The following is a 57,671-nucleotide window of genomic DNA, read 5'->3' on the forward strand; positions in this document are numbered from 1 at the left end:
CTTACATTTCATCTGGCAAAGTGATAGGCCTCTCTAAAATTAATAGAATAGTACAGTATTTTGCAAAAAGACCTCAGGTTCAAGAAAGACTGACTGTTCAAATAGCTAATGCCTTAAAAGAAGAATTGCAAACAGAAGATGTTGGTATTGTAGTAGATGCTACTCATTTATGTGTAGCTTCAAGAGGCGTAGGAGATACCAATAGTAAAACAGGAACTGCAGCTTTTAGTGGTAAGTTTAACGACAACCAAACTAAGAATGAGTTTCTAAATTATATTAATGCAAAGTAATTGTTAAGCTACTCTACTAAGGGTAGCTTTTTTTCTCTACAATAGACCAGCTATCGATAAAAAAAATCTATAACACATAGACCATAGCTATATAGAAAAATAAACTGTATGCGATTTTATGCGTTAAAAACCATAAAGGCGCGAAATTGAAGACCCTGTTTTGATCTTCATTATTTATAGTAGTTTTAAATAAGGGCTCCTGTAATAAGTAGTATAATAAAAAGCAATTATATTTTGTAATTTTGCGATTCATTTCAAATTAACAATAAAGACGCTAAGACATATGGCATTTGATATTGACATGATAAAGGCGGTTTACTCTCAGATGGGAGATAAAATAGAAGCCGCCAGAAAAGTGGTAAACAAGCCGCTTACTTTATCTGAAAAAATACTTTACTCCCACCTTCACGCTGATCAGAATTTAGAAAAGTTCGAAAGAGCAAAATCATATGTAAACTTTGCTCCTGACCGCGTTGCTATGCAAGATGCCACAGCACAAATGGCATTGCTTCAGTTTATGCAAGCGGGAAAGAAAAAAGCGGCTGTACCCTCTACGGTACACTGTGATCACCTTATCTTAGCTAAAGAAGGAGCTACGGAAGACTTAAGAAATTCATTAACCGCTAGTGGTGAAGTATTTAACTTCTTAGAATCAGTATCAAACAAATATGGTATCGGCTTCTGGAAACCGGGCGCAGGTATCATTCACCAAGTAGTATTAGAAAACTACGCATTTCCTGGCGGTATGATGATCGGTACCGATTCTCACACTGTAAATGCAGGTGGTCTTGGCATGGTAGCTATCGGTGTTGGTGGAGCTGACGCTGTAGATGTGATGGCCGGAATGCCTTGGGAGCTTAAAATGCCTAAAATGATTGGAGTAAAACTTACCGGAAAACTAAACGGTTGGACTGCTCCTAAAGATGTTATATTAAAAGTTGCTGGTATTCTTACTGTAAAAGGTGGAACCGGTGCTATTGTAGAATATTTTGGCGAAGGTGCACAATCTATGTCTTGTACAGGTAAAGGAACTATCTGTAACATGGGAGCAGAAATTGGTGCTACTACGTCTACCTTCGGCTATGATGATAGCATGGAGAGATACTTAAGAGCTACAGGAAGAGCTGATGTAGCTGATGCAGCTAACACAGTAAGAGAACACCTTACTGGAGATGCAGAAGTATACGCTAATCCTGAGCAATACTTTGACGAAGTAATTGAAATTAATCTTTCTGAATTAGAGCCTCACATCAACGGTCCTTTCACTCCAGATAGAGCTACTCCTGTTTCTAAAATGAGAGAAGAAGCTGAAAAGAATGGATGGCCAACAAAAGTTGAATGGGGATTAATAGGCTCTTGTACCAACTCTTCTTATGAAGATTTAACACGTGCAGTATCTATTGCGCAGCAAGCCATAGACAAAAAGATTGTTGCTAAATCTGACTTCGGTATTAACCCTGGTTCAGAGCAAATCAGGTTCACAGTAGATCGCGATGGAATTCTTCAAGTATTTGAAGACTTAGGCGCAAGAATATTCACTAACGCTTGTGGACCTTGTATCGGACAGTGGGACAGAGCTGGCGCTGACAAAAAAGAAAAAAATACTATCATCCACTCTTTTAACAGAAACTTCTCTAAAAGAGCTGATGGTAACCCTAATACACACGCATTTGTAACTTCTCCTGAATTAGTAGCTGCTTTAGCTATCAGTGGTGATCTAGGTTTCAACCCATTAACTGATACATTAACTAATGCAGACGGAGAGCAGGTAAAACTTGATCCTCCATCAGGATTTGAATTACCAGAAAAAGGATTTGATGTAGAAGACAATGGCTACCAAGCACCTGCAGAAGATGGAAGTGGTGTTGAAGTAAAAGTTGCTCCTGACTCTAAACGTCTTCAATTATTAACTCCTTTCAAACCTTGGGATGGACAAAACATCACAGGTATGAAGTTATTAATCAAAGCAAAAGGTAAATGTACTACTGACCACATCTCTATGGCAGGTCCATGGTTGAGATATAGAGGTCACTTAGACAATATTGCTGACAATACTTTAACAGGTGCTGTTAACTTCTTTAACGAAGCTACAGATTCTGTTAAAAATCAAATCACGGGAGAGTATGGTACAGTACCTGCCACTCAAAGAGCTTATAAAGCTGAAGGAATCCCAACTATTGTAGTGGGAGACCATAACTACGGAGAAGGTTCTTCACGTGAACACGCAGCAATGCAACCAAGACATTTAGGTGTAAAAGTAATCTTAGTAAAATCTTTTGCTAGAATTCACGAAACCAACCTTAAAAAACAAGGTATGCTTGGTTTAACATTCGCTAACGAAGCTGACTATGACAAAATCCAAGAAGATGATACTTTCGACTTCTTAGATCTTGATCAGTTTGCTCCAGACAAGCAATTAACATTATTAGTGAAACATGCTGATGGTTCTGAAGACACTATCAAATTGAACCACACTTATAATGACCAGCAAATTGCATGGTACAGAGCAGGTTCAGCACTTAACCTTATTAAAGAAAAGGAAAAAGCTTAATAGCTAATTCAAATAAATCAGAAAAGGCCGATTTCGTTGAAATCGGCCTTTTCTGTTTACAATAGATTTGTTAAAATTTACTTATGAGTGCTTTTCAACTGTTTCAGGCATATACTTATATACTAAGAAAGCACTAATCAAAGCTGCTATAGCGCAAACAAGAAATGGCAACTCAAAAAATTGAGTTACCAATAGCCCACTTAAAAGTGGCCCCACAGCAACTCCTAAAGCAAACCCCATAGTTATAACACTCATCTGCCTGCCCTCTCCCCCTTTTTGAGCTAAGTCAGCCGCCAGAGCAAAAGCCGGAGCAGCTATACCTGCAGCAGCAATGCCTTGCAATAAACGTACAATTATCAATTGATACATTTCCATAACCTCGCCCATTACAGCAGTACTCACAGCCATCAATACCAACCCTGCTAAAATAAATGGCCTTCGTCCTTTTTTATCAGAAAAATGACCTAATGGAACCTGAAAAATCAATCGTCCTACCATAAGCATGCTAAATGCTACACTAAACCCAAAAGCACTAATATCCAATCTGGCATTAAATTGATTCTCCAACGTAGTGACCATAGAGAAGCATGCTGCCATAGTAAACGTAGAAAGTGCCGCAGTTAAAATTCCTGAATTGTATAACGAAAAATCAAATATCTTAGACTTTCCACCCTCTTCTTGGTTGGAAGCAACATTTGTTTTCACTTCTTTAACCCAGAATAACACCATCAAAGCAGAAAGAGCCACTAAAGAAGCGCCCACAATAAATGTGGTATCAAAACTTGAATGCACCTGCAAATAGCCTCCGATAAGTGGTCCTAAAGCAAACCCTACCATTCTGGAAGTACTGTATACCCCCATGGCTCCGCCACGGGTTTCCTTTTCCGTAACAGCCGTAATAATTGATAAAGAAGCTGGTATAGTAAGTGCCACACCCACCCCTTGCAAAGCTCTAAGAAACAGCAATGACAGCACATTATTAGCAAACACAAACCCCACTGTACCTATAGCTACCAAAGTAAGACCTATTACTATCATACCTTTACGCATATTTAGCTTATCACTTAAACCTCCCATTACAGGCTGTAATAATGAAGTAACAAAGCCAAATGACGAGATAAGAATACCGACTAAAACAGGAACAGGAAAATGTAAATGCTCGTGAGGTAATTTCGCAACATAAAGCGGTATCACAATGAATAGAATACTATTACCCATCGCATCTGCCATACGCGCAAAAGATAAGGCCAAAATAGTTTTATTCAGCCCTAGTACTTTTTCAAAAGTATTTTTAATATTCAATAGAAAACCTTTTTTAATGATTAATACTATCTATATCTAACGTATTAACAAGTAAATGTTTCTAACTATCATTTATAATAGCAGCATTTACGGTTTTCTATTCTGTAAAGGAGAGAAAAACTCCAAAGGCCAAGGACGTATATGGCCTTTGGAAGTATTTGGGTTTAGGTTAAGGTTTATCTTTCTCAGCTTTTAGCTGAATAATTTCTTTTTGTAAATCTAGAACTATTGAAGCAAGTTGCTCAGTAGAAACTTCGTGACTATCATTAGCATCAGGGAACTGCACACTTATGTAAGCCTTACTGGCCCACACTTCGAGCACATCCTCTCCAGCAATCTGATATGGAGCATATTGTCTATTATCAGACACTAAAAATAACTTACCGGTCTCCTCTATATAATTAAAGACACGTTTATACACCACCCCTTCTGATTCAGTGACCAAAATGTAAGTTTTCCCATTTTTAATATCTCTAATATCCTCAACATACTGCCCTATAATAATTGTACCGGGCAAAATTGGCAACATAGAATCACCCGTAATTTCAAAGGCTCTATATGTACCATTAGTAGGAAGAATGGGTAAGTGAAATTTTGGCAACTCCTTCACATACTCAGGGTCAGAATATCCATTCAAATATCCAGCTGCAGCCTTTTGTGGCACAAGCTCTATATTTTCACGTTCCTCACCATCTACTGTAATAGCCAATACTTCCTTGCCACGTTTAAATTTACTGACTATAAGCTCTTCACTTGAAATTTTACTTACATCCTTATTTATCAGTATATCTACTGAAGTGCCAAATATCTCGGCCATCTTAATCAGATTACTAATACGAGGATCAGCCCTTCCTTCTTCATAGGCTCCAAGTAATGATCTTTTTATACCTATACGCTCAGACATTTGCTCTTGCGTTAGGCCAATTTTCTTTCTTAAATATTTTAAATTATCGCTTATTAAGCTCATCCGCTAATTATTAAAAATAATTATAGAGTCGTTCCTCTTTTGTTTAGTGGCTAAATTATATAAATGACTATGATAGTATACATCCTTAGCCTCAATAAATTTAACTTCATCCTCTATAGTTGTTACCACTTCTTTTAAAGTGGACCCCGCCTCTACCAATAAATACCCATACCAACCTAAATGTTGACTTGTTGACGAAACGTTAAATTTAATCTGACACTTCCCAGATTTCAACTTCTTACTATAAAGCTTTAACTTATAACTCTTATCAATCATAACACTAAAATAATTAGCAACAGCACCAAGGTACTACAAATTAGTATTAACAAGCAAATTTAAATACTAAAAATTTTAGCTTTTAATAAAAAAAAACACCTGCACTTCATTCCTACTTCCCTTTATCACACGATTATTTTATCTTCACAACTTATTAATATGGAAGACAGCTACAAACACCGAGGACTAAGAAGATCACTTGTTAAAGTGCTTAAAGAAAAAGGCATAACCGATTCGGGGGTTTTAAGTGCAATAAACAAAATACCCCGTCATTTCTTTTTTGATAATGCATTGCTCGGTCATGCATACCAAGACAAAGCCTTTCCCATTGGCGAAGGACAAACCATATCTCAGCCCTACACAGTAGCTTTTCAAAGCGAAAAATTAGAAATTAAACCTGGCGACAAAGTATTGGAGGTAGGCACTGGCAGTGGGTATCAGGCTTGCGTTTTAGTAGAGATGGGTGCAAAAGTTTATACTATAGAATATAACCAAGTGTTATATGAACGCACCAGACGGTTTTTACCCAAAATGGGTTATAAACCGATCTTTTTTCAAGGCGATGGATCCAAAGGTCTTCCTCGTTACGCTCCTTTTGATAAAATTATCGTTACTGCAGGAGCTCCATCAGTACCCACTAGTTTATTAAAACAATTAAACCCAGGCGGCATCTTAATCATCCCTGTTGGAGATAACGCAAAACAAAAAATGCTTAAAATCATTAAAGTTGATGAGCGCAGACTAAAAAAAGAAGAATTTGATTACTTCAGTTTCGTACCTCTTTTAGGAGACGAAGGTTGGAATAAATAGTATCATATAAATACTAAAATTTTAATCCTGAAAAAATATAAAAACCCGAAACGAATAATTGCAATTAAAACTATTAACAAAACATAGTTATTGCATTATCACTCTCTTCATCAATTAGTTGCACTCTATTATTTTAATAACTGATATTTGCATTTCTATCATTAAACTATAACAAATTCAATGTCTAAAAAGAATAAAAAATTCGTTAGAGACTCATATGTCACCATGACTGAGTTGGTACTCCCCAATGACACCAACACTTTAAATAACTTAATGGGGGGCCGTCTTATGCATTGGATGGACATAGTATCTGCCATAGCAGCTCAAAAACACTCCAATCGAATAGTAGTTACGGCCTCGGTTGACAACGTATCATTTGCTAAACCAATCCCATTGGGTAGCGTAGTAACGTTAAAAGCAAAGGTAACTCGCGCCTTTAGCTCGTCTATGGAAGTACACATAAAAGTTGAAGCTGAAGATATACCAAGTGGTAAAAAATTTGCCAGCAATACAGCCTTTTTTACATTTGTAGCGGTAGACCAAACCGGAAGACCCATAGACATTCCTGAAGCAATTCCAGAAACGGAAGAAGAAAAGGAATTATTTGACGGAGCGTTAAGAAGACGCCAATTAAGATTAGTTTTAGGAGGCAGAATGACTCCAGATGAAGCGACAGAATTAAAATCAATATTTAATTTAAAGAAGTAAAATGGCTGAATACGATTTTCTCAGGACTTTTATTAAAGAACCGGTATATGTTATTAAAGGTGAAGAACTACCTCAGCTAAAGGAAGAGGTTGACGTTACCGAAACTAGAAAAGAAACTGAGGAAATTGCTCCCAAGCCAGAAGAAATAAAGACTACACCAGCACCTAAAACGGAAGTACCCGCTGCCCCTACCCTTAACATTAAAGGAAATGCCAGTGGAAAAGTGTTCGTTTTGGTTAATGAAAGCGGTGTTGAATTTATTTCACCTCAAAATGAAGATTTTTTAAGTAAAATATTGAAAGCTGTTAAGCTAGATATTAAAGAAGTAGCTATCATTAATTTAGCGAACAATGAGTCTATCTCTCAAGATACTTTATTCAAATACAATTCATCGCAGTTTCTGCTTTTTGGAGTGGATGACAATACCATTTTCAATAAAAACCTTGCGATGTATGAATTAGAATCTATCTCTGAGAAGCAATTGCTTAATTGTGCCGCTCTAGATATTATCTCTAATACGCCAACAGAAAAAAAATTACTATGGAATGCCCTTCAAAAGATGTTCCTTTAATTTATAGTACAACTAATTCAATTAAAACTTCATTAAAATACGTTATATTTAACAATAATGTAAGCTCCAGACTTTGGAGCTTTTTTTGTTATGAATACTACAGACAAATAATTTTAATTATTAAAAAGATATTACAACCGTAATTATTCTTTAAACATTGAACTTATGATGAAAAATATTATAGCAACTTTAGCCCTTATTTTATCTGTACAAATGTTATCTGCCCAAAGCATAACAGGTAAATGGAAAACCATAGATGACGAAACAGGAGAAGCTAAATCCATAGTTGAGATCTATAAAAAAGGAGACAAATATTTCGGGAAAATCGTTAAACTTTTCAGAAAAGATGGCGAAGATCCAGATCCTATTTGTAAAGAATGCCCTAAAGAAGATGAACGCTACGGCAAAAAAATCATAGGCATGGAAATTATCAGAAATTTAAAAAAAGATGGTAATGAATATGTAGACGGCAGCGTTTTAAAACCTGATGAAGGTAAAATATACAAATGTAAAATCTGGGTTGAAGATGGCAAACTAAACATTAGAGGCTATTGGGGAGTTTTTTATAGAACACAAGAGTGGATAAAGGCAGAATAATTAGTTACTCCATTGCTTCTTAAACGAAAATAAAGCATTTTGAAGAATATTTTTTTAACAACGAACAGGATGGGGTTACCTGATTTTCTTTTCCTGTATAAAACACCAGAGCTCAATGAAGGACAATGAGGTTTTTGAACGTATATGTCGTGGTGACGAAAAAGCCTTGGAGTATCTTTATAAGAAGTATTATAGAATGATGACCAAGCTTGTGACGTCCAATAGTGGTACAGAGCAAGAAGCCAAAGATATTTACCAAGATGCCTTAGTAGTATTTTGGCAAAAGGCCACAAGCGGAAATCTCGTTCTTACATCTAAAATAAGCACTTACCTTTATAGTATATGCCAGAATCTATGGAGGAAAGAGCTCGACAGAAAAAAACGCCTCTCACATGAAGAAAAAGATGGAGAGGAACATATAGATGTAGATAGTAAAGAAAGAGCTAAAATTATAAGCGACTGTATTGGACAATTGGGTGAAACGTGTAAAAAGGTGCTGATGTTTTACTACTTTGACGGATTGTCTATGCAAGATATAGCTGATAAGCTTGGTTTTGCCAACACAAATACCGCCAAAACGAAAAAGTATAAGTGTAAAAAGAAACTAGATGAACTAGTCAAATCTCTGTATTCAGAGAGTGACTTTCTTGATTAAGAAAATATGAGCAATGTAGAAAAAATTGACGCATTCTTTAGCAATCAAATGACTGCCCTCGAAAAGCAAGAATTTGAATCATCTCTTCATCAAAACTCAGAATTGAAAAAGGAATTTGACTTTCAAAGTGAAGTTATTAAATCCATTCAAGAGACGAGAAGAGCTGAATTAAAAAGCATGCTAAACAGTATCCCCATTACTGAGACTACAACAACTGGTGGTAGCAAAGCTGGCAAAATAGCTGCTATAGTTGTTATACTTGCCTTGGTAACTTCAGTTGGCCTGTATGTTTCTATGGATAAGGACATAAGTACTGAAGAGAATAGCACAGCAACCACTATTACAATTCCTTCTGAAACAGAAAACGTAATAGGTAAAAATGCTTCTACTAATGAACTAAACACTACCAGTGCTTTACCTCAGGATGAAGAGCCAGTAGCTGAAGATGCCACTAGTGAAGCTAAGAAAAATGAAATACCTGAAGTTAACCTAAACGAGCGCTCGCTTAAAGAACCTACAATTGTAATTAGTAGCGCTGAAGAGAAACCTACTGAAGAAGCAAGTACTTCTTCGCCAACTATTAATATAAATAAGCCTCAGGTTAAAAACTTTGATCAACCCACTTCTGATCACGATAGTTTGGAAGCGCCTGGAAATGCATTAGCGAATAAAGACTATAAAAATCAAACAGGGCTTGATGTAATAATTGACAATTCGGAGAAAAAGCACTCATTCCACTACAAGTTTAACAATGGTAAACTTCAATTGTATGGAAACTTCGAAAAGTCTCTTTACGAAGTGATAGAAATTAACGAGAACAATGACAAGAGTTTGTTCTTATACTATAAAGACAAATACTATAGCTTAAATAAGCAACAATCTAAAATTACTAAGCTAGAACAAGTAAAAGATGATAAGCTTGTAAAGTCATTAAATCAAGTAAGAGAAGAATAGGAAATCATATAATTCGTTAAAAGGATTGTTCTGCAAAGGACAATCCTTTTTTTATTTTCAACAAAATGACTCGAAGGCTGTATATTAGTAATCGAGTAATATTTTAACCTTAGGTTTAATAGTTGAATAACAATTACTAAATTTGATTTAATTTTTAATTATTTCAGTGGAAAAAGAATATAAAAGCAGAAAAAAGAAAAAGCTTGGCAGCTACCCCTACACCAGTGTAGTTTTCAGCATTACACTCGCCTTGTTTGTAATAGGGCTATTTGGGTTGTTATTGCTTCATACAAATAGGCTAACTGAATTAATTAAGGAAAACATTGAAATCCAGGTATATCTTGACAAAGAAATAACCGCAAATCAAAGAATTCAGATCCAAAAAACTCTTTCCTCAAAAGACTTTGTAGCAGAGCAGGATGATGAAGTACAGATTAAATATATCTCAAAAGAAGATGCTGCTAAAGACTTCATTGAAGATACGGGCGAAGATTTTTCAGAATTCTTAGGTCAAAACCCACTGAGAGACACTTACGTAATAAGAGTTGCTTCTGAATATCAAACACTAGAGCAAATGAGCTTAGTGAAAAATGATATTGAGAGCATAAGTGGTGTATTTGAAGCAAAATATGAAGCAAATTTTGTTGACAGCATCAACAAGAATATGACAAAAATAAGCCTATTCTTATTGGGTTTTGCTGTTATTCTTTTGCTTGTAGTAGCTATACTTATCAATAACACAATTAAATTAGCATTATTTTCTCAACGTTTCTTAATAAGAAGCATGCAGTTAGTAGGAGCTAAATCATCATTTATACAAAAACCTTTTTTATTGAGAGCGTGCTTTCATGGCATAATTAGCGGCACTATGGCTTCTGCTATGCTTTACTTTTTAATGAACTTTTCTGTTAAGAAAATACCTGAAGTAGCACAACTTCAAGAACCAGAAAAGACAGCGATCTTATTTGCAGCTTTACTATTACTAGGAGCAATCATTGGCTTTATGAGTACCCTAAGAGCTATCAATAAATACCTCAAACTATCTTTAGACGAATTATATTAATTAGAACATGGAAAAAAATGATAAACTTCCTTTCGGAGGGAAGAATTATAAATTAATGCTTGCCGGCATTGCTGTATTGGTTATTGGATTCGTAATAATGACTTTAGATTCTGAGCCTTTTGGGTTTGGTTTTATAGGCTTAACCCTTGGTCCATTAGTAGTTATGATAGGCTTTATCATCGAGTTAGTTGCTATTCTTCACAACCCTAAAGAGAATCAATGAGTTTAATTGAAGCCATCATTTTAGGGATTATACAGGGGTTAACTGAATTTTTACCTGTAAGTAGTAGTGGGCATATTGAAATTGGCGCCTATTTATTAGGTGTAGAAAGCAGTGAAAACCTTCTATTCTCAATAATAGTGCATGCAGCAACGGCTTTAAGTACCATTGTAATTTTCAGAAAAGACATTTGGGAGATTATAAAAGGCCTACTTGAGTTTAAGTGGAATGAACCTACCCAGTTTGCCGCTAAAATTGCAATAAGTATGATTCCTGTAGGAATAGTAGGCGTGCTTTTTGAAAAAAAATTAGAAGCTCTTTTTGGCGGAAATATCGTATTTGTGGCATGTATGCTTTTAATTACGGGATTTTTACTAACAATAACTTATTACACTAAAGGAGGCACTAAAGGGGTTTCTTTTGGCAGAGCTATAATAATCGGAATTGCACAAGCGATTGCTATATTTCCTGGCATTTCACGTTCTGGTTCTACTATTGCCACAGCTTTATACATGGGAGTAGAAAAGACCAAAGCCACGCGCTTTTCATTCTTAATGGTATTACCCCCCATCTTAGGAGCTGCGCTATTAAAAACCTTGGACTTCATCAAAGCACCGGAAGCTGCTGCCAGTAGCATTTCAGGGTTAACTTTAGCCGCTGGTTTTATTGCTTCTTTTTTAGCGGGTTTGGTAGCTTGCCAGTGGATGATAGCCATTGTGCGTAAAGGAAAACTGATATATTTTGCGGCTTATTGTATTATTGTTTCATTAGTGGTACTCACTGCTGTTTATCTGTAATGACGGAAGAAGAAAAAAAAGAAGGAAGCGTACTTTTAATTGACAAACCATATCATTGGACATCCTTTGATGTTGTAAAAAAGCTTAGGTACGCACTCAAAATAAAAAAAATAGGTCATGCTGGCACTTTAGACCCCCTAGCCACTGGGCTCCTGATACTATGTACAGGAAAAATGACCAAACAAATTGAAAAATTTCAAGCTCAGGAAAAAGAGTACACTGGTAAATTTGTTATTGGAAAAACCACTCCATCTTATGACCTTGAAACGGAAGTAGATAGCGAAACACCAATCGATCATATTTCTGAAGAGGATATTAAAAAAACCACAGCAGATTTTTTAGGACTAATTACTCAGACCCCTCCTATATACAGTGCCGTAAAAGTTGATGGAAAAAGAGCATATGAAAGTGCCCGAAAAGGAGAAGAAATAAAACTTAAAGAAAGACAGGTTGAAATTTCAGAATTTGAAATTACCGACATCAACTTGCCTGAAGTATCTTTTAGAGTAGTGTGCTCTAAAGGAACTTATATAAGAAGTTTAGCAAGCGACTTTGGTAAAAAATTAGAAGTTGGAGCTTATCTATCAGAGCTAAGAAGAACACGTATTGGTGAATTTAAGGTTACCGATGCGAAAACTATAGAAGAAGCTGTAGCAGCCATATGAAAATTTATCACGGTATAGAGGACTTTAAAAAGTTAAAATATGCGGTTGTCACTAGTGGCACATTCGATGGTGTACATGTGGGACACCAGCAAATATTGAAGCGGGTAAAAGAGATTGCTCAAAATAATAATGGTGAATCCGTTCTGATTACTTTTTGGCCGCACCCCCGCTTGGTCCTTTATCCTGAACAAACAGAACTTAAATTACTCAATACCTTTGAGGAAAAAGCTGCCTTATTAAAACAGCAAGGCATAGACCATCTTTTGAGAATTCCATTTACCAAAGAATTCGCTAACCTTAGCTCTGATCAGTTTATAAGAAAAATATTGGTAGAGACCATTGGCACTAAAAAACTAGTGATAGGGTACGATCATCGCTTTGGAAAAAACAGAGAAGGAAGCTTTGAGTTTCTAAAAAACAATGCCAACCAATATGGGTTTGAGGTGGAGGAAATATCAAAACAAGAGGTGGATGAAATTGGGGTCAGCTCTACTAATATACGGCAAGCATTACTGAAAGGAGATATAAATGCAGCAACTGACCTACTGGGAAGACCTTACAGCATTACAGGAAGGGTTGTGAAAGGCGAAAAAATAGGTCGCATGCTAGGTTTCCCTACAGCAAATGTAGAGCTAGATTTCAGACATAAACTTATTCCTGCAGATGGAGCTTATGCTGTTAAAGTTTTACAAGAAGGAAAATATTTCTTCGGTATGCTTAATATTGGCTACCGCCCTACTGTTTCAGGAAAAAAGAAAACGATTGAAGTCAATATTTTTGATTTTAATGCTAATATTTATGGAGAGTCAATTGTTATTGACTTTATGGGCAGAATTAGAGAGGAAATCAAATTCTCTGATGTAGACGCTTTAAAAGCACAACTAAAAAAAGATAAAGAAACTGCCTTGAAAATATTAGAGCAATCAAAAATATGAAATTATGGCTGATGACATATCTCCTAACCTCCTGTGGACTCCTTCAAAAAAATTCGCTCAGGAATCTAATATAAGCCTGTTTTTAAACTGGCTAAAAACCAATAAGCAACTATCGTTCAATAATTACGAAGAGCTTCATAATTGGTCTACCTCAGAAATAATCACCTTCTGGCAAGCCATCTGGGAATATTTCCAAGTTTCAGAAGAGACTCCTCCCCCATCCAATATATTAGAGGGTAATCAAATGCCATTTTATAATTGGTTTCCTAACACTACCCTCAACTACGCTGAGCAAATCTTCAGAAAACACACCGATTTATACCCCGCGATAATATTCAAATCAGAACAAAGACCTATCACTGAAATAAGCTGGCAAGAACTATCTGACAAAGTATCGCAAGTACAGCAGCAATTTATAGCGTGGGGAGTAAAAAAGGGAGATAGTATCGTGGCCTACTTACCAAACTGCCCAGAGGCAACTATTACTTTTCTGGCGGCCAATAGTTTGGGAGCCATTTGGTCCAGTTGCTCTCCAGATTTTGGTATCAATGCCGTGATAGACCGGTTTGCTCAGATTGAGCCAAAAGTTTTAATAGCAGTTGATGGTTATTCATATGGAGGTAAAACTTATAACAAATCTGAAACGATACAAACCCTTCAAAAGGAAATAACAACAATAGAAAACACCTTATTCATCCCCTACCTTAGCCACAATGAAGAAGCAGTAACTTTAGATCATCAATTAGAAAATATCACTTACTGGAAAGACCTAGAGACATTTACTCCGCAAGCTCTCACTTTCACCCAAGTAGAATTTAGCCATCCTATTTGGGTATTATATAGCTCAGGCACTACAGGAAAACCTAAGGCCATAACACATAGTCAAGGCGGCATTTTACTTGAACATTATAAGTATATGGCGTTTCATCAAAATGTGCAACCTGGAGACAGATGCTTTTGGTACACTACCACCGGCTGGATGATGTGGAATTACATCCAGAGTGCATTATTATGTCAAGGTACTGTTATATTATATGATGGAAGTCCGGCTTATCCTGCAATAGATTCACTATGGCAATTAGCAGAAGAAATTAAAATCACTCATTTGGGCACCAGTGCTGGTTACATCATTGCCAACATGAAAGAAGGAACTTCTCCTGCCAATAAATATGATTTAAAACATTTGATCTCTATAGGCAGCACTGGCTCACCGTTGCCTCCAGAAGGCTTTGAATGGGTATACAATAATATCCATTCAAATATCTGGCTCACTTCTATGAGTGGCGGAACCGATATTTGCAGCGCCTTTGTTGGAGGCAATCCACTTCTTCCTGTTTATAGCAGCGAAATTCAATGCCGTGCATTAGGGTGTAAACTCGAAGCATATAATGAAAGTGGCCATGCTATAATTAACGAAGTAGGTGAAATGGTTATAAGCGCTCCAATGCCATCCATGCCCATTTATCTATGGGGCGACACACATAAGCAAAAATACCAAAACAGCTATTTTGAAGAGTTTCCTGGTGTATGGCGCCATGGCGACTGGATAAAAATCACACCAAAAGGTGGCATCATAATATATGGCAGATCTGACGCCACATTAAATCGTGGTGGAGTAAGAATAGGAACGAGTGAAGTATACCAAGCCATAGACAAAATTGACGAAATAACTGACAGCATAGTCGTGTGTATTGATCAACCAAATGGAGAACAGTTTATGCCTTTATTTGTGGTCACCAAAAATCAACACCCCTTATCCGAATCGCTAAGTAAAAAAATAAAGTCAACCATTAGAAGTGAGTACACTCCAAGGCATGTTCCTGATGCGATCATTCAAATCAAGGAAGTGCCATACACTATAAGTGGAAAGAAAACTGAGACCCCAGTAAAAAAAGTATTGATGGGTAAGCCAATTGACAGTTCACTGAACAAAGATGCGCTGAAAAATCCGGCAGCGATGGAATTCTTTATTGAATTTGCAAAAACACTAATGTAGAACCACGCTACTCTACGTAACATTAGTACGTAATGATCGTAAGAAAAATGAACTATTGTAAATAAAGCAAAGGCATGGAACAGACTACTAATAGTACTGATTCATTATAAATGCCTTATATTCACGGCTATTTTTAATAGTATCAAATAATAGCATACTTAACAACAGAAATCAATAACACTAGCAGCGCATGAAAAAATCGGAAATCAATTTCACGGTAGAGTTAGATGAGAATAACATTCCTGAAACTATTAAATGGGACGCCACAGACAAACCTGAAGATGGTGCAGGCAATGAGACAAAAAGCATAAGTGTATCATTATGGGACGATGCCCAAAAGAACACCATGCGTATAGACCTATGGACCAAAGATATGCCCGTAGACGAAATGAAACGATTTTATGTAGACTGCCTAGGCGGAATAGCACAGACTTTATTAACAAGCACAGGAGATGAATTTATGTCTACAGAGATAAATAACTTATGCGATAAGCTTGCGGAACACCTTAGAAGAGAAATAGAGGGTCAATAAAATCTCTGCAACCGTTTTCGAAAAAGTAATAATAAGCCTTACTTTTTAAAATAAAATATTGTACATTGGGTTAGGCTCGAAGTATCATTTTGAAGATCTGTGGCCATCTTTATCAAATGTATTGCTTAACCCAATGACACATGAAGAAACAAATAACCGTTCCTATTTTCCTCCTCTCCTTTTTTTTAGGGAATTTAGTCTTTGCACAATCCACAACACTTTCTGGTCAAGTGCTAGATGCCAGCACCAATGAACCTTTAGCCGGAGTAAACATAGTAGTAGTCGGAAAAGTAATAGGCACCATTTCGAATGCTGAAGGACAATTCAGCTTAGAGGTAAGCGAAGCACCTCCGTTCTCGATACTATTTAGTTTTGTAGGTTTTGACTCCAAAGAGATGGAAATCACCTCATCTACTAATACCATTTCAGTAGCGCTACAAGAGGCTGCGCTTCTGGGACAAGAGGTAGTGGTATCCGCCTCCAGAGTGGAAGAGAATATCCTTGAATCACCCGTATCCATTGAGAAAATGGACATCAGAGCGATTCAACAAAATCCCGCTCCTAGCTTTTACGATGCCATCGCCAACTTAAAAGGCATGGATGTAAGCACCCAGAGTATGACATTTAAGAGCATTAACCCAAGAGGTTTTGGCTCAAACGGAAACAATCGATTGGTTCAACTCATAGATGGTATAGACAACCAAGCACCAGGCTTGAACTTCCCCGTAGGTAATATAGTAGGTATTAGCGAACTAGATCTTGAAAGCATGGAAATCCTTCCTGGAGCAGCATCAGCCCTATACGGACCAAATGCCATTCAAGGTATTATACTCATGAATAGCAAAAGCCCCTTCGAATATCAAGGGCTTAGCGCTAGTGCAAAAGTGGGCATTAATCATATAGATGAAGAAGATGATGACCTTTCGGCATATCAAGACTATGCCATCCGTTACGCCAAGGCATTCAACAACAAAATAGCCTTTAAAATCACTGCCTCATACCTGAAAGCTGCAGATTTTAGAGGTGTAGACTACCGTGACCAATCTAATTTAGTGGAAACTAGCCCAAGTTATGATGCAACAAAACAGGGATACAGAGACAACAACAGAACATATGACGGGGTAAATGTATATGGCGAACCATTAGTGAACCTAGGAAGTGTGGCTGATGGAGTAATTGCTGGAGGCGGAGAGCAAGGAGCTACAATTGCCGCCATTAGACCTTTAATCCCTAACGGAGAGGAAGGCAACTTCACCCCATTAGGATACTCAGAAAGAGAATTTGTAGACAACACTACCTCTAGTTTAAAACTTGGAAGCGCCCTACACTACAGACTCAACGATGAACTTGAACTTATAGGTCAGTACAATATTGGCTTTGGTAGTACTGTATACACTGCCAATGACAGGTTCGTGCTCGATGACTTTTCTATTTGGACAGGTAAGCTAGAACTCCGAGGAAGCAACTTCTTTGCTAGAGCTTACACTACACAAGAAGATGCTGGCGACAGCTACGCAGCCAACACTTTAGCCTCGCTTATGAATGCCGCCACATATGTACCTTCATACTTTAGCAATTTTGCAGGCGCCCGTTCCCAAGGAGCTTCCGTAGAGCAGGCACATCAATATGCGTGGACTAACACACAAAGATTAGAGGTAGGAAGTGCAGAATACAATCAGGTTTTTGACAGTTTAAGAACTAAACCCATTTCTGAAGGAGGTGCTAAATTCTTAGATGAAACAAGTTTATACCATGCAGAAGCCATGTATAATTTTTCAGACAAAATTTCTTTCGCAGAGGTAATTGTCGGTGGTAATTTCAGAAGATATAATCTTAAGTCTGGAGGCACGTTATTCGCCTTGGAGAATATTGACACCGGAGATGAATTTACCATAGATGAATTTGGTAGCTATGTGGAATTAAAAAAATCAATACTTGATGAAAAACTGGACTTAACAGGCTCTATCAGGTATGATAAAAATGAAAATTTCAAAGGTCAGTTCTCACCACGATTATCAGCAGTTTATTCATTAGGTTCGAAAAAAGAACATCACATAAGAGCATCATTCCAAAGAGGCTTCAGAATACCTACTACACAAGATCAATTCATTAACCTTGATGTAGTCACCAGGCGATTAATAGGTAGCAACGAGGCCATTGTAGACCAGTTTAATTTAAAAACAAATGCCGTTTATAACTTGGAAGACATTCAAAAGGTAAGAAATGGGCAAATGAGCATTGATGAATTAACCGCATGGAATGATTTTGACTTTAAAACAGAAAAAGTAAGTACTTATGAAATTGGTTATAAGAGCTTAATTGGTAATAAATTATTAATTGATGCCTATTACTACTACAGTAGATATACCGACTTTATAACTGAAGTTGACTTAATTCAAACTGCCACTGGAAATACAAATACAGATGGCAGAACTCCTCTATATGCAGGCCCTGCTGCAAGTCCGCAAGAAATAGTAGATGGCACTGTAGAAACGGTAAGATACGGATTCGATATCAACTCAAGTGAAATTGTAAATGCTCAAGGCTTTGCTGTTGGCGTTGATTATTCTTTACCTAAAGGCTATCAAATAGGTGGTAACGTATCTTACAATGAGCTAATCAATGACAACGATCTAAAGAGCAATGGCTTTAATGCCTTCTTCAATACACCAGAATGGAGATACAATTTAAAGTTTGCTAACAGAAAAGTGACTAAAAATATGGGCTTCTCTATCAACTATAGATGGCAAGAAGCTTACTTCTGGGAGTCTTCATTTGGAGAAGGTGTAATACCCGCTTATGGCACAGTTGACGCACAAGTAAGCTATAAGTTAACAAATCTGAAATCTATGCTTAAGGTAGGAGGTTCTAACATTCTTAATGAACGATACACCACTTCTTTTGGTAACCCTCGCATTGGTGCTATTTTCTACGTAGGCCTCACATTCGATGAATTTTTCAATTAATCTTAGAATGAACTATACCATGAAAAAATATACTATATACATAAAATACTTCTCCTTAAGCACACTTTTACTCTGGAGCTGCGACAAAGAAGATAAATTAATAGAAGAAAGAATAGAAGAAAACAGCATATCAATTACCTATACGAGTGGCGAAGCTGATTTCTCCAATTTCGTTTCTATGGGAAACTCATTGGTGGCTGGCTTCATGGATGGAGCACTGTATACTGAAGGCCAAAGCAGTTCTTTTGCTAACATTATAGGCCAACAAATAGTTAAAGCAGAACTATCAACCTCTTTTAATCAGCCAGACATAGATGCTGTTAATGGTTTTAATACCACATTAAACAGTGACAATACTGCTACTTTTGGAAAGTTTATACTGAACACTGCAATACCAGGCCCTGAACCAACTACACCAGGAGATGAGATTACCGCTTATAGCGGAGACAAGTCTCAACTTAATAATTTTGGTGTACCCGGTTTAAATATGGCTACTGCTGATAATGCGGGCTTATATCAAAATCCATTTTATGCACGTTTTGCTACTGATCCAGGAACAAGTACCCTACTAAATGACGTCATTTCAGTAAAGCCTACGTTTTTCATTTTGTGGGTAGGCAGCAATGATGTTTTGAATTATGCTTTAGATGGAGGAACATCAGACGCTCCTTTAGATAAATTAGACGCACAAACATTCCAATCTCTTTACACTAACATTATAACCAAGCTAAGAAGCACTGGCGCACAGGGCATAATTATTAACTTACCCCCTATTTTGACATTGCCGTATCTTAATGCCGTAAGCTATAATCCCATTCCCATGACAGCAGAGTTGGCAACAAATGTCAACTCTAGCTATGCACAGTATAATGGAGGATTACTTCAAGCATACAACGCCCAACTTATTAGTGAAGAAGAGTACAATAAAAGAATTATCAACTTCAAAGAAGGCAATAACGGCTTTGTGGTAGAAGACCCAGAACTTACCACCGTGCCTAATTTACCTAAGCTTAGACAAACCAATGCTTCAGATAAAATCCTCCTTAGTGCAGGATCTTTGCTTGGCACATTGGCAGACCCTGAAAACCCGAATACAGTCTATGGGGTAGGTACAGCTATGAATGAAAGGTATGTATTGACATCAGCAGAGCAAGCAAATATAGTGACAGGAAGAGCCACCTACAGCGCTATTATCAATGGCATTGCTGCTGCAACACCAGGAGTAGAGATGTTCGACATACAACCATTATTGGCTAATGCAGCAGGCCTATCACAAACGCTGGCTACACAACTGGCACTTACTCCAGAAGCCATTAGTGCCAGTGATGGCATTAAAGGTTTTGATTATGAAGGAGTAGTATTACAACCCGATTTTTCACCAACTGGAATATTTTCTACTGACGGCATTCACCCTAACCCGAGAGGCCACGCCATCGTGGCCAATGAAGTGATTTCATTCATCAACGGAAAGTGGGGTTCCAACATTCCTAAAGTCAATACAACTATCTATAGAACAGTACTGTTCAAATAAATAAAAAGAGGTGCCTTGGCACCTCTTTTTATTTAAAACAATATTATATACTGCACTTTAACAAGATTTAAAAATAATATTCTACAAAATTATTATTTTTTACCCCCTACATCATTGCTTAAAATAAAGCATTTACATAAATTGGCTTTGCTTCTATCATGAATTAATGCTTATAACTGTTTTTTAGATCCATAAAGGTTCAAAAATTTACCTATAAGACTCGATTTTAGTAAAATTTTAGAATTTAAGGTTATTCAACTAACTATCAGTAATATATAGTTTTTACGAAATATCCTTTGGATCAAATTAACTTAAACCTAAACCTACATCGTTGTAGTGGCTCTAATGAAAACCGATAGTGAACCAAAACTAATTAAAAAGCTGACTAAAGGCAGTAAATCAGCTTTTAATCAAATATTTAACCTTTATCATAAAAGAGTATTTGGCCTTGCCAAATATATGGGGCTAAATATTGACGATGCTCAATGCATATTACAAGAAGTATTTATTGCCATCTGGGAAAATAAAGACCGAATAAGCCCCGATAAGCCATTTGAAGCTTACATACTTACCATATCAAAACGCACTATTTTAAAAAAACTTAGACGCCTAGCTTTAGAAGATAATTACAAAAAACAAGCACACCATTCATCCGCTTTTGTTTGTCAAAACACCGAAGACTACATCATCTTTAAAGACTTGATGCATCATGCTAACTCTCACATTGAAGACTTGCCTAGCAGCCAAAAGCAAGTTTTTATGCTAAGCAAAAATGAAGGGCTAAGCAACCGAGAAATTGCCAAAAAACTCAATATTTCTATCCGTACGGTTGAAAACCAACTCTACAGAGCTACCAAAGAAGTAAAGGAAGCTATAGTAGAAACAAAATAATTTTCACTCCCCAATGAGTAAATTAAATAAGCTATGGTAATAGCTTATATGTAAGCCTAATAATACCCAATAAGTGCACCACCAACTCATAAAAAAATACCTATCAGGCAACTGTAGCCCTGAGGAAGCTCAGATTGCCATTGAAATATTAAAAAGTGCTCAAGGGGAAGCCATGCTAAATAAAATCATGGATGACCAGTGGCCTTATGCTGAACAAGAAGTTAAAAACCATACAGATATATTAAATGACATAAATAAGACCTTAAGAAACAATCAACCTAATACCTTTTTTAATAAAACCTTTTGGAGGCTCACAGCCGTCATTCTACTATTAGCCTGCACCTCCATTTGGTTTTATTTACCCAAACCTAAACCCCAAAGCATTAAAAAAATTGAGCAATCAATGATTACAAAAAGTAATCATAAAGGAGAGAAGTCAGTAATTAAACTGAGCGATGGCTCTAAGGTATACTTAAACTCAGAAAGTAATATCACCTACCAGAAACCATTCTCGGATTCTGCTCGGCTGATTACTTTGACTGGAGAAGCATACTTTGAAGTAGCTAAAGACAGTAAGCCTTTTATAGTATTAGCACAAGGCTATAAAACTACTGCACTAGGTACTGAATTCAATATTGTAAGCAGAGGTAGCAATTACAAAATATCATTAGCAAAGGGTAGCATTAAAATAGCACCAGAGACAGAGGCAAGCAATGAGAATTATTATTTAGGAACGGGAGAAGCTCTTAAAATAAATACAGAAGACCAAACCATAAAAAAAGAAACCAATTCGAATAACAACGACTACCTATGGAAAGATGGCATATTATACTTCGAGAACCAATCGATGCAAGAAATAATACCCATACTGGAAAGATGGTACAATGTGAAAATTACATATGACTTAGCTATTGAGCACAAAAAGTTCACAGGAAGGTTCGACAATTTAAGCCTGGAACAGGTGCTCAAAAGCATGTCGTTTGCTCTAAACTTCAAATATTCAATCAAAGAAAAACAAGTAAAATTAATTTATACCAAGTAAACTAAATCATTAAAGTATGAAGAGACCTACAACCAAGACCTTGCGACTAACCCTCTGGTGCCTCGTGCTGTACTTCATGGCAGCACCTCCCACTTTTGGCGCAAGCGCTGCAGTTCAAAGTGTAAAAGAGGTTTATGTAAACCTTAACCTTGTTAACGCTACTGTTAAAGAAGCTTTTAGTCAATTAGAAGCTAAAACGGAATTCACTTTTCATTATAGTGAAGCCAATATGAGCACTGCCAGCAGGTTATCTAAAAAATATGACAATGCTTCTGTTGCAGTTATATTAACTGATATAGCAAGTAATGCTAATTTAAAATTCAAACAAGTAAATAACGTAATCAGTGTAAATAAATCTGCTTTAAAAGCAGCTGAAGAGGTTATAGAAGTTGAAATAGCTCAAAAAAGCGTAACCATTAGTGTTACTGATGATAATGGAGCTGCTTTACCGGGAGTTAACGTTATGATAAAAGGTACTAGCACTGGTGGTACTACTGACTTATCAGGTAAGCTAGTTTTAGATGTAGCTGAAGGTGCTACTTTAGTCTTCAGTTATGTTGGATACAAAACTCAAGAAGTAGCTGTTGCCGGACAATCAACCATTTCAGTAGCTATGGCCCCTGATGTGGCTCAGCTAGAAAACATTGTAGTAGTCGGATCTAGAAATGCAGGAAGATCATCTACTGACACTCCACTTCCTATAGACATGCTTGCTGCTGATGATTTAGTTGCAACAGGTCAGCCTACATTTGACAAGGCATTGCAGTACAGAGTTCCTTCTTTTAACACAGTACAGACTCCTGTAAATGATGCTACCTCTTTACTAGATCCTTACGAAATCAGAAATATGGGACCTAGCCGTACATTAATCCTTATCAACGGAAAGAGAAAAAACTTAAGTTCATTACTTTATACTCAAACATCTCCTGGTAGAGGTGAAACAGGTGCAGATATCTCTGCTATACCTACAGCCGCTATTAAGAGAGTTGAAATTTTGAGAGATGGTGCCTCTGCACAATATGGTTCTGATGCCATTGCAGGTGTAATGAACATCATTCTTAAAGATGATGCTGAAGTAGGGTCTGTTACTTTAAGAACAGGAATTACTTCTGAAGGTGATGGTGAAAACATCGGCCTCGCCCTTAACAATGGAAGTAAATTAGGTGAAGATGGCTTCATCAATTACACTATTGACCTTTCTAAGAAAAACTTAGCCAACAGACCGGGTACTGTAGATGCTGAAGGAGATTTCAATGACTTCGCACGCGTTGATCTAGAAACAGCTCAAAAGAACGACCCAAGTGTTACAGCTGCACAAGTTGACGCTTATAATGCCAGCGAGAGACAAAAAGTTGAAGATTTCTTAAACGCATACCCTGACGCAGGCAACATCAATGGTTCACCTGAAACTACTGCTGCCAAATTCTTAGTAAACGGAGGAAAAGACTTAACAGAGCAAACAAGCATTTATTTTAATGGTGCCTATGTTTACAAAAAGGTAAACAGCTTTGCAAACTACAGAACTCCCTATTGGAAGCCTTTAGACGCTCCTGCTTGGTCAGGAAAAAGCACATTCCCATATCTACAAAACTTTTACCCTAACGGTGCCAATGGCGAATATGTTGGATACAGACCTACTTTTGATGGAGACTTAAATGACTACAACGGTACTTTAGGCTTCAAAACGAAGAAAAATGGTTGGATTGCAGACGCAAGCTTAACTGTAGGTGGCAACAAGCAAACATACATGGTAAGTAATTCTCATAATGGAAACAATGTATATTCAGCTCCAATTTTCACAGGAAATGACATTAATGGAGACAATGTTGTAGACATGAATGACATTATTCCAGGAGTTGAGTTATACAGAGAAAACAGCCAAATATCATTCGATCCAGGAGGCACAAAATTCTCACACGTAGTAGGTAACATCGATATTTCTAGACCTTTAACAGATAAAATCGGACTTGCTTTCGGTTCTGAGTTCAGATCTGAAACTTTCGAAGTAATAGAAGGTGAATTAGCTTCTTACGATGGTGGTGGTTCTGATTCTTTTGCAGGAAACACTCCTCAAAACTCTGGTAAATTTAACCGTTACAACTTCGGTGGTTATGTTGATTTAGCTTACGACATCACTCCTGACTTCTTAGTTAATGGTACTGCTCGTGTAGAAAACTACAGCGACTTTGGAAATGCTTTCGTTTGGAAAGTTAGCTCTAGATATAAAATCTTGGGTGACAATCTTACGGTAAGAGGTTCTGCCTCTACTGGTTTCAGAGCCCCTACATTGCACCAAATCTATACTCAAAAAGCTCAATATAGCTTTGTAGCTGGTGAAGGAATACAAGTTGGTGGTTTAGTAAACAACGTTTCTAAAGAAGCTAGAGCACTAGGCGTAAACCAATTAGATGCTGAAACATCTAACAACTACACTATTGGTCTTACTGCAGAGCCTATCAAAAACCTTAACTTAACTGTTGACTATTACAACATCCAAGTTAAAGATAGAATTGTATTAAGTAACGAAATTGTTCCTACAGGTGATCCAAACAACCCATTAGATCAAGTATTAGCTCAGAATGGTTTAACTAATGTTAGCTTCTTCACTAATGCTATTGACACCAAAACTTCTGGTCTTGATGTGGTAGTAAGCTACAGAAACATCCCATTAGGTTCAGGATACTTAGGCATCAACCTTTCTGGTAACTATACCATAGAAAATGATTTAGATGGAGATATTAAAAACCCTGCTTTGGTTGAAAATGCTGGACAAAAAGTAATTGACAGAACTCAAGAAGCTCTTTTCTTTACTTCAAGACCTAAGACAAAATGGATATTAGGAGCTGATTACGAAATAGGTAAATTTGATTTCTCAATCAACAATACTTACTTCGGAAAAACCACTTTCTACCAATCTGGTCTTAGCGAGCACTTAAAAACTGAATTTGAAGGTAAAATTGTTAGTGACTTCAGCGTAAACTACAAAGCTACTGACAGATTGAACATCACTGCTAACGTAAACAACTTCTTAAATGTACTTCCTGAATGGAAGTTTGTATCTCTAGATGCAGAAGGAGATGCTATCTTGGCAGATCCTGCGCAAAGAAAAACTCAGTTTAATTTGATCACATTCAACGGTCGTTATTCTCAAATGACTTATGATGGATCTCACTTTAGCCAGTTAGGTACTACTTTTAACCTAACTCTCAACTATAGATTTTAATTAAAGTTTTCCCATACTTGATTGTTTAAAGGGAGGTGAATACACCTCCCTTTTTTTATTCCATAGGGTATCTTAGCTTAATCTTAGCCCTCACCCGATCCATCACATGCATTATTTCCACACTTTGCTCCTTACTCATAATAGCACTCTCCATCCACTGCCCCGCTATGCACCTATTCACTTCATTGATTTCATATACAAACCCCTCTGCTTCTCTTCCATCTTTAATACAAACATCTTCCTCTCCTTCTCTCTTCAATATAACTTCGCGCGCTTCCCAGAACATTGGAATCTCAATACTCCCTTCTGATCCATACACATAAGCTGTATGGTTAAATTCATTCAAAACCGAGCACGACAAATCAGCAAATACTCCATTTTCAAATTCCAAATTAATGAAGGTACTTGCATCCGCCCCTGAAGGTGCAAATTGCGCAGAAGCCATTATATTTTTGACTGGCGACTCTACCATAAAAAGAGATAAAGCTATCGGATAAATCCCTACATCCAACAAAGCTCCTCCTCCCATATTTAAATCGAATAACCTATGCCCAGCATCATACTCACTTTTAAAACCGAAATCTGCTTTTACTAATTGAACCTCACCTATCTCACCATCATCAATCCATTTTTTTGCTTGATGAATAGGAGGAAGAAAATAGGTCCACATAGCCTCCATCAAAAATTTATTATTGAATTTACCTGCATCAAACATATCGCGCACCATGGCAGTATTAATAGAAAGAGGCTTTTCACACATAACGTGCTTTCCACCCTCCATACATGCCCGCACATTTTGCAAATGCAAATGATGCGGAGTCCCCACATACACCACATCTACTTCCGGATCAGCAATTAAATCTTCATAACTACCATAAGCTGCAGGGATAGAAAAAACTGAAGCTACTTCCTTGGCTTTCATCATAGACCGAGATGCCACCGCAACAACTTTCCCTCCCTCTGAAAATTTAAAGTCACGAAGGAATCTCTTTACAATATTTCCTGTTCCTAGTATACCCCATTTTACCATGCTGTAAATTTTATTTATTATCTATCAAGTATATAAGTATGAACAAAGTTGAGCAAAGTATTCCCTGATTTTTATTTGTTTTGATTTACTTTTGTAATCCTAACTTCATTTTTAAACCACAATAACTCTACTGCCCTATCTATGTATATAATTTTTGATACAGAAACCACTGGATTACCGCATAGTTATTCCGCTCCGATTACGGATTCAGAAAACTGGCCAAGACTAGTTCAGCTAGCCTGGCAACTCCATGATGCAAAAGGTAAACTAGTATCTAATCATAATTATATAGTTAAGCCTGAAGGATTTACTATACCATATAACTCAGAAAAGATACACGGTATATCTACCAAAAGAGCTCTGGAAGAAGGAATGGACCTAAAGGAGGTCTTAGCGATTTTCACAAAAGATCTGGACCAAGCAGATATTGTAGTTGGTCATAATATTGAGTTTGATAACAATATTGTAGGAGCTGAATACGCTCGTACCGAGCAGCTGCCAAAAGGTGAAGAGTTACAAGGAAAAGACAAGATAGACACCTCTGATGTATCAAAAGAGTTTTGTCAGCTACAAGGAGGTATAGGAGGCCGATATAAGTCTCCTAAACTAATAGAACTACACGAAAAGTTATTTGGTGTTGGTTTTGATGCGGCACACGATGCTGCATATGACGTAGATGCTACTGCTAAATGTTTCTTTGGTCTAATCAAAGAAAATGTAGTTCCTACATTGAATGACATCCCGTTAGAAGAAGTTATATACGAGCCCCCAAAACTAGATGAGGCCAACTTCGCAAAAACGGATAAGAAAAAAGTCATCACCTATGGAGGTGACAAAGCTGCCGCCCAAAAGATAGACAAGCCTTTTGTGCACATGCATGTTCATACACAATTTTCAGTTTTACAGGCAGTACCTGACATAAAAGGGCTAATAAGCAAAGCAAAAGAGCATAATATGCCTGCTGTTGCCCTTACCGATTTAGGTAATATGTTCGGTGCATTTAAATTCGTTCGCGAAGCATTGGCCAATGATATCAAACCTATAATTGGGTGTGAATTTTACGTAGCTGAAGAGCGTTTAAAGCTCAAGTTCACTAAAGATAGTCCTGATAAAAGATTCAATCAGGTCTTAATTGCAAAAAACAAAAAAGGATACCACAACCTGGCCAAATTAAGTTCCTTAGCTTATATGGAAGGGCTTTATGGTATTTATCCTCGTATAGATAAAGCATTAATCAAAGAATACTCTGGAGATGTAATTGCCATAACAGGAGGCCTGAACTGTGAAATACCCTCATTAATACTTAACGTAGGTGAACACCAAGCCGAAGAAGCATTTCAATGGTACTTAGAAATATTTAAGGATGATTTTTATGTAGAACTCCTCAGACACGGAGAGCGCGCTGGACAAGGCTTAGAAGAAGAAAACCGCGTAAATGAAGTACTAATAGATTTTGCCCGCAAATACAAGGTAAAAGTAATAGCAGCTAATGATGTTTACTACATCAATCAGAAAGACTCTGAAGCACATGACGTATTACTTTGTGTAAAAGAGGGTGAGATGAAATCTACTCCTATTGGAAGAGGTAGAGGATATAGATTTGGCTTCCCTAATGACCAATATTACTTCAAGTCGCAAGAAGAGATGAAAATCATCTTCAGTGATATACCTGAAGCCATTGAAAACCTCACCGAACTTATAGATAAGGTAGAGGCCTTTAAATTAGACCGAGATGTATTGCTTCCCGCCTTCGACATTCCAGAGCAATTTAAACACCCTGACGATGAAAAAGATGGAGGAAAAAGAGGAGAAAATGCATTTTTAAGACACCTTACTTATGAAGGTGCAAATAAAAGATATGAAGAAATAACGGATGAAATTCGAGAAAGACTAGACTTCGAACTTCAGACCATTGAGAATACAGGGTATCCTGGTTATTTCCTAATTGTACAAGATTTTACGAGTAAGGCCAGAGAAATAGGTGTATCCGTTGGCCCGGGCCGTGGTTCGGCAGCCGGATCAGCTGTAGCATATTGCATTGGTATTACCAATGTAGATCCTATTGCTTACGATTTACTTTTTGAGAGATTTCTTAATCCTGACAGGGTATCACTTCCCGATATTGATATTGACTTTGATGATGAAGGCCGTGAAAGGGTAATTCAGTATGTAATAGATAAATATGGCCGAAACCAGGTAGCACAAATTATCACCTATGGTACCATGGCTGCAAAATCTTCTATTAGAGATGCTGCTCGAGTTATGGAGTTATCACTAGCAGAAGCCAATGATCTGGCAAAGCTGATACCTGAGAAGCCTGGTACATCTCTCGACAAAGCGTTTAAAGAAGTAAAAGAGCTTGAGGAAATTAGAAACGGTAAAGATTTAAAAGCTAAAGTATTAAATCAGGCTAAAATCCTGGAAGGCTCGGTAAGAAGTACCGGTACACACGCTTGTGGTGTTATTATCACGCCCGATGATCTTACCAAATTCATTCCTGTTTCTACAGCAAAGGACTCTCCTATGCTTATCACACAGTTTGACAACAGTGTAGTAGAAAATGCAGGCATGCTGAAAATGGACTTCTTGGGACTAAAAACCCTAACCATTATTAAGTCAGCTATTGCTAATGTAAAAAAACGGCACGGTGTAGAAATAGACATAGATACCATTTCCCTTGAAGATGAAAAAACATACCAACTTTACCAAAGAGGAGAAACCAACGGTACATTCCAGTTTGAGTCTCCAGGTATGCAGAAACACCTTAGAGCGTTAAAGCCCGATAAGTTTGAAGATTTAATTGCCATGAACGCCTTGTATAGACCAGGGCCGATGGAATACATACCTAACTTTATTGCGAGAAAGCACGGAGATGAGGAAATTACTTATGATATAGAAGACATGTCTGAGTACCTTGCAGAGACCTACGGAATTACAGTTTACCAGGAGCAGGTAATGCTTCTAAGCCAAACGCTTGCTGGTTTTTCTAAGGGTGACGCGGACGTTTTGCGTAAGGCAATGGGTAAGAAAATCTTTGCCTTACTAGAAAAGTTAAAGCCAAAATTTGTAGAAGGAGGTAAAGAACGTGGTCATGACCCTAAGGTATTAGAAAAGGTTTGGAAAGACTGGGAAGCATTTGCAGCCTACGCCTTCAACAAATCACACTCTACGTGTTACTCATTAGTTGCTTATCAGACAGCTTACCTTAAAGCGCACTACCCAGCTGAATATATGGCTGCGGTACTTACCCACAACCAAAGTAACATTGAAAAAGTAACCTTCTTTATGGAGGAGTGTCGCAGTTTAGGCATTAAGGTACTTGGCCCTCATGTTAACGAATCAGCAGTAAACTTCGCAGTAAATGATGAAGGTGAAATTCGTTTCGGACTTGGAGCGATAAAAGGAAGTGGTGAAGCTGCAGTAGAATCCATCATACAAGAAAGGGAAGCCAACGGACCATTTAAAGATGTCTTTGAATTTGCAGAGAGAGTTAACTTAAGAACTGTAAATAAGAAGACGTTTGAATGCTTGGCCATGTCAGGCGCCTTCGACTGCTTCAGTGAATTTCACAGAAGACAATACTTACAAGCCCCTGAAAATGAACAAACCTTAATAGAAAAGGTAATTAAATATGCCAACAAAATGCAGCAAGAGGCCGAGAGCTCTCAAGCTAGCTTATTTGGCGGAGATTCTGGCGTGGCCACACCAAAACCAAAGATCCCTAACATGGAACCCTTTGGTGAAATTGAGAAGTTAAACATCGAACGTGAGGTTGTTGGTCTCTATATTTCCGGCCACCCTCTGGATGATTTTTCGTTTGAAATTGAGAATTTCTGTAATGCAGAACTTAATCAACTGAATGATCTACAGCCACTACAAAACAAAGAAGTAAGAGTAGCTGGTATAGTTTCATCATTTGCTCACAGAACCACTAAAGGAGGAAAACCTTTTGGCACCCTCACCATGGAAGATTACAACGGCAACTTTACCTTCTTCCTATTTGGCGATGACTACATCAGGTTTAAGGAGTACTTAATGGCTGGGTGGTTTCTTTACATCCAAGGCAATGTGATGGAACGCAAGTGGGGAAACAAAGAACTTGAACTTAAAATAAGAAGTATGGAACTTCTTAATGATTTAAGGGACAAGAAAACAAAAGGTGTATTAATCAACCTGAACATGCGACTGGTCAATGCAGCTATGATTGATGAAATAGAAACTATTTGCTCAGAGAATCAAGGAGAATGCGCCTTCCACATCAACTTGGTTGATGACGAAGAAAACATAGCAGTAGAGTTGATGTCTAGAAAATACAAAATCAACCCAAGTAATGCCATGATTAAGCAAATTAATCAATTACCTGACGTGAAGTGCAAAGTGTTACTTTAAAAGCATATATTAAAGTATTGGAAAATAATTAGAGGGTTTCCCTATATCTTTCCAATACTTTAACACTCTCTGATGCCGAACGCTACTTCAAGCTCACAGAGAACCAAATATGCTTTTATAACATGAAGAAGAAATATGAACCTTTAGTATCTTCGCTAGACGCTATTATTAACGCTTTGTATGACACCATCTCAGGTGATGCCAATACCCCTATAGACTGGGAGTTATTTCAATTTCTTTTTCACCCAGAAGCGAAACTTATTCCTGCTGGCCGAAACCACGAAGGCAATATCAGCTGCAAATACTTAACTCCTTCAGAATACATTACATCATCAGGCAAATGGCTAGAAGAGCACAGTTTTCACGAAAAAGAAGTGCATAGGATATCTGAAAAATTTGGCAGTGTCACGCATGTTTTCAGCACTTATGAGTCAAGAGAAAACCCTGCCGATGAACAGCCAAGCATGCGAGGAATCAATAGTATTCAGCTACTGAATGATGAAAGGCGCTGGTGGATCATCAACATCTACTGGACTAACGAAACGGACTTCACTCCGCTACCATACAAGTATTTGAAGTAATCTAATTATGCTTTAGCCATTTTTTAAGACTCAACCTGCCCACTAATGTTTTCCCTTTGTTTTTACCCATAATAAAGGCCAAGGGCTTTAAAGGCTCATAATGCAAGCAAATAACCTTAATCACTCCTAAAAATGGCACACTCATAAACATTCCGGGGATCCCCCACACCATGCCTCCAGCTATAATAATTAAAATGGTGAATAGTGGATTAATAGCTACTCTACCCCCAGTAATACTTGGAGTAAGTATATTATTTTCTAAAAATTGAATAATCACAAATAAGATTATCACTCCTAGCGCATTTTCAGGATGCACAGAAACCAATGTATAAGCAAGAGGAATAGCGGCACCTATTAATGTGCCAAAATAAGGGATAAAGTTCATTAGCGCTGATAGAATCCCAAACATAATAGCATACTCAACACCGATTATCATTAAACCGATACTGTTTAAAAAACACAAGATAAAGACCACTATAAACACTCCGCTGATGTATTTTTTAGTAACCTCCGAAACTTCTATAAGTATTAACTCCACACGTTGCCTGTGTCTTTTATCTGCCACCAAGTCGATGAATTTACCAAAGCGCTCACGATAATATAACATAAAGAATATAAATACCGGCTGAAGTCCCATTTTAACCACCGTGCCAGTGGTAGCATTAAATACGATATTCACTACACTACCGCTATTATCTATAAGCTTTACGATTTTCTTCTTCAACCACCATTTTTGAGTTTCAGATGAGCCGCCCGTAATAGCATCTATTTGCAGCTGCAAATGATTAAGGTTTTTAATTGCATGATCCTTAAGATCAGGAAAATCATCAACAAAAACGGCCAGCTGCTTATACAATAAAAAAATACCCACTCCAAAAACACCTATACTAACCACCAGAGCAATAAATATACTGACCACCCTATTGAGCCTAAGCCTGTACTCTAAAAGGTAAACAAAAGGGTACAGCAGATACGAAAACAATATGGCCAAACAAACCGGATAGAGAAAATCTCGCCCCATCACCAATACAACTACACTGAGACAAAACGCCAGTAGAAAAATAGTATATTTAATATAAAATGGGATTCGATTCACAGAAGTAGGGTTTTTAGGCTTTAACAGAAAAGCAAAACAATTGTTATAATCTAAGCCTATGATATCATTGATAATAATTATCATAGCTGTTTCTGAGGCAGAAACAAATTCTCTTATATTTGCGTTAGATCATAAAAGCAGAATTTTAAAAGTTTAAAATATACAATAATGAGCAAAGCAATAGAAATCACTGACGCCAACTTCGAAGAAATAATTGGTGGCGATAAGCCAGTTTTAGTTGACTTTTGGGCAGAATGGTGTGGACCTTGTAAAATGATCGGGCCTGTAGTAGAAGAATTAGCAGGAGATTATGAAGGTAAAGTGGTGATAGGAAAAGTTAATGTGGACGAAAACCCTAACGTTTCTGCTAAATTTGGAATCAGAAGCATTCCTACTTTATTAGTATTCAAAGGAGGAGAAATTGTAGACAAGCAAATTGGAGCTGTGCCTAAAGGTGTACTTGCTCAAAAGTTAGATGCTCAAGTGGCATAATTTAACATTGAAAAAATATAAAAAAGGCTCCAAATGGAGCCTTTTTCATTTCATCACAATGCATCTTTTAATATCTCTGAATGATCAAAAGCTAACTGCGGCAAATCTGACAACAGCAACCACTTAGCCTCTGCTGCATCATCTGCGCCTTGCACCTCTAATTCGTCCTCTATCGTAATCTTAAATGCTACTGATAAGGTTCTACTCCGAGGGTCTCTTCCAGGCTTACCATATGCTCCTACTTGAATCATATCACTAGCAGACAACACAAGTCCGGTTTCTTCCTCCAGCTCTCGCACAGCAGCATCGGCCAAATCTTCATCATCCTCAACAAAACCTCCCGGAAACGCCCATTGCCCTCTAAAAGGATCATTTTTTCTTTTTATTAAAAGTATTTTCCCTCCTTTGGTAAATACTAGGGCATCTACCGTAACTAATATATTTTGCTCTATAGCCATATTTTAATATCTCTTACTTCAATTTAATTGTGCATTTATATGCATCAAACAAATATACAATAGCACATCTTTATTCATGCAGAAATCCTCACTTGAACTGAAGCTATATAAACAAAAAAACCGCCTCATCACTGAGGCGGTTTAAATAGGTAAGAATAGGTTGATTTAGTCAATATCCCACCAAAGGGCTGTACCTCCATTATCATTGGCTGCACCGCCTATTTCAGGACAACTTTCCGCTGCACTTACCCCCTGCTCATTAAGGGAGAATTCGGCAGTAGAAAAATTAATTCTTTTAACAAACTCATCTGTTTTAATAGTACCTCCGCTATTATTTACCATCACAGGAAATAGCTTAGGATATCCCGTTCTTCTAAATTCGGCCCAAGCCTCTTCTCCTTCCGGAAACATAGCTATCCACTTTTGAGTAATTATTTTTTCTAACTTAGTGTCAAAGCTGGCAGCATCATCCCATTTAATGGTTATATCTGATGGAGCATCTACATTATTAGCTTCATTTACCGGATCAATATAGTCCTTTGGCGTTGAAGAATCATCAGCAATATAATCAGCGTAAGCATCACCTACATTATGCTGCTCTAGTGACAGCGAGATCCCCTCCTCATACAACTCTTGCGCTGTTCCTTGCATATTCCACCCCCTCAACGCCCCCTCAGCTCTTAGTAAATAAACCTCAGCTGCAGTCATTAACTGAATTCTGTCTAATATGGCTAACTTAGAAAAACCTTCATAATCAGCTTTGGCCGCAATAGCAATACCTTGCCTAATACCATTGTAAGCACTTCCTCCACTCTTAACAGACTTTTGAAAATACTGAGGAAGCCTAGGGTCTTCATACCCCACTAGATAAGACTCCATAGGGGCACTCATCCTTATATCATTCCAATCATTATTAATGACATTTAATGGATGAGTAAAGTTAGATTCACTAGCCACCATGAAATTACCCATATTAGTAGATATAACCCCATATTCATGGCTCATTGCAGCTTCTGCTTGAGTTTTTGCTAAATCAGGATCCACATCAGAAACCCGTATAGCCAACCTCAACCTTAGCGAATTAGCAAAGCGAATCCAAGAAGCCACATCGCCTCCATATACCATATCAAAGTTTGACCAATTAGCCGTTTCACCCTGTGCTTCAAGATCAGTGAGCGTATTAATGGCTTCTTCTAAATCTTCAAAAAACAAGCTATATACATCTTGCTGGCAATCATATACCCCAACATCTCCAGAGCCAAACTGCGAATAAATAACTGGTCCATAAATATCACTCACCCTGTGCATCGCCTCCACACGTATAATTTTGGCCCACGCTTTAAAATCAGGATAGCCATCTTCGGCATTTAACTCCATTTGATACAAAGGAGCCATCACCTTATTATAAGCAATTTGCCATGGGTATTGATTCCAACCATCTACAAGGTTGTATGTCATATTATTGGCATTTCCTGCAAATGGAGTGGGCGACATCATATAACCAGAAAATATATCTCCGATTAAATTTTGCTGCAGCTGCACATCAGGAACAGGACTATAGGCATATATATTTTGAAGCGCTAACTTCACCTGAGACCCCACATGATTATTATCTATTAATAAATCTTCATCATAGATATTATTAGGATCACTATTTATACTTTCAAAATTATCAGTACAACTTTGAAAGGCAGGAAATGCTGCAACTATCCCTACCACAAAGCCTTTTTTCAGTAATGAATTAATGTGTTTCATTTTAGAATTTTTTAGCATTAGACAGAATAATTAAAGTGATAAGGAAAGATTAAAACCAACGCTTCTCGTTGAAGGCAAATTAAACACATCTACCCCCTGCAAACCTGTGCCTGTAGACATTGATAAATCAGGGTCAAACGGAGCATCAATACTAAAGAAGAATAGGTTTCGCGCTATCAAAGAAAGTTTAGCGCTTTTAATAGGATTGATTTTACTTACTATACTTTTAGGCAGGTTATATGACAAAGAAACCTCTCGCAATCTCACATTGGTAGCATCATAAACATAGTATTCAGAGATTCCGGCTCTACCACCTACTGCTCTATAGAATGTTTCAGGATCGATACTAGTTACGGGAGCACCATCAGCTGACACTGCATTAATGGCTAAACCGCCATTATCTCTTGCATCTGCCGTAGCTTCACTAACCCCTTTTTCATCTAACATCGCTTGCGTAATAGACATTACCTCTCCGCCAAATCTTCCATCAATTAAAAACCTGAGCGACAAATCCTTATAAGTAACCGTGTTACTAAAACTCAACATAAATTTAGGACTAGGATTACCAACAGTACCAAAACCAGCATCCATTGGCTTACCATCTTCACCCAGAAGTATTCTACCTTGATCATCTCTGGCAAACTTTTTACCCAAAATATCACCAAAAGAAGATCCTTCTGTAATAGCCATAGCATAACTATTAACCCCGGCCTCAGTCAATAAAAACTGGCCATTATCTAACTTATCAGATAATTTCACCACCTCATTTTTATTATGCGTAAAGTTGAAAGTAGCAGACCATGTAAGTTCATCATTTTCGATAGGTATCACCTCCATCATGGCCTCAATACCTTTATTTCTAATATCTCCAGCATTGATTACAAAATACTCGCCCAGTAAATGGAAAGGTGCTCTTATAGAAATTCTTTGATTCTCGGTTTGGCTATTATAATAAGTTACATCAAAGTTTAATCTGCTTTGAAGCAACTGCATATCCATACCAATCTCGTATGATGTATTTTTTTCCGGCTTAATGGTTTCTCCCGGAGCGGCAATTACACCAGGCAATGCATTTAAACCTTGCACTGTTAGCTCATGTGCAGAATGAGTATCATAAGGATTTACCGCGTTACCCACTTTGGCCATAGAGGCTCTTAATTTCAAAAAGTTAACAGGGGCAATATCTACCATCTCGGTAATAACTCCCGAAACCCCAACTGATGGATAGAAAAACGATTCATTATCAGTATATGATAAAGTTGATGACCAATCGTTTCTGGCTGAAGCATCTAAGTAAAGCATGCCTTTATAACCTAAGTTAACACTTCCCAACACTGACTGTAACTGCTGATCAGCATCTATTGTAGACATATTAACAGAACCTTGATCTATATTCTGCAAACTAAACACATTTGCATATTTTAGCCCTTTCCCAGACCCCTTAGTATCAATACTTTCTGTATTAAACTTCTTATCTTGAATAATAGCCCCAGCGTTCGCGCCCACACTAAAATCATTAAAAGTTTTATTGAATGACAAGATCACATCTCCATACAGCTGAGTCGCCTCTATTTTTTGTAGTGAGTAACGGCCATTTGCATCTGCCAATGCACCTTGTGTACTTGCATAAGCTTTCATTTCATATTTATCATATGATTTATCTACATTACCTCTCGCCTTTAAGGTCAAGAAGTCATTGATTTTTAAACTGGCAGACACATTAGAAATAAGCCTATTACGAGTATCTTCCGTAGGGTTTCTATGTAAAATCCAATAAGGGTTTTGTTGAGTAGATATATCAGACACCCAATTTTGTAAATAAGCATTCCGATCTGGGCTATACACTTCAAAGTTTTGGGCATAATCGTTAAAATCCAAACCTCGAGGAAACATATATAACCCTGATAGAGGATTGAAATAGATACCTGTGGCCGGTCGGTTATTCGCTGACTGATTAATGAAATTTATAGATGCATTTAAGTCTACTACATCAAATACCTTGGCTGATTCTCGGAATGTAAAATTGTGCTTATCCAAACTGTTAGTTGGCATTATACCACTAGCATGAGTATTAGCGTACGAAAAGTAGTTTTGCAAATTTTCGCTACCACCAGAAACAGACACTGCGTTAATCCATGTTTTCCCATTCTGAAAAAACTCATCCACATGATCAGGAGCAGCAGTTGCTAATTTATCACCCCAGCTATCTAAAGCTCCATCAGAGGTTTGGCCATAACTATACTGCATATCGGGGTATTTTAAAATACTCTCTACAGTAAAACTGCTAGAGTAGTTTACCTTGGTCTGCCCTGCCTTCCCTTTTTTTGTAGTAATTAAAATAACACCATTAGCAGCCTGACTACCGTATAATGCTGCAGCTGAAGCTCCCTTAAGGACACTCATACTTTCTATATCTTCTGGATTGATATTAGAAATACCATCACCACCATCACGCCCAGCAGAAGTAACACCACCTGCTTCCCCCCACACGTTAGAAGGCTGTGAAGGAGAAAAATCCAACATAGGCACCCCATCAATCACATAAAGCACGTTATTATTTCGAGTAGAGCTATTACCTCTAAGTACTACACGCGTAGAGCCTCCGGCTCCTGAAGCACTTTTATTAATAAAAACACCGGCTGCCTTACCCGATAGCGAATTCATGAAATTCACATCTTTGACAGAAGTCAACTCATCACCACCTATTTCTTCAGCAGAATAAGTCAAGGACTTTTCTTCTCTATTAATACCCAATGCTGTCACCACTATTTCATCTAACTGCTGAATATCAGGAGTAAGGCTAATATCAATAGCAGCTCGACCATTAACCGCCACTTCTTCTGTAACGTATCCTACAAAACTAAAAATCAAAGTAGCATCTTCGGGCACATTGAGAGAATACCCACCCGTGGCATCACTAATAGTACCTGACGAAGTACCTTTGATTAAAATACTAACCCCAGGTATGCCTTGGCCATTTTCATCTTTTATAACACCCGATACGGTTATCTGATCAGAGTAAGTCTCCGATAACACAATGGGCTTAACCGGCAGCATGCCAGCCTTAGCTGGAAGGGAAGCCACCCCAACACCAAGAATCACCCCAGAGGCAAGGAGCCGCCTCATTAATTGGTGAGACCAAGGTATAGAACATATCGTTCTTTTGACTTTCATAAGATTAGGTTTTAAAAGGTTAACGGTTTTAATTATATGGAAATAGCTGACTTATTGGGTTTACAACCCACTATTACAGCACAGTAGAATACAATTAAACACTTGGAAACAAAACATTAGCACGACAACAGTAAAAGCCAATGTTTATTTTTTAAGAACCTTAAATTAGCATTTGATAATCTGAAAAAACAATAATTCGCAGAATTTTTTATTGAATAATAACGAAAAAACACATTTAACCAATCCCTATAATTTAACTTGAGCTAGGTCAAAGATTTTATAAAAAAACCATTAAATCACAGACCTACAGCCCATTAGGAGAATTTGGCAATTAATTTTAAAATCTGATTTGGGAATTTTATATTTATAGATAAGCTTACCCTAGATAAATGACGAAATCTTACGCTAAAAATTTAATCCAGCTAAATGCCGCCCTACTACTAATGAGTACGTCAGGACCGCTAGGCAGATTAATTGACATGCCTCCACCTCTCACCATATGGAGTCGCTGCGTATTAGGATCATTATTCTTACTAGCATTTTGCAAAATCAACAAAGTTAACCTGAGAGTAAACTGGCCACACGATGGCATCTCCTTTATATTAGGAGCCATTTTACTGGGAACCCATTGGGTTACTTACTTTTTTGCCCTAAAATTATCTTCAGTAGCCATAGGCATGCTATCACTCTTTACCTACCCTGTATTTACAGCATTTTTAGAACCCTTAATACTCAAAACTAAATTTCAACAGGTCCACCTATGGTTAGCCTTGATAATTTTATCAGGTATATTTATTCTTGCCCCGGAATTCAGCTTAGAGAATGACACTACATTAGGAATTACTTGCGGCTTAATATCCTCACTGTTTTACACTTTAAGAAATATATTGTTAAAGAAAAAAGTGACTCGGTATTCTGGTTCAAGCCTAATGTTTTATCAGTTGTTCATTCTTACTATAGTAGGTTTTCCTGTTTTGTTTTTATATCCCATTTCACCAATTGGCACAGAATGGCCAGAACTACTGGCCCTATCATTAATCACTACCGCGGCAGGGCACACCCTTTTTGTACTAAGCTTTAAAAACTTTTCGGTAAGTACTGCCAGCCTCATCAGTGCATGCCAACCTATATTCGGAATCATATTGGGCGTCATATTTCTTAATGAAATACCTGAAAGCAAAACCATTATAGGTGGTTCATTAATTTTAACTACTGTAATAATAGAAAGCCTTCGATCTTCTAAGACTGCTTAATTTTATTAAAAAGTAAATATTAGACAGAATGTTACATCTTCAATATGTAAGATGTAAAAAATTATCAGGTCTAAATCACCGTCAAAAACGGGAATTTATAGTTTAATTGTACATTTTCACAAAATCTTATACGCAAGTCCCTAGATATTTTCCTACACCAACTTGACTTTTTAATCATGTTATAAGTAGATTAGCATTAAGTAAATGATAAAAATATCATAATCAAGTTTTTAGAAAAGGTGCCATGTAAAATATTTTATTTACAAAAATTTACTTACATGACATACTATAGACTTAAAATATTTTATTAATTTTAATTAAAATCAAATTAGTACAATAAATTGAAATCCTAATCCATAAACCTGATAGTTATGAATCGCAAAAGTCACTGCAAATCACAAAGTTACAACAAGTTAATTGAGAGCATTGAAGCGCATACCTTAAAAATGGAGGCATTAGCACAAGAATATTTCGAAGCTAATGTTGAATTCATCAACCAATTGTCAAGTATTGATGATGGAGGTGAACTTACAAGAAATGGAAAGTTATCGTTGTACGATGAACGATTCAAAGGACTATTAGAAGGAATGGAAAATGAAACGAAGCTATTAAAAAGGGAAAAGATCAACTTCCAGTTCAGACAAGATCTTATGTCGGCTGTTGACAATGCTGCCCTTAGTTAAAATATTTAAGATTACCCAGTGGGTTTAGGTTGAATACCATTAAAGGGAAATGCAGACGGCATTTCCCTATGGTTTATCATTATTTATACTTATCAAAAAAGCTGGACTCAAGCATTAATTCAACCCATTTCCTATATTGCACCCCCGAGGGATGCAGCCCGTCACTCGCCACTAATTCATCCAAACTACTTCTTGATATATCTGTAATATTAAAATACGCTACACCATACTGTATCGCAATTTCTCTATTGATGGCATTATAATCATTAATCCCTTTATAAATCTCTTCTCTCTTCTCTTCCCCAAAAGGCGTGAAACCATAATCAGGAATAGAAACCACAAAAACACCCCCTGCACCTCCTTTCGCCAACTGTATAGCAGTTTTGAGTAAATCTTCGAACTCCTTTCTATAGACATCAATATCATAGCCCCTATACTGATTATTCACCCCAATTAGAAGTGAAACCATATCATACTCAGCAGAAATCTTAGCCTTATTAATAGCTCCTTTCAATTCATCAGTAGCCCAACCTGTGGTAGCTATAATTTCAGGGGTTGCAAATTCAGCTCCAGCTTCATTTAACCTCTCAACTAACAACACTGGCCACCTGTCCCGCTCAGACACACTCTCTCCAATAGTATAAGAGTCACCCAGCGCAAGGTATGAAACAGGCTTTTGATTTGCATTTTCCAACATATCAGTATGATTAGATAGAAATAGATAGGTTAGTGACACCAGAAGAAGAGACTTCATAATACTATTTTACAATATAAACGAAGCTTCTCTTCATTGAGATTTACATTATTGTTTCCACTTAATATTACACCCTTGACTTGGAATTTGATTCTCAGTAACCGGGTTTCCCTTCATTATATCATCTAACGCTGCTCTCATATCTTTTCCCGTAAGAGGCTTTCCATTACCCGGCCTACTATCATCAAGCTGCCCCCTATAAACAAGCTCCTTCTTATCATCAAAAATATAGAAGTCAGGTGTACAAGCAGCATCATAAGCCTTTGCCACCACCTGAGTTTCGTCATACAAATAAGGGAAAGGATATCCCCATTTTCTAGCTTCAGCCTTCATCAGCTCGGGCGAATCCTCAGGGTAATTATCAACGTCATTAGAGCTTATTGCCACAAAACCAACGCCTTCAGAAATGTAATCTTCGGCCAACCTCACTAACTCTTCCTGAATATGTTTAACATATGGGCAGTGGTTACAAACAAACATAATAACCGTTGCCTTCTCCCCCACCACGTCATCCAAAGAAACAGAACGCTCGGAAATAGCATCGAATAATTGAAAAAAAGGAGCTTCCGTTCCTAGAGGAAGCATATTAGAAGGTGTAAGTGCCATATAAATTAAATTTAAGGTAAAGTTAAAAAAGTTAAAGCCATTACTAAATACAAATATGGTAAAAGGCGGTATTCAACTTTTGATAAAGGATGGAGATATGCCTAGTTTTACATAAAAAAGTGAAAATAGGTTTACTTTCAGATACACACGGACATTTAGACCCTAAAGTTTTTGAATACTTCGAAGACAGAGATGAGATATGGCATGCAGGAGATTTCGGCCCCAACGTATTAAAACCATTACAAGATTTTAAACCTACCCGCGGGGTTTATGGAAATATAGATGACCAGGCTATAAGAAATGAATGTCCTGAACATTTAAAATTTCAATGCGAAGGCTTAAAAGTATGGATGACGCATATTGGTGGGTACCCTCCAAGGTATAATCGCACCGTTAAACCTCTTTTACAACAAGACCCACCTGACCTTTTTATCTGCGGGCATTCTCATATTTTGAAAATAATGAAAGATCCAAAAATCAATAACCTGCTCTACATTAACCCCGGAGCAGCAGGCGTTCATGGCTTTCATAAAGTAAAAACTTTAGTCCGTTTTGATATTTCCGGCAAAGAAATCAGCAACTTGCAAGTAATCGAACTTGGCGGTAGGGCATAAAAAAAGCCTCATTAAATAAATAATGAGGCACTTTTTATAATAAGTAATTCAGTTCTTAATCTTCTGCTTTCTCTTTTTTAGCAGAACCTTTAGCGTTTTTACTGAATCCCGCTTTAATCTGCTCTACATCAACACCTTTAATAACAGGCTTAGTGTTTAATCTTTGAATATTTTCCTGTCTTACTTTAGCGGTAGCTTTATTTCTTTTTGCTTTTCTTTTAAGTCTGGTAACTGCCATTTCCAATATAATTTTTGTCAAAGAGGATGCAAAGATAAATTAATATCTGGTAATAAAAAATATGAAGTGATATTTAATTCATTCCAACATTTCAAAAAAGTGTATTCACGGCATTTGCCTGCTTTTTTGTACTTTTGCGCACATGAGTAAAAAACCTACATTACCTAAAGGAACGCGCGATTTTGGCCCTCAGCAAATGGGTAAGCGTAATTTCATATTCAGTGCTATAAGAAGTGTATTTGAAAAATATGGATTTATGCCATTGGAAACCCCTTCCATGGAAAACCTTTCTGTTCTTACAGGAAAATATGGAGATGAAGGCGACCAACTTTTATTCAAGATACTTAATAGCGGAGATTTTTTATCCAACGCTTCAGCTGATGGATACGAATCAGGATCAAAAGCTTTATTACCTCAAATTGCCGAAAAAGGATTGAGGTATGACCTTACTGTTCCATTCGCTAGGTATGTAGTAATGAACCAGCATGATTTAGCACTTCCATTTAAAAGGTACCAAATTCAACCTGTATGGAGAGCCGACAAGCCTCAAAGAGGTAGATACCGCGAATTTTATCAATGCGATGCTGATGTGGTGGGGACCAATTCACTATTATGTGAAGCGGAGATTATTCTCATGATCAATGAAGTATTTGCAAAATTAGGCATCACTGATTTTGATATAAAAATCAATCACCGCCAGATACTAAAAGGCATAACTCAGGTGATTGGTGCTGAAGGAAAAGAAAGCGAGTTCTGCGTGGCTATTGATAAGCTTGACAAAATAGGCTTAGATAAAGTGCTAAAAGAAATGCAAGAAAAAGGAATAAGCACAGAAGCTACAGAGAAGGTAAAACCTATATTATCATTAGAAGGTAGCATTGAAGATAAAATCGCTTATTTAAAAGATTTATTCAGTTCTTCAGCAGAAGGCACCAAAGGCATTGCCGACTTTGAAGAAATATTAGAAATATTAAACTCATTTAGCTTAGAAAATTCACACCTAGATTTTGATGTGACTTTAGCCAGAGGCTTGAGCTATTACACAGGAAGCATTTTCGAGGTTAAGGTTAATAATGTAAGCATCGGAAGTGTAAGCGGTGGAGGTAGATACGATGACCTAACAGGAATATTCGGCCTTGCCAATTTATCCGGTGTAGGATTCTCGTTCGGAGTAGACCGCATTTATGATGTTATGGAGGAATTGGATTTATTTCCTAACGAAGCAGTTACCTCTACTAAGGCATTAATCATACACTTTGATGATGCCACTCAGAAATATGGCTATGGTGTATTGAATGCATTAAGAAGTGCAGGAATTAAATCAGAGCTTTACCCTGATATTGCAAAATTGAAAAAACAATTTGGGTATGCCGACAAAAAGAATATTGCTTTTTCTATAGTTATAGGAGGAGATGAAATGAATTCTGGAGTATTGACATTAAAAGACATGACCTCTGGAAAAGAAGAGAAATTAACAGTAAAAGAAATAGTAGAGAAATTAGCCTAGGTGAATGAATAAAGTTCATTACATATCAGATAATACATTAAGCCTCGAAGACATAGAGGAAATACTTTATGGTGATTACGTTTTAGCACTGTCTCCTGAAGCTGAAGAAAAAATCGAAAAATGCAGAAGGTATCTTGATGAAAAAATAGAGAAATCTTCAGAGCCAGTTTATGGAATAAATACCGGTTTTGGCTCTTTGTATAATAAAAACATCAGCAAAGAAGACCTAAGCACACTTCAAGCGAACCTAGTAAAGTCGCATGCTTGCGGCACAGGAGATGAGGTTCCTGACGAAATAGTGAGGCTGATGCTTTTACTTAAAATACAGTCATTATCATACGGGCACTCTGGCGTACAGGTGGCCACAGTAAATCGGCTGATTGAATTTTTTAATAGAAAAGTATATCCCGTGGTTTATGAAATGGGGTCTTTAGGAGCTTCTGGTGATCTAGCGCCATTAGCCCACCTATCATTACCACTTATTGGCCTTGGCGAGGTAAAATACAAAGGCAAAAGAATGAGTGCTCGAGAAATGAATGACATACTTCATTTCTCTCCAATTCATTTTAGAGCCAAAGAAGGCTTAGCGCTACTTAATGGCACTCAACTGATGAGCTCTTTCGGAATCTGGTGTTTAATCCATGCCGAACGCTTATTAAACTTATCTAACACCATTGGCGCCATAAGCGTAGATGCATTTGATGGCAGAATAGAACCCTTTGACAACAAGGTGCATCAAATCAGACCACAAAAAGGTCAGATATTAGTAGCTAAAACCATCCGTGAACTTTTATCTGGCAGCGAAATCATCTCACAAAGCAAAAAGCATGTGCAGGATCCTTACTCTTTTAGATGTATACCTCAGGTACATGGTGCTAGTGCTGATGCTCTTTTTTATGTAAGAGATATATTTCTAACAGAAATCAATGGAGTAACAGATAACCCTAATGTTTTCCCTGACCATGATGAAATCATTTCAGCGGGCAACTTTCACGGACAACCATTGGCATTACCTCTAGACTTTTTAAGTATAGCCATGGCTGAGCTAGGCAACATTTCTGAAAGAAGAACATATCAACTGATATCAGGAGCCAGAGATTTGCCTCATTATTTAGTCGCAAACCCAGGAATCAATTCAGGGCTAATGATACCGCAATACACCGCAGCATCATTAGTAAGCCAAAACAAACAATATTGTACTCCCGCTTCTATTGATTCCATAGTTTCTTCTAACGGACAAGAAGACCATGTTAGCATGGGAGCTAATGCCGCCACCAAAACCTACAAAGTGATCAATAACCTTTATAGGATATTAAGTATTGAACTTATCACCGCTGCTCAAGCTATAGAATTTAGAAGACCCTTAAAATCATCTGATTACATAGAAGATTTGATAAGCAATTTTAGAGAAGTAATTCCGTTTATAGAGGAAGACCGTGTGCTCTATAAAGATATGGCTGCCGCAGAGAAGTTTTTAAGGGAAGTAACTTTATAATTTGAAAGCAATTTTCACATATAGCCTTTTGCTCTCTCTGTTTTTATTTTCAGGGATAGCAAAAGGTCAATACATTTCAGAAAGGGGATTTTTTGAAGTTGATCAAATCAAAGGCTGTACAGGATTTACGGTTAACCTCAATTTTACAAATGCAGCTCCATGCGCCTGTAATGTAGCCAACAACTGCACGTGCTCTATAGATTGGAAAAACGATAACGATGTAGTTAATGTCAGCAACTCTTACACTTACAGCACTCCAGGCATTTATTACCTCAATGTGGCCCTCCCCGACCCTAACGGATACGACTCCATCAGAATAGAAGTATATGATCCTATTCCGCCTGCATTTGAGTTATATAACTGTGACAACAACACCATACAAGTTGACATACAGGACAATAGTTATGATGCTTTCGTCATCAATTTTGGCGATGGCACCTCAACCACTGTACAAAAAAATGCACCGGCACCTACACATCAATATGCCACATCAACTGCATATACGGTAACTATTAGAGGAACAAGAATAAACGCTGTAGATAACTGCTCTAGCCGCAGCAAAAGCATCACCCCGGTAAACAATTTATTACCTGGTGAGATCCGGTCGCTGCGTGCTATAGATGACAATACACTACTCATTAATTATAACCTGCAAGAAAATACGCTACATAAATTACTAATAAGAATCAATAATACCGGCTCTTGGTTGCAATATGGCCAAAAGTTCCACAACATAAATAGTGACACTTTGCGCTTAGCCATTGACCTCACTAAAAATATCTATTGTTTTAAGTTGGCGACATTAAACCCTTGCAGCAATCAAAACTTTGCCGAAACACCTGCCATTTGCAGCATAAAAGCGGATGTAGAAGCTCAAAATGAAGTAAATATTATTAACTGGCGAACCTATCCCCCCTCTCAAGATTTCACTTTAGAAAGAAATGACTTATTACACAGACCAGTCAACAATGCCCTATCTACGTACAGCGACAGAGATATCAATTGCAATACTGAATATTGCTATACCGTAATAGCGAATTACCTTAATGGAGTACAAAGTATTGCAGCCCCTGTTTGCGCTACAGCCATCAGCAATACTCCTCCTGATAATATTTACAATATTTCCACAGATGCCAGCGAGCCTAACTCCATACAAATCACATGGCGTCCTCCGCTTATGAAAGACTCTGAACGTTTTTTCATTTATAGTATTGATAATACAAAAGAAGAAATTGGTCAAAGCACATCACCTAACTTCACTGTAAGCAGCTTAAATACTGCGGAAAACAGCTATTGTTTTCAAATTGGCTCTACTGACGAATGCGGAAATACTACTACTGAAAGCATAGAGCCATGCTCCATTTTATTACAAGCTAATACCTTAAACAATGGAGACATAGAACTTAACTGGAATGAATACACAGGATACGAACAGGGCACAACTTACTTGATCCATAGAAGTTTTACAGATGGCACATCTATTACATTGAACCCAAGCTCTATAAGCTACACCGACAATACTACCGACAACAGTCAGCAAGTGATTTATTATCAAATAGAAGCCATACCCAATTCAGCCAATATCACTTCATCATTTTCCAACATTATAGAAGTAATCAAACCTAATAACATCTTTGCTCCCACCGCATTCACACCTGATGCCAATAATTTAAATGACACCTTCACTGTTAGAGGTAAATACATCACCAGTTTTCAAATGCGCATTTACAACCGCTGGGGAGAACTCATTTTCGTTTCTGATGATATGGAAAACGGATGGACCGGCTTCGCCAATGGCCAACGAGTGCAAGAAGGCACTTATGCTTATGTAGCTGAAATGACAGATATGGCTGGCAGAGAGCTCACTAAGAAAGGTATGGTTTTAATTATAAGAAAGTAATAAAACGAAAATTAGAGATAAATTTTGATTTTGAAGAGAAGCAAGTCATTTTTGCAAACTTTAAAAATTCAAGAATTAATTAAAGAATCTCGACTTACCTAAATATTTGCAGATATGTTTGATATGATGAAGATGATGGGCAAAATGAAAGAGGTGCAAGCCAAAATCAAAGAAGCCCAAGAAAATTTAGTACACTTAAAAGTGACTGGAGAAGCTGGTGGTGGCATGGTAAAAGCAACTGTCAACGGTAAAAAAGAAGTAATCAGCCTAGATGTGGATCAGGACTTAGTAAAACCAGAAGACAAAGTAATGCTTCAAGATCTTATAGTAGCTGCTATTAACAAGGCTATGCAAGAAGTAGAAGTACTTGCCAAAGAAGAGATCAAAAAAAGCACAGATGGTATGCTACCGAACATCCCTGGTTTAGACCTGAGCGGCTTAGTATAAATGAAGGAAACTGCAGTTGTTATTTTAAATTATAACGGAGAGCAACATCTCCGTAATTTTTTACCTAAGGTAATAGAATACAGTAGCGACTGCCATATAGTAGTAGCTGACAATTGTTCTACGGATGGATCGGTTGAATATATTAAAAACAATCACCCAGAAGTTCAGCTACTATTATTATCATCCAATGGAGGTTATAGCGCAGGTTATAACGAGGCTCTTAATCAGATAGAAGCAGAATATTACGTACTTCTTAACTCTGATGTAGAGGTTAGCCCCAACTGGGTTACTCCAGTAATAGAACTTATCAAAAGCCATGATAACATTGCTGCAGCTCAACCAAAAATCCTAGCTTATAACAATAAGCAAGAATTTGAATATGCGGGTGCAGGCGGTGGCTATATAGATTCACTCGGCTACCCATTTTGCCGCGGCAGGCTATTCCTAAGCCTTGAAAAAGACCACGGCCAATTTAACAATAATACTAAGATATTTTGGGCCACTGGTGCATGCCTTTTCATAAAAGCATCAGTATTTAAAGAGATGGGAGGCCTAGACCCTGACTTCTTCGCACATATGGAAGAAATTGACTTGTGCTGGAGAATCAACTCGGCTGGGTATGATGTTATGTATTGTGGTGAAAGCACTGTGTATCATGTAGGCGGAGGCACCTTACATAAATCAAACCCTCGAAAAACCTACCTCAACTTTCGCAATGGACTAACCCTGCTATATAAAAACTATAGCACACGTGCATTATGGTTCAAATTTCCCATTAGACTATTGCTAGACCTTATCGCCTCAGCTAAGTTTATGTGCTTTGATAGCTTCGCAGACGGTCTAGCGGTCTTAAAAGCACACTTCTCTTTCTATGCTCAGTTCAGAAGTAACTATATAAAAAGGAAACAGACGAAGAAAAAGCGAAAAACCAAAAACATCAACACCATATATAATGGTTCTATTGTTTTTGATTATCATATAAAAGGTAAGCGAACATTCGAAGAGCTAGACTTCTAATAATACTTAATAGTACCATACAGAATTCTTCTTTCTTCTCAGGTGCTTTCTCATATTAATGACAAAGGCCATTACCAAGTAAATAATGAGCGGAGAGCCGAAGGTTAAGAAAGAGGCATATATAAAATATAGCCTAATACTGGAGCTAGAAATCCCCAATTTATCCCCCAATTTAGAGCACACGCCAAAAGCGTATTTCTCGAAAAAAAGCTGTAAATTCTTCATGAAACACCTCCCTTTTTAGTAAAAAAACGAACTGATGATAAACAATTTAATCGTTTAATCCTTTATATCATGTGGCTCAGCGACAAATATGTGTCTTCACAAATATAATAAGCATATTATCAAAAGTCACTTAGTTATTTCTTATTTTTTTTAACTATTATTGCATTATTGACTATATACAATAATTTTGAATTTCTAATTCAACCAGACATTAAAAACAAAAACCAATGAGAAAATTATTCTACGCTATAGCTTCATTTGGGGTATTGACCTTCTCAGGTTGTTCCCTAAACAAAATGGTTAAAATGGCGGAGGACCAGAACTTAACTGTTACTCCAAATCCATTGGAGGTACATGCAGACACTGTTGCTTTTGAAATGTCAGCTAACCTTCCGGTAAAAATGCTTAAGAAAGGTAAAGTTTATTCAATAAACACTTTCTATAAGTATGGAGAGAGCGAATTAGCTTTGGATCCTGTCCAATTTAAGGCTGAAGATTATCCTAATGCTGATGAAGAGCAGCCAAAACAAACTAAGAAATTTGCATTCCCTTACTCACCAGCTATGCAGACTGGTATGTTAGAAGTACAAGGTGTAGCTTCTGACCCTAAGAATGGCAAATCTAAAGAAACTGACAGATTACCTGTTGCTCCTGGTGTAATCACTACATCTAAATTAGTAGAGGCTGTTTACGCTCCTGCTTATGCTGATCACGGTTACAACAACCAAGAAGAGCTTATCCCTACAAGAGTAAGCTTCTACTTTGATCAAGGACGTTCAGTTTTAAAATATTCTGAAAGAAGAAGTGATAGAGGTAAGAAATTAGATGCCTTCATTGCTGAGAAAAACATCACTAGAACTGTAACTATTACAGGTACTCACTCTCCTGAAGGTGCTGAAAGAATCAACAGCAGATTAGCTAAAGACAGAGCTGAAGCTATCCAAGCTTTCTACCAAAGAGAAATGAGAAGATATGATTACAAAGGAATGGCTGACTCTATCAAATTCATCACTAAAGATGTAGTTGAAGATTGGTCTATCTTTAAAGATTCATTAGCTGTTTACGAAGGTATTTCTTCTGAAGAAAAATCAGCTTACTTAGATATCATCAACGGACCTGGTTCTTACACTGACAAAGAAGGTAAATTACACCAGTTACCTACTTACAAAAAAGTATTCAGAGAGTTATATCCTAAATTAAGGATTGCTAAGACTGAAATCTTAACTGTAAAAGAAAAGAAAACTGACGCTGAAATTTCTGTTTTAGCTAAAGGAATTGCTGACGGTACTGTAAGTGCTGATACGCTTTCTGAAGAAGAGTTATTATATGCTGCTTCTTTAACTCCTTCTTTACAAGAAAAAGAAGCTATCTTCACTGCTGCTACTAAGAAAACTGATAGCTGGGTAGCTCATAATAACTTAGCTGCTGTATACATTGCAATGGCTTTAGAAGGTAACCAAGATAAGTATGCTGACATGGCTATGACTCAGCTTGAGATTGCTGCTAACAAAGAAGAAGCTCCTGAAGTATATGGAAACATGGCTTCTGTAGAGTTAATGAGAGGTAACGTAGCAAAAGCTTACGAAGACATTAAGAAAGCTGACTCTATGAGCCCTAGCAGCGAAGTTGCTCCTGTATTAAACGGAGTTAAAGGTTCTATCGAAATTATGCTTGCTAAGTATGATGACGCTGTAAAATCAACTTCTAACGCTGAAGACAAAGCTGTTAATGCATTTAACAGAGGTTTAGCTCAAGTATTAAGCAAAGACTATCAAAGTGCTTTAACTTCTTTCAAAGAAGCTACTGAAAAAGATTCAGAAATGGCTGTTGCTTACTATGGTGCTGCTATTGCTAACGCACACTTAGGAAATGAGGACGCTGTTTACGAAAACTTACAAAGCGCTGTTAAAGCAGATCCTGAATTTAAAGGTAAAGCTTTAGAAGATCTTGAGTTTGCTAAGTATGTTTCTAACGAGCAATTCAGAGATATCTTAAAATAATTATCTGAAAAATATCAGAAAATGAAGCCCCGGAGAAATTCGGGGCTTTTTTTGTTATAATGGATTTTGTGGTTAATCCGCTGAATGCTATTTTTACAAACCAATTTTTAAACCAGATAAAATGAGAGAAATACAATTTAGACAAGCCCTTGGTGAAGCCATGAGCGAGGAGATGAGAAGGGACGAAAAAGTCTTCCTTATGGGTGAAGAAGTAGCTGAATACAATGGAGCTTATAAAGTAAGTCAGGGTATGCTAGATGAATTTGGACCTGACCGCGTAATCGATACTCCTATCGCTGAGCTTGGTTTTGCTGGTATAGGTGTAGGAGCTGCAATGAATGGGTTAAGACCTGTTATTGAGTTCATGACATTCAATTTCTCTCTGGTAGCTATAGATCAGGTTATTAACAGTGCCGCAAAAATGATGTCAATGTCTGGTGGTCAGTTTAATATCCCAATGGTTTTCCGCGGACCTACAGGTAACGCGGGTATGCTTAGCTCTCAGCACTCTCAAAACTTCGAAAACTGGTATGCAAACTGTCCTGGATTAAAAGTAGTTGTTCCATCTAACCCTTATGATGCTAAAGGACTTCTTAAATCTTCTATCAGAGACAATGACCCTGTAATATTTATGGAGTCTGAGTTAATGTACGGAGATAAAGGTGAAGTACCTGAAAACGAGTACTTATTACCTATCGGTGTGGCCAACGTACTTAAAGAAGGTAGCGATGTAACTGTTGTAGGCTTTGGTAAAACAGTAAAAGTTATACAAGAGGCTGCTGAAGCTGCTGCTAAAGATAATATTTCTGTTGAATTAATCGATCTTAGAACAGTTAGACCTATTGACTACGCTACTATAGTAGAGTCTGTAAAGAAAACTAACCGTTTAGTGATTGTAGAAGAAGCATGGCCATTATCATCTATCAGCACAGAGATTACTTACCATGTACAAAAGCATGCATTTGATTATTTAGATGCCCCAGTTCATAGAATTAACAGTATGGATGTACCTTTACCGTACGCACCTACTTTAATTGAAGCTATACTTCCTAACGTGAAGAGAACTGTAGAAGCTATTAAAAGCGTAACTTATAAATAAGTTATCTCTTTTATAATATAACAATAAAGGCCAGCAAATGCTGGCCTTTATTGTTATATACGATCTAATTCATCATCTCTTTTGAATGTGTAGTTTAATTTGTTGACCATCTTCAGCGGATACTACTAAAACATATCGCCCTACCGGAAGTTGATGCACCTCCATTGTTATTAAATCGGTGACTGCCACTTTCGTAATCAGTAACTGTCCGAAAAAATCATACAACTGTATAGTGGCTCCCGAAATATTTCCCCTTACATTCAATTGTTCATCAAAAGGATTGGGATATGTATCTATACCTGACAACACATTTTCACCCGCTTCATCAACTTTATGCAGTGTTGCTACCGAGAAATCATCTAAAGTATATTCCACCACCAATAGAGGCGCCTCTCCTGCTGAACCATTATGAGCTTTGGCTACTCTTTTACCTTCTCCATGAATAATCAAGGCTATAGCATTGCCCTGACTCCACCCACTTCTATTCACTATTTGTTGAATCAGTGGACTTATATCAGTACTTTTTTGATTAGCACCAGCTTCTCCCTGCTCACTCCATGATGAAGGATACCATGGAACACTTAATGAGGTCAAAGGTCGATTGGTTATATTAAAATCATCAGAAGTAAACCTAGCAGCATTATCCGTATTCTCTGCTTGAATAGCAAGGTTAGTCACCTCGTTAGTAGACTCATCTGTGGTAAATTGCAAATAAGCCTTTTCTATATTCGCACCATAAGGTATTTCTATATCTGTAAACCTCATGCCTACCCATTGATTACCAGCAGAAGCGTGCGAATCATAAACTAATTCGAGATCAGAACTATTCAGATACATAACACCTGCCTCACTCTCTTCCGCATCATCATCATTATGCTGCACTCTCCTGTTCATCACAACATGAGTTTGTCCGCTATCTCCATCTGGCATTTTGTATGACACATATATAATAGGTGCATCTTCTACAGAACCATCAAAAGCCTCTGCCGTACGTTCACCCGTTCCGGTAATGATTATACTCATGGCATTACCTCCACTCCAATCATTACGATTAACAACCTCTTGTATTACTGCTTTTAAATCAGACGTACGCTGATCAACACCTGCAGAGCCTATAAATATCCAAGATGACGGATGCCAATCAACAGATGCAAGCGTGGTTGCCCTTGATGAAATATTATAGTCCACCTCTTTGAAAGGCAAAGAGTTACCCGTATTCTCAGCTTTAATAACTAAATCTGTGGTTTCGAAATTTATTTCATCTATAGTAAACTGCACATAAGCTTTGGTAATCAATGCGCCTTGCGGAATATCCAAATTTTGAAACCTCAGCCCCACCGTCTGATCTCCTGTTATCAATCCATCGTACACAAGTTCAATATCAGAGCTATTCATATACATTTCTCCATTTTTATTCTCCTCAGCATCATCACTACTACTCACTATCCTTGAGCTTACAGTATATTCATCATCTTCAGATTCACCTGCAGGCAAAATAGTGGCAACAGCACCATTTGACGGATTCCATATATCCAAATTAATAGGGGCTTTAAAAATATCATTGTCATTTATCTGCCCCACTTCATCAGCATTATCAACCCTAATGGTTCTGGTTTCGATTTTATCCTTACCTACAAATACCCATTTAAATTGATTAAAACTATCACTATTTCTGGTCCACTCTTTATTATCATCATTGCTACGCAATGGTGCCCCCCAGCACCCCTCTCCTACGTAAACCGTACCCTTATCATCATCTCTTATAAAACCTTCATCGCTGCCCGCCCCTGTAGTTGGCTTTAAAGGCCAAGTAGTTTTCACGGTGTGTGCATCGCACTCTACCACCAGCCTTACATTGTTATCATAAAACAATTGAGCCCAATTCGCATATTGATTATATCCTTCTGATTTGGACCAAACATGAGGCCTCATAGGCTTATGATACTGCGCCATTTTCCAAAGCACATCTTTATTATTAGCCAAGTCATTTTGCAACCATGTAGTCTGATCGCCCGAAACAGAAATTTCTGTATTTAGCGTATATGCTCTAATTAAATTTCCTCCAAAAGTGATTCCGTAATAAACTTCAGTACTTGGCGTATCAAACAAATTATAAATCATACCATTAGAACTCTCATGATTACCTCTGGTGGCCACAATAGCAATCATTCTACCATCTGCACCTATTGTATATTGCCAATCATCAAACCACTGCTGCCACTGACTATCAGAGCCACTAGAAGTCATGTCTCCACCAAAAAGTACCGCATGAGGTCTCAACTTGGCCACAAGTTTATTAGCATTTACTCTGGGGGTTCGATTATTTCTGGAGTCACCCCCTGCTATAAAAGACAGCCTCTGGTCTGGGTCATCTGGAGCCGTTTTAAACCAGTACCTTGCACTTATACCTTCAGAGTCTTTAATCACAAAAAAGTAAGCGGTGTTTGGCGTTAAATTGGTTAATCTGGCAAATTGATTATTCATACCAGCCATTGACACGCTTCTATCCGCTCCTTTTTGATACGGATATTCTGACCAATTAATACCTTCATCATTAGTACCGTAATATACCATAGGACTATTACCAGACAACTGATTCCATCCGATGGTTATAGTGGTAGATGGGTCATCTCTCAATGTAAGACGGTACTTATCCGTAGCCCCGAACAACATTGTAATGCTTAGACACAAAAGCCAAAAGCTTAATAGAAAGAGTTTAGTTTTCACTTTAAAATTTAGGTTTAGTTTAATACAAGTACGCAAATATTCATTTACACTATACCTTGCTGTACTTTAAGGATTTATTATAAAATAAAAGCTACTTATCAACTCAAAATGAGGCAATTACTAAACACCGTCAACAGACATTTACGCTCTGCTTAAAATCCGCTACATAAGGTTAACACCTCCTTAACACCTAGATTATTTTGAGTGACTATATTTCAATATCCTAAATCTAAAAACTATGATACTGAATAAAATAGCAGATTTTGAATCAAGGAAGAGGTTGATATATGTTTTAAAAATATGCTGTGCTGCAGTATTTTTCGCTAGAGCATATCAGCATCTTTTTTATGATGCGCCATACAGGACCTTACTTTGGGATGAAGGCTGGTTAAAAAGCATTGTTGAAACTATTTTTAGTGTAGAATGGAATGATTATGCAACCTCACCTGTAGTTGATACATCGATAAGGTACTTAACGTTGACCTTCGGTATTCTATACATTACCTGTGGCATTGCAGCCATTTGCATCAATGAAAACCGTAAGAGCTTAGGTAATTTACTGCTATTAGGGACAGGCCTCCTATGCTTCCTTTCTTTTCTTTATACAAAAGAAAAATTCTTTCACTTTGGGCAGTTCTTCGAATATTCCGCTCAATTTACGGCTCCTACTATTTTATATTTCTTATTATTTCGCTTTAACACCAACAACCCAAAAGTCATTACTTTTTTAAAATTGACCATAGCCTTAACTTTTGTTTGCCACGGTTTATATGCAATAGGCTACTACCCCAGGCCGGGTCATTTCGTAGATATGACAATTAACAGTTTAGGCATCTCTGAAAGCAGTGCACATACATTTCTATTTTTTGCCGGAGTTTTTGATTTCATCGTAGCCGTAACATTATTCATCCCTACGCTATCAATCCCTTCAGCATATTATATGCTTATTTGGGGCTTTGCCACTTCACTAGCAAGGTTGGTAGCTAACATTCAATACTCATTCTTCTTTGAAACATTTAGTAGATGGTGGTTTGAGTTCGCCTATCGCATACCTCACTTTCTATTTCCATTACTCATCATCATTTCAATACAATATTTAAAACGAAAAAGGCCAGACTCTCTTTCGAGGCTGGCCAGTTAGTATAACTTAGGGCTTCTACCAATGATGTAGAAGCTCTTATTTCACCTTACTATCAATCCATTGACTTCTCTTCTTTTCTACCTTTCTTGAAACGTCTCCAAGAGGTTTTACGGTCAATGCGCTATCTTCTTGCAACACCACATTAGTTGAGTACTCCTCACCAAAATGTGTATAAGTCACTTCAATACTATCTCCAGGCTTGTGGCTTTCTAGCAATTTATTTAAACCCTCTTCAGTGGTAATTTTATCTCCTGCTACAGTAATAATCACATCAGATTCGTCTATACCTGCTTGATATATTGGGGTTTTACGAGATGGAATAGATTTAACCTTAATCCCTTCTTCAGAAAAACCTAAATTAACACGCCCAATTGATGCATGCTGAGGTTTCACATGTTCCAAATTATAACCTAATTCGTTTAATAATGTAGCATAATCAGGCAATGTAGTCCCGTAAATGTATTTTTTGAAAAAATTACTAGCAAATACCTCATCATTAGTAATTGTGCTCAGCGCCTTCTGAATATCTGCATTGGTATAAGGCACCTCCGTCTGTCCATGCTTCTTCCACATTTCTCGCATTAAATCATCAAGTGAAATATCCTTGAATTTTGCTCTCAGCTCCATGTCCAAAGCCAACCCTATAACCGCACCATAAGGATAATATGATGTGAAAGTGTTAACAAAATTAGGCTCATCTACAGCTGTTGCGGCATCTACAAAAGCAGCCTGCTTGCTCATTTCTACTGGAGAGGAAATACCTGTTCCTCCTGAATTGATTACGTAATTTAATAAACGCCCTATTCGCTCTCCAAAAGAATTAACATCATACACCCCTGCTCTCACCAACGACAACTCCGTGTAGTAAGAAGTAAAACCTTCAGCAAACCAAAGTTCTCCACTCATATTGGTAGTTTCGAAATTGAATGGCTCTAATGCTTTTGGTCTTATTCTTTCAACATTCCAACAATGAAAAAACTCATGAGCTACAGTTCTAATAAGCTGCTCTTGATTTCCCTCCAGAAAGCTCGATGAAGTAATCATAGTTGAATTTCTATGCTCCATACCATCTCCATGAAACCAAGGCGCATAACTACATAAGAAGACATATTTACCGTAATCGTAATCTGGCAACATTCCATAAACCTGCTGTTCTTCCTTCACTACTTTTTCCACCAAAGCAGTGTAATCAACAGCCAGAGCAGAATCTACTTTCGGACTTAAAGCTACGGATACACCCTTCTTACGACCACCTTTTTCTTCTACCACAAAACTATTTACTGACAACTTCCCCATTATTACAGGGCTATCCATAAAATATTGAAAGTCACGTGCAGCATAGCCCTTACCTGCTTTCACCAACTGAGTAGCTACCTGCCAGTCTGAATCTGGCAAATCTATGGTTAACTTAATAGGATGTTTCTCCATGCCTCTAGCCCACATAAAAA

Annotated in this window: 48 protein-coding genes (2 of these 48 running past the window's edge); 34 read left to right on the top strand and 14 right to left on the bottom strand. The window is 37.4% G+C overall.

The annotated features are described in order from the left end of the window. Both folE and ACXACQ_RS22895 read left to right on the top strand, forming a co-directional pair. A protein-coding gene (folE, locus tag ACXACQ_RS22890) for a GTP cyclohydrolase I FolE (protein WP_474978333.1) crosses the window boundary here: on the top strand, nucleotides 1-290 show its end. Its footprint begins 403 nt before the window's first position; only the last 290 of its 693 coding nucleotides appear in the window; its start codon lies beyond the left edge, outside the window; its stop codon occupies nucleotides 288-290. 283 nt (nucleotides 291-573) lie between these two features. Then, nucleotides 574-2,841 carry an aconitate hydratase gene (locus tag ACXACQ_RS22895; RefSeq protein ID WP_474978334.1) on the top strand — a complete coding sequence of 756 codons (2,268 nt, stop codon included), beginning with the start codon at nucleotides 574-576 and terminating at the stop codon, nucleotides 2,839-2,841. Nucleotides 2,842-2,922: 81 nt separating this feature from the next. Here the strand turns inward: ACXACQ_RS22895 and ACXACQ_RS22900 are convergent, their stop codons facing one another. The 3 genes from ACXACQ_RS22900 to ACXACQ_RS22910 form a co-directional block, all read right to left on the bottom strand. Next, nucleotides 2,923-4,143: an MFS transporter gene (locus tag ACXACQ_RS22900; protein ID WP_474978335.1), complete on the bottom strand. Its 1,221-nt coding sequence runs from the start codon at nucleotides 4,141-4,143 to the stop codon at nucleotides 2,923-2,925. A 169-nt stretch (nucleotides 4,144-4,312) separates the two neighbouring features. Continuing rightward, on the bottom strand, nucleotides 4,313-5,110 hold the full coding sequence (locus ACXACQ_RS22905; protein WP_474978336.1) for an XRE family transcriptional regulator: 798 nt from the start codon (nucleotides 5,108-5,110) through the stop codon (nucleotides 4,313-4,315). A 3-nt stretch (nucleotides 5,111-5,113) separates the two neighbouring features. Further along, nucleotides 5,114-5,386 carry a hypothetical protein gene (locus ACXACQ_RS22910; protein ID WP_474978337.1) on the bottom strand — a complete coding sequence of 91 codons (273 nt, stop codon included), beginning with the start codon at nucleotides 5,384-5,386 and terminating at the stop codon, nucleotides 5,114-5,116. 159 nt (nucleotides 5,387-5,545) lie between these two features. Here ACXACQ_RS22910 and ACXACQ_RS22915 point away from each other — a divergent pair, with 159 nt between their 5' ends. The 18 genes from ACXACQ_RS22915 to ACXACQ_RS23000 all read left to right on the top strand — a co-directional run bounded on the left by ACXACQ_RS22915 (nucleotide 5,546) and on the right by ACXACQ_RS23000 (nucleotide 25,542). Further along, on the top strand, nucleotides 5,546-6,196 hold the full coding sequence (locus tag ACXACQ_RS22915; RefSeq protein WP_474978338.1) for a protein-L-isoaspartate(D-aspartate) O-methyltransferase: 651 nt from the start codon (nucleotides 5,546-5,548) through the stop codon (nucleotides 6,194-6,196). Between the two features lie 180 nt (nucleotides 6,197-6,376). Further along, nucleotides 6,377-6,904 (top strand): acyl-CoA thioesterase, encoded by a 528-nt coding sequence (locus ACXACQ_RS22920; protein ID WP_474978339.1) that lies wholly within the window; start codon nucleotides 6,377-6,379, stop codon nucleotides 6,902-6,904. 1 nt (nucleotide 6,905) lies between these two features. After that, a complete protein-coding gene (locus ACXACQ_RS22925; protein ID WP_474978340.1) occupies nucleotides 6,906-7,475 on the top strand; it encodes a hypothetical protein in 570 nt (189 codons plus the stop codon). A gap of 165 nt (nucleotides 7,476-7,640) precedes the next feature. Next, nucleotides 7,641-8,072, top strand: coding sequence for a DUF2147 domain-containing protein (locus ACXACQ_RS22930; protein ID WP_474978341.1), 432 nt, complete (start codon nucleotides 7,641-7,643; stop codon nucleotides 8,070-8,072). Nucleotides 8,073-8,187: 115 nt separating this feature from the next. Next, nucleotides 8,188-8,727 (top strand): RNA polymerase sigma factor, encoded by a 540-nt coding sequence (locus ACXACQ_RS22935; RefSeq protein WP_474978342.1) that lies wholly within the window; start codon nucleotides 8,188-8,190, stop codon nucleotides 8,725-8,727. A 6-nt stretch (nucleotides 8,728-8,733) separates the two neighbouring features. Further along, complete coding sequence (locus tag ACXACQ_RS22940) at nucleotides 8,734-9,681, top strand: hypothetical protein (protein ID WP_474978343.1); 948 nt, start codon at nucleotides 8,734-8,736, stop codon at nucleotides 9,679-9,681. 166 nt (nucleotides 9,682-9,847) lie between these two features. After that, nucleotides 9,848-10,744: a cell division protein FtsX gene (locus ACXACQ_RS22945; protein ID WP_474978344.1), complete on the top strand. Its 897-nt coding sequence runs from the start codon at nucleotides 9,848-9,850 to the stop codon at nucleotides 10,742-10,744. Between the two features lie 7 nt (nucleotides 10,745-10,751). Continuing rightward, the gene (locus ACXACQ_RS22950; RefSeq protein WP_474978345.1) at nucleotides 10,752-10,967 is read left to right on the top strand and encodes a DUF3098 domain-containing protein; all 216 of its coding nucleotides are present in this window, start codon (nucleotides 10,752-10,754) and stop codon (nucleotides 10,965-10,967) included. Next, on the top strand, nucleotides 10,964-11,761 hold the full coding sequence (locus tag ACXACQ_RS22955) for an undecaprenyl-diphosphate phosphatase (protein WP_474978346.1): 798 nt from the start codon (nucleotides 10,964-10,966) through the stop codon (nucleotides 11,759-11,761). The genes ACXACQ_RS22950 and ACXACQ_RS22955 overlap by 4 nt, the downstream gene beginning before the upstream one ends. Then, nucleotides 11,761-12,426: a tRNA pseudouridine(55) synthase TruB gene (gene truB / locus ACXACQ_RS22960; protein WP_474978347.1), complete on the top strand. Its 666-nt coding sequence runs from the start codon at nucleotides 11,761-11,763 to the stop codon at nucleotides 12,424-12,426. Before ACXACQ_RS22955 ends, truB begins: the two co-directional genes overlap by 1 nt. Then, nucleotides 12,423-13,361: a bifunctional riboflavin kinase/FAD synthetase gene (locus tag ACXACQ_RS22965; RefSeq protein WP_474978348.1), complete on the top strand. Its 939-nt coding sequence runs from the start codon at nucleotides 12,423-12,425 to the stop codon at nucleotides 13,359-13,361. The genes truB and ACXACQ_RS22965 overlap by 4 nt, the downstream gene beginning before the upstream one ends. Before the next feature lie 4 nt (nucleotides 13,362-13,365). Further along, entirely contained in the window at nucleotides 13,366-15,357 is a 1,992-nt protein-coding gene (locus ACXACQ_RS22970; protein WP_474978349.1) for an acetoacetate--CoA ligase, read from the top strand. A 190-nt stretch (nucleotides 15,358-15,547) separates the two neighbouring features. Continuing rightward, entirely contained in the window at nucleotides 15,548-15,889 is a 342-nt protein-coding gene (gene gldC / locus ACXACQ_RS22975; protein WP_474978350.1) for a gliding motility protein GldC, read from the top strand. Nucleotides 15,890-16,029: 140 nt separating this feature from the next. Continuing rightward, complete coding sequence (locus ACXACQ_RS22980) at nucleotides 16,030-18,855, top strand: TonB-dependent receptor (protein WP_474978351.1); 2,826 nt, start codon at nucleotides 16,030-16,032, stop codon at nucleotides 18,853-18,855. A gap of 19 nt (nucleotides 18,856-18,874) precedes the next feature. Further along, complete coding sequence (locus tag ACXACQ_RS22985) at nucleotides 18,875-20,386, top strand: hypothetical protein (RefSeq protein WP_474978352.1); 1,512 nt, start codon at nucleotides 18,875-18,877, stop codon at nucleotides 20,384-20,386. A gap of 345 nt (nucleotides 20,387-20,731) precedes the next feature. Further along, nucleotides 20,732-21,277, top strand: coding sequence for an RNA polymerase sigma factor (locus ACXACQ_RS22990; RefSeq protein WP_474978501.1), 546 nt, complete (start codon nucleotides 20,732-20,734; stop codon nucleotides 21,275-21,277). Nucleotides 21,278-21,350: 73 nt separating this feature from the next. Beyond that, the gene (locus ACXACQ_RS22995; protein ID WP_474978353.1) at nucleotides 21,351-22,319 is read left to right on the top strand and encodes a FecR family protein; all 969 of its coding nucleotides are present in this window, start codon (nucleotides 21,351-21,353) and stop codon (nucleotides 22,317-22,319) included. 16 nt (nucleotides 22,320-22,335) lie between these two features. Beyond that, nucleotides 22,336-25,542: a TonB-dependent receptor gene (locus ACXACQ_RS23000; RefSeq protein WP_474978354.1), complete on the top strand. Its 3,207-nt coding sequence runs from the start codon at nucleotides 22,336-22,338 to the stop codon at nucleotides 25,540-25,542. Between the two features lie 55 nt (nucleotides 25,543-25,597). On the opposite strand, the gene ACXACQ_RS23005 is transcribed toward ACXACQ_RS23000, so the two are convergent. Continuing rightward, entirely contained in the window at nucleotides 25,598-26,572 is a 975-nt protein-coding gene (locus ACXACQ_RS23005; protein WP_474978355.1) for a Gfo/Idh/MocA family protein, read from the bottom strand. 141 nt (nucleotides 26,573-26,713) lie between these two features. On the opposite strand from ACXACQ_RS23005, the gene dnaE reads away from it, so the two are divergent. Together dnaE and ACXACQ_RS23015 are read left to right on the top strand one after the other, a co-directional pair. Beyond that, nucleotides 26,714-30,961 (top strand): DNA polymerase III subunit alpha, encoded by a 4,248-nt coding sequence (gene dnaE, locus ACXACQ_RS23010; RefSeq protein ID WP_474978356.1) that lies wholly within the window; start codon nucleotides 26,714-26,716, stop codon nucleotides 30,959-30,961. A gap of 122 nt (nucleotides 30,962-31,083) precedes the next feature. Next, complete coding sequence (locus ACXACQ_RS23015) at nucleotides 31,084-31,542, top strand: hypothetical protein (protein WP_474978357.1); 459 nt, start codon at nucleotides 31,084-31,086, stop codon at nucleotides 31,540-31,542. A gap of 1 nt (nucleotide 31,543) precedes the next feature. Here ACXACQ_RS23015 and ACXACQ_RS23020 read toward each other — a convergent pair whose 3' ends face one another. Beyond that, the gene (locus tag ACXACQ_RS23020; RefSeq protein ID WP_474978358.1) at nucleotides 31,544-32,722 is read right to left on the bottom strand and encodes an AI-2E family transporter; all 1,179 of its coding nucleotides are present in this window, start codon (nucleotides 32,720-32,722) and stop codon (nucleotides 31,544-31,546) included. Between the two features lie 84 nt (nucleotides 32,723-32,806). On the opposite strand from ACXACQ_RS23020, the gene trxA reads away from it, so the two are divergent. After that, nucleotides 32,807-33,130: a thioredoxin gene (trxA, locus tag ACXACQ_RS23025; protein ID WP_474978359.1), complete on the top strand. Its 324-nt coding sequence runs from the start codon at nucleotides 32,807-32,809 to the stop codon at nucleotides 33,128-33,130. Nucleotides 33,131-33,183: 53 nt separating this feature from the next. Here trxA and ACXACQ_RS23030 read toward each other — a convergent pair whose 3' ends face one another. From ACXACQ_RS23030 to ACXACQ_RS23040, 3 genes are all read right to left on the bottom strand, one after another. After that, the gene (locus ACXACQ_RS23030) at nucleotides 33,184-33,588 is read right to left on the bottom strand and encodes an NUDIX domain-containing protein (RefSeq protein ID WP_474978360.1); all 405 of its coding nucleotides are present in this window, start codon (nucleotides 33,586-33,588) and stop codon (nucleotides 33,184-33,186) included. Between the two features lie 165 nt (nucleotides 33,589-33,753). Beyond that, nucleotides 33,754-35,343, bottom strand: a complete 1,590-nt coding sequence (locus ACXACQ_RS23035) for a RagB/SusD family nutrient uptake outer membrane protein (RefSeq protein WP_474978361.1) — start codon at nucleotides 35,341-35,343, stop codon at nucleotides 33,754-33,756. Between the two features lie 30 nt (nucleotides 35,344-35,373). Continuing rightward, nucleotides 35,374-38,517, bottom strand: coding sequence for a SusC/RagA family TonB-linked outer membrane protein (locus ACXACQ_RS23040; protein ID WP_474978362.1), 3,144 nt, complete (start codon nucleotides 38,515-38,517; stop codon nucleotides 35,374-35,376). 389 nt (nucleotides 38,518-38,906) lie between these two features. On the opposite strand from ACXACQ_RS23040, the gene ACXACQ_RS23045 reads away from it, so the two are divergent. Both ACXACQ_RS23045 and ACXACQ_RS23050 read left to right on the top strand, forming a co-directional pair. Next, on the top strand, nucleotides 38,907-39,770 hold the full coding sequence (locus ACXACQ_RS23045) for a DMT family transporter (protein ID WP_474978363.1): 864 nt from the start codon (nucleotides 38,907-38,909) through the stop codon (nucleotides 39,768-39,770). 371 nt (nucleotides 39,771-40,141) lie between these two features. Beyond that, the gene (locus ACXACQ_RS23050) at nucleotides 40,142-40,453 is read left to right on the top strand and encodes a hypothetical protein (protein WP_474978364.1); all 312 of its coding nucleotides are present in this window, start codon (nucleotides 40,142-40,144) and stop codon (nucleotides 40,451-40,453) included. 79 nt (nucleotides 40,454-40,532) lie between these two features. Here ACXACQ_RS23050 and ACXACQ_RS23055 read toward each other — a convergent pair whose 3' ends face one another. Then, nucleotides 40,533-41,207, bottom strand: coding sequence for an SGNH/GDSL hydrolase family protein (locus ACXACQ_RS23055; RefSeq protein ID WP_474978365.1), 675 nt, complete (start codon nucleotides 41,205-41,207; stop codon nucleotides 40,533-40,535). A 48-nt stretch (nucleotides 41,208-41,255) separates the two neighbouring features. Then, on the bottom strand, nucleotides 41,256-41,813 hold the full coding sequence (locus ACXACQ_RS23060) for a thioredoxin family protein (RefSeq protein WP_474978366.1): 558 nt from the start codon (nucleotides 41,811-41,813) through the stop codon (nucleotides 41,256-41,258). Nucleotides 41,814-41,932: 119 nt separating this feature from the next. Here ACXACQ_RS23060 and ACXACQ_RS23065 point away from each other — a divergent pair, with 119 nt between their 5' ends. Further along, complete coding sequence (locus ACXACQ_RS23065) at nucleotides 41,933-42,427, top strand: metallophosphoesterase family protein (protein WP_474978367.1); 495 nt, start codon at nucleotides 41,933-41,935, stop codon at nucleotides 42,425-42,427. A gap of 55 nt (nucleotides 42,428-42,482) precedes the next feature. Here ACXACQ_RS23065 and ACXACQ_RS23070 read toward each other — a convergent pair whose 3' ends face one another. Then, entirely contained in the window at nucleotides 42,483-42,665 is a 183-nt protein-coding gene (locus ACXACQ_RS23070; protein ID WP_474978368.1) for a hypothetical protein, read from the bottom strand. 142 nt (nucleotides 42,666-42,807) lie between these two features. Here ACXACQ_RS23070 and hisS point away from each other — a divergent pair, with 142 nt between their 5' ends. The 5 genes from hisS (at nucleotide 42,808) to ACXACQ_RS23095 (ending at nucleotide 49,031) form a co-directional block, all read left to right on the top strand. Next, nucleotides 42,808-44,172, top strand: a complete 1,365-nt coding sequence (gene hisS, locus ACXACQ_RS23075; RefSeq protein WP_474978369.1) for a histidine--tRNA ligase — start codon at nucleotides 42,808-42,810, stop codon at nucleotides 44,170-44,172. A 4-nt stretch (nucleotides 44,173-44,176) separates the two neighbouring features. Further along, nucleotides 44,177-45,667, top strand: a complete 1,491-nt coding sequence (hutH, locus tag ACXACQ_RS23080) for a histidine ammonia-lyase (RefSeq protein ID WP_474978370.1) — start codon at nucleotides 44,177-44,179, stop codon at nucleotides 45,665-45,667. A gap of 1 nt (nucleotide 45,668) precedes the next feature. Then, on the top strand, nucleotides 45,669-47,567 hold the full coding sequence (locus ACXACQ_RS23085; protein WP_474978371.1) for a T9SS type B sorting domain-containing protein: 1,899 nt from the start codon (nucleotides 45,669-45,671) through the stop codon (nucleotides 47,565-47,567). 114 nt (nucleotides 47,568-47,681) lie between these two features. After that, a complete protein-coding gene (locus ACXACQ_RS23090; protein WP_474978372.1) occupies nucleotides 47,682-48,014 on the top strand; it encodes a YbaB/EbfC family nucleoid-associated protein in 333 nt (110 codons plus the stop codon). Further along, nucleotides 48,015-49,031 (top strand): glycosyltransferase family 2 protein, encoded by a 1,017-nt coding sequence (locus ACXACQ_RS23095; protein WP_474978373.1) that lies wholly within the window; start codon nucleotides 48,015-48,017, stop codon nucleotides 49,029-49,031. 6 nt (nucleotides 49,032-49,037) lie between these two features. Here ACXACQ_RS23095 and ACXACQ_RS23100 read toward each other — a convergent pair whose 3' ends face one another. Further along, nucleotides 49,038-49,256, bottom strand: a complete 219-nt coding sequence (locus tag ACXACQ_RS23100; protein WP_474978374.1) for a PspC domain-containing protein — start codon at nucleotides 49,254-49,256, stop codon at nucleotides 49,038-49,040. Nucleotides 49,257-49,483: 227 nt separating this feature from the next. Here ACXACQ_RS23100 and ACXACQ_RS23105 point away from each other — a divergent pair, with 227 nt between their 5' ends. Both ACXACQ_RS23105 and ACXACQ_RS23110 read left to right on the top strand, forming a co-directional pair. Continuing rightward, entirely contained in the window at nucleotides 49,484-51,256 is a 1,773-nt protein-coding gene (locus ACXACQ_RS23105; RefSeq protein ID WP_474978375.1) for a tetratricopeptide repeat protein, read from the top strand. A gap of 121 nt (nucleotides 51,257-51,377) precedes the next feature. Beyond that, complete coding sequence (locus ACXACQ_RS23110; RefSeq protein WP_474978376.1) at nucleotides 51,378-52,355, top strand: pyruvate dehydrogenase complex E1 component subunit beta; 978 nt, start codon at nucleotides 51,378-51,380, stop codon at nucleotides 52,353-52,355. 72 nt (nucleotides 52,356-52,427) lie between these two features. On the opposite strand, the gene ACXACQ_RS23115 is transcribed toward ACXACQ_RS23110, so the two are convergent. Further along, a complete protein-coding gene (locus ACXACQ_RS23115; protein ID WP_474978377.1) occupies nucleotides 52,428-55,082 on the bottom strand; it encodes a fibronectin type III domain-containing protein in 2,655 nt (884 codons plus the stop codon). A 238-nt stretch (nucleotides 55,083-55,320) separates the two neighbouring features. On the opposite strand from ACXACQ_RS23115, the gene ACXACQ_RS23120 reads away from it, so the two are divergent. Continuing rightward, nucleotides 55,321-56,223, top strand: a complete 903-nt coding sequence (locus ACXACQ_RS23120) for a hypothetical protein (RefSeq protein ID WP_474978378.1) — start codon at nucleotides 55,321-55,323, stop codon at nucleotides 56,221-56,223. A 36-nt stretch (nucleotides 56,224-56,259) separates the two neighbouring features. Here the strand turns inward: ACXACQ_RS23120 and ACXACQ_RS23125 are convergent, their stop codons facing one another. Continuing rightward, nucleotides 56,260-57,671 carry the 3' portion of a M61 family metallopeptidase gene (locus ACXACQ_RS23125; RefSeq protein ID WP_474978379.1) on the bottom strand. 409 nt of this gene lie beyond the right edge of the window, so 1,412 of the gene's 1,821 nt are visible here — the last part of the coding sequence; its start codon lies beyond the right edge, outside the window; the stop codon is at nucleotides 56,260-56,262.

Source organism: Fulvivirga sp. AWR4_260 (assembly GCF_056158185.1).

Coding starts and splice junctions, on each gene's coding strand:
- ACXACQ_RS23045 (WP_474978363.1), top strand. CDS start 38,907: ATGACGAAATCTTACGCTAAAAATTTAATCCAGCTAAATGCCGCCCTA.
- ACXACQ_RS22895 (WP_474978334.1), top strand. CDS start 574: ATGGCATTTGATATTGACATGATAAAGGCGGTTTACTCTCAGATGGGA.
- ACXACQ_RS22990 (WP_474978501.1), top strand. CDS start 20,732: ATGAAAACCGATAGTGAACCAAAACTAATTAAAAAGCTGACTAAAGGC.
- ACXACQ_RS23040 (WP_474978362.1), bottom strand. CDS start 38,517: ATGAAAGTCAAAAGAACGATATGTTCTATACCTTGGTCTCACCAATTA.
- ACXACQ_RS23070 (WP_474978368.1), bottom strand. CDS start 42,665: ATGGCAGTTACCAGACTTAAAAGAAAAGCAAAAAGAAATAAAGCTACC.
- ACXACQ_RS23100 (WP_474978374.1), bottom strand. CDS start 49,256: ATGAAGAATTTACAGCTTTTTTTCGAGAAATACGCTTTTGGCGTGTGC.
- ACXACQ_RS23105 (WP_474978375.1), top strand. CDS start 49,484: ATGAGAAAATTATTCTACGCTATAGCTTCATTTGGGGTATTGACCTTC.
- ACXACQ_RS22980 (WP_474978351.1), top strand. CDS start 16,030: ATGAAGAAACAAATAACCGTTCCTATTTTCCTCCTCTCCTTTTTTTTA.
- ACXACQ_RS23090 (WP_474978372.1), top strand. CDS start 47,682: ATGTTTGATATGATGAAGATGATGGGCAAAATGAAAGAGGTGCAAGCC.
- truB (WP_474978347.1), top strand. CDS start 11,761: ATGACGGAAGAAGAAAAAAAAGAAGGAAGCGTACTTTTAATTGACAAA.
- ACXACQ_RS22985 (WP_474978352.1), top strand. CDS start 18,875: ATGAAAAAATATACTATATACATAAAATACTTCTCCTTAAGCACACTT.
- hisS (WP_474978369.1), top strand. CDS start 42,808: ATGAGTAAAAAACCTACATTACCTAAAGGAACGCGCGATTTTGGCCCT.
- hutH (WP_474978370.1), top strand. CDS start 44,177: ATGAATAAAGTTCATTACATATCAGATAATACATTAAGCCTCGAAGAC.
- ACXACQ_RS23005 (WP_474978355.1), bottom strand. CDS start 26,572: ATGGTAAAATGGGGTATACTAGGAACAGGAAATATTGTAAAGAGATTC.
- ACXACQ_RS22915 (WP_474978338.1), top strand. CDS start 5,546: ATGGAAGACAGCTACAAACACCGAGGACTAAGAAGATCACTTGTTAAA.
- ACXACQ_RS23015 (WP_474978357.1), top strand. CDS start 31,084: ATGAAGAAGAAATATGAACCTTTAGTATCTTCGCTAGACGCTATTATT.
- ACXACQ_RS23030 (WP_474978360.1), bottom strand. CDS start 33,588: ATGGCTATAGAGCAAAATATATTAGTTACGGTAGATGCCCTAGTATTT.
- ACXACQ_RS22920 (WP_474978339.1), top strand. CDS start 6,377: ATGTCTAAAAAGAATAAAAAATTCGTTAGAGACTCATATGTCACCATG.
- ACXACQ_RS23055 (WP_474978365.1), bottom strand. CDS start 41,207: ATGAAGTCTCTTCTTCTGGTGTCACTAACCTATCTATTTCTATCTAAT.
- ACXACQ_RS23020 (WP_474978358.1), bottom strand. CDS start 32,722: ATGATAATTATTATCAATGATATCATAGGCTTAGATTATAACAATTGT.
- ACXACQ_RS22970 (WP_474978349.1), top strand. CDS start 13,366: ATGGCTGATGACATATCTCCTAACCTCCTGTGGACTCCTTCAAAAAAA.
- trxA (WP_474978359.1), top strand. CDS start 32,807: ATGAGCAAAGCAATAGAAATCACTGACGCCAACTTCGAAGAAATAATT.
- ACXACQ_RS22955 (WP_474978346.1), top strand. CDS start 10,964: ATGAGTTTAATTGAAGCCATCATTTTAGGGATTATACAGGGGTTAACT.
- gldC (WP_474978350.1), top strand. CDS start 15,548: ATGAAAAAATCGGAAATCAATTTCACGGTAGAGTTAGATGAGAATAAC.
- ACXACQ_RS23035 (WP_474978361.1), bottom strand. CDS start 35,343: ATGAAACACATTAATTCATTACTGAAAAAAGGCTTTGTGGTAGGGATA.
- ACXACQ_RS23000 (WP_474978354.1), top strand. CDS start 22,336: ATGAAGAGACCTACAACCAAGACCTTGCGACTAACCCTCTGGTGCCTC.
- ACXACQ_RS22905 (WP_474978336.1), bottom strand. CDS start 5,110: ATGAGCTTAATAAGCGATAATTTAAAATATTTAAGAAAGAAAATTGGC.
- ACXACQ_RS22940 (WP_474978343.1), top strand. CDS start 8,734: ATGAGCAATGTAGAAAAAATTGACGCATTCTTTAGCAATCAAATGACT.
- ACXACQ_RS23060 (WP_474978366.1), bottom strand. CDS start 41,813: ATGGCACTTACACCTTCTAATATGCTTCCTCTAGGAACGGAAGCTCCT.
- ACXACQ_RS23095 (WP_474978373.1), top strand. CDS start 48,015: ATGAAGGAAACTGCAGTTGTTATTTTAAATTATAACGGAGAGCAACAT.
- ACXACQ_RS22930 (WP_474978341.1), top strand. CDS start 7,641: ATGATGAAAAATATTATAGCAACTTTAGCCCTTATTTTATCTGTACAA.
- ACXACQ_RS22910 (WP_474978337.1), bottom strand. CDS start 5,386: ATGATTGATAAGAGTTATAAGTTAAAGCTTTATAGTAAGAAGTTGAAA.
- ACXACQ_RS22925 (WP_474978340.1), top strand. CDS start 6,906: ATGGCTGAATACGATTTTCTCAGGACTTTTATTAAAGAACCGGTATAT.
- ACXACQ_RS23110 (WP_474978376.1), top strand. CDS start 51,378: ATGAGAGAAATACAATTTAGACAAGCCCTTGGTGAAGCCATGAGCGAG.
- ACXACQ_RS22965 (WP_474978348.1), top strand. CDS start 12,423: ATGAAAATTTATCACGGTATAGAGGACTTTAAAAAGTTAAAATATGCG.
- ACXACQ_RS22950 (WP_474978345.1), top strand. CDS start 10,752: ATGGAAAAAAATGATAAACTTCCTTTCGGAGGGAAGAATTATAAATTA.
- ACXACQ_RS23120 (WP_474978378.1), top strand. CDS start 55,321: ATGATACTGAATAAAATAGCAGATTTTGAATCAAGGAAGAGGTTGATA.
- ACXACQ_RS22935 (WP_474978342.1), top strand. CDS start 8,188: ATGAAGGACAATGAGGTTTTTGAACGTATATGTCGTGGTGACGAAAAA.
- ACXACQ_RS23050 (WP_474978364.1), top strand. CDS start 40,142: ATGAATCGCAAAAGTCACTGCAAATCACAAAGTTACAACAAGTTAATT.
- dnaE (WP_474978356.1), top strand. CDS start 26,714: ATGTATATAATTTTTGATACAGAAACCACTGGATTACCGCATAGTTAT.